This is a genomic window from Streptomyces sp. NPDC031132, from assembly GCF_055570595.1.
Genome location: NZ_JBVIGX010000010.1, coordinates 232,731 through 280,132, shown reverse-complemented (window position 1 = coordinate 280,132; position 47,402 = coordinate 232,731). Strand labels below are relative to the sequence as shown.

Below are 47,402 nucleotides of genomic sequence, written 5' to 3'. Positions count from 1 at the left end.
TCGTACCCGCGCCGTGACGACGACCGTGGTGGTTTCCGTGGCGGTCGTGACGACCGTGGCGGCGACCGTCCGTCCTACCCGCGCCGCGACGACCGCGGTGGCGACCGTGGCGGGTTCCGCGGCCGTGATGACCGTGGCGGCGACCGCGGTGGCTACCGTGGCGGTCGTGACGACCGCGGCGGCGACCGCGACTACCGCGCGGACCGCGACCGGGACCCGGTCAAGCGGCTTCCGATCGACGAGGACGTCACCGGTCTCGAGATCGACGCCGATGTGCGCCAGGAGCTCCTGAGCCTGCCCAAGGGGCTGGCCGAGGAAGTCTCCAAGAACCTCGTCATGGTCGCCCGCCTGATCGACGAGGACCCGGAGCAGGCGTACGCGTACTCGCGCATCGCCCTGCGCCTGGCTTCCCGCGTCGCCGCCGTGCGCGAGGCCGCCGGGTTCGCCGCGTACGCCACGCAGAAGTACAGCGAGGCGCTCGCCGAGTTCCGCGCTGCCAAGCGCATGACCGGATCCGTCGAGCTGTGGCCCGTCATGGCCGACTGCGAGCGCGGCCTCGGCCGCCCCGAGCGCGCGCTGGCCATGGCCGGCGAGCCCGAGGTGCAGAAGCTGGACAAGGCCGGCCAGGTCGAGATGCGCCTGGTCGCCGCCGGTGCCCGCCGGGACATGGGGCAGCTCGAAGCCGCCATCGTGACCCTGCAGAGCCCGGAGCTGGCCTCCCACTCCGTCCAGCCGTGGACCGCGCGTCTGCGCTACGCCTACGCCGACGCCCTGCTGGCGGCCGGCCGTGAGGACGAGGCGCGCGAGTGGTTCGCCAAGACGGTCGAGGCGGACAAGGACGGCTCGATGGACGCCTCCGACCGGCTCGCCGAGCTGGACGGGGTCGAGTTCGTCGACGCGCTCGTCGGCGATGAGCCGGACGAGATCGACGACGAGGACGACGAGCAGGACGACGCCGAGGTGGCCGCCGCCGAGCGCGCGTCCGACCAGGCCGAGTACTACGACGAGGACGACGAGGAGTACGAGCCCCTCGAGCGGTCCGAGGCGGACGCCGATGTCGACGTCACCGACGAGATCGTCGTCGTCGAGGACGAGGACCGGGACGACGAGGGCCACCCCCGCGACAAGGGCTGAGTGCTGAACCGGCTCGATTGAGAAAAGGGCGGTACCCCTCCGGGGGTACCGCCCTTTTTCGCGTCCGGGGTCACTCCAGGCTGCGCAGCACCAGGCCGGTGGCCGGCTTCGGGCCGAAGGAGGTGGACTTGCGGGGCATCGTGACGCCCTGGCGGGCCAGGTCCCGGACGACTTCCTCCCGTACGGGGTGCAGCAGGACCGCGGTGCCGCCGTGGCGCTCGGCCATGGCGACGGTGGCCGCCGCGTCGTGGATGTACGTGATCTGGTCCGGGGTGTCGGGGATCTGCCACAGGGTGTCGAGCAGCGTCGCGTGCAGGACGGTCGCGTCCAGCCGGCGCCAGGCCTCGGGGCGGTCGCGGCGCACGGTGCGCTCGAGGAGGTCCAGGTCCGGGTCGGTGACCAGGTGGAAGGTCCCGTCGCCGGTCAGGAGGAAGGCGTTGCCCCGCTCCGCGGCGTCGGCGAGGACCTCCAGGGCGAGCGGCAGCGGGCCTTCCACCGGGCGGACCCGGAAGCGGCCCTCGACGGCGGCCAGGGCGTCCGCGAGCGGGAGGCGGCGCAGCATCCGGTGGATGGCGCGGACCTGGAGCGGGTAGCGGGCCGTGTCGACGAGGAGGACGAGGCCGAAGTCCCATGCGGTGGGGGACCCGTGCTCCTCCTGGAGGCGCAGGTAGGTCGCCCAGCGGTGGTGTCCGTCGGCGATGAGGGCCTGGCGGTGGCCCAGGTCGGCGGTGACGGCGGCCAGGTCGGCGGGGTCGGTGATGGCCCAGAGCCGGTGCCGGAAGCCGTCCTCGGTGGTGGTGGCCAGCAGGGGCGGGCCCCCGGCGGTCCGCTCGACGACCTCCGCAGCCCCGGCCGCCGGATCGTCGCCGCGGTAGGTGAGGAGGAGGGGCTCGAGATTGGCCGACGCAGCACGCATCAGACCGGCCCGGTCGGTGACCACGTCCGGCATGACGTCCTCGTGCGGGAGCACGATGCCCGCGTCGGGCTGCGAGAGGGCGAGGGCGCCGATGACGCCGCGCTGGAGCAGGCCGCCCTTGCGCTGCTCGTAGACGTAGAGCGCCGGCTCGGGGTCGGAGCTGAGGACGCCCTTGGCGAGCCAGTCGTGCAGGGTCCGCGCGGCCTGCTCGTTGCGCGCGGCCGGGGTGTCGGCCTGCGGGAGGATCAGGCGGACGATGTTGTGCGGGTCGGCGGACTCGAGGTGGTCGACGCCGTCGGGGCGTACGACCACGTCGTACGGCGGTGAGGTGACGGCGGCCAGGCTGCCGACACGCTCCGGGACGTAGCGCAGTCCATGGAAGGGGATCAGGCGCAGCCCGTCGTCCGCGGTACCAGATGTGGTCATTGGTGCATGGTAAGACGCGTCTCGCGATGCGGGATGATCGGGTGAGCAAGACCTCGGCGCAAATGCAACCGAGGCCGATCGAGGACCGAACGGACAGGGAGCCGACAGGATGACCCGGCAGAGCAGGACGAGTCCGGCGGGCAGCGAGCGCAGCCTGCACCAGGCGTACGACACGGCCCTGCTGGATCTGGACGGCGTCGTGTACGCGGGCGGCGAGGCCATCGCGTACGCCGCGGAGTCCCTCGCCGCGGCCAGGGCGGGCGGGATGCACCTCGCGTACGTCACGAACAACGCGCTGCGCACTCCCGACGCGGTTGCCGAGCACCTGGGCGAGTTGGGGATCCCGACCGAGGCGGGCGAGGTGATCACCTCGGCGCAGGCGGTGGCCCGGCTGATCTCGGAGCAGGTGGAGCCGGGGTCGAAGGTGTTGGTGATCGGCGGCGAGGGGCTGCGGGTCGCGCTGCGCGAGCGGGGGCTCGTACCGGTGGAGTCCGCGGACGAGGAGGGCCTCGCGGCGGTGGTCCAGGGGTACGGGGGCCCGGACCTGCCGTGGTCGCGGTTCGCGGAGGCCGCGTACGCGATCCACCGCGGGGTGCCGTGGTTCGCGTCGAACACCGATCTGACGATTCCGGGGGCGCGCGGGATCGGTCCCGGCAACGGGGCCGCGGTGGAGGTCGTACGGATCGCCACGGGCGCGGAGCCGCAGGTGGCGGGCAAGCCGCTGCCCCCGATGCACCGGGAGACGGTGCTGCGGACCGGGGCGGAGCGGCCGCTGGTGGTCGGGGACCGGCTGGACACGGACATCGAGGGGGCCTTCAACGGCGAGGTGGACTCGCTGCTGGTGCTGACCGGGGTGACGGATGCGGCGCAGCTGCTGCGGGCCGAGCCGCGGCACCGGCCGACGTACGTGGACCGGGACCTGCGCGGGCTGCTGACGGGCCAGCCGGAGGTCGTGGCGGCCGGGGAGGGCTTCCGCTGCGGGGGCTGGACCGCGGTGGCCGCCGAGGGCGTATTGGAGCTGCGGGGCGAGGGCGATCCGGTCGACGGGCTGCGGGCGTTGTGCGCGGCGGCCTGGACGCAGGCGGGGGACGGCTCGTGCGCGCTGGACGCGGGGAAGGCGCTGGCCCGGATCGGGCTGTAGGCGGATCCTGCGGGCCAGATCAGGCGCAGGGTGCAGGGTAGGCTAACCTAACCTCCGTGTTGGTCGAGAGTCCCCCCGAACAGAGCGCGGCGCCGGTCGCCGCCGTCCGCCCGCGCCATGCGGCGCGCGCCGCCGGTCTGCTCGGCGCCCTTGCGGTGCTGGCGCTGATCGCGGTGGCGAGCATCGCCGTGGGCGCGAAGCAGATGCCCCTCGACCAGGTCTGGCACGGCCTGTTCCACTACGCGGGGACGCCGTCCGACGTGGTGGTGCGCGACCTGCGGGTCCCGCGCACCCTCCTCGGGCTGATGGTCGGGCTCGGGCTCGGCCTGTCCGGTGCGGTGATGCAGGCGCTGACCCGCAATCCGCTGGCCGAGCCGGGCATCCTCGGCGTCAACGCGGGCGCCGCGGCCGCCGTGGTCTCGGCGATCACCTTCCTCGGAGCCTCCTCGCTCGGCGAGTTCGTGTGGTGGGCCTTCCTCGGCGCCGCCGTCGTCTCCGTCGTGGTCTACGTGCTCGGTGGCAGCCGCAGCGCGACGCCGGTGCGCCTCGCGCTCGCGGGTACGGCGGCCAGCGCGGCCCTGGTCGGCTACATCAACGCCGTGCAGCTGATGGACAGCAAGGCGCTGGACAAGCTGCGCTTCTGGACCGTGGGCTCGCTGGCCTCCGCGAACATGGACACCGTCCGCCAGGTCGCGCCCTTCCTGCTGGTGGGCGCGGTGATCGCGCTGTCCCTGGGCCGGCCGCTCAACGCGATGGCCATGGGCGACGACACCGCGCGGGCCCTCGGCGCCCACCTGACGCGGACCCGGATCGGCGCCATGGTGGCCATCACGCTGCTGTGCGGGGCGGCGACCGCCGCCTGCGGGCCGATCGTCTTCATCGGGCTGATGATCCCGCACCTGGTACGGATCATCACCGGGCCCGACATGCGGTGGGTGCTCGCCTACTCGGCGGTCCTCTCGCCGGTTCTGCTGCTGGGCGCGGACGTCGTCGGCCGGGTCGTCACCCGGCCCGCCGAGCTCCAGGTCGGCATCGTCACCGCGCTGATCGGCGGACCCGTCTTCATCCACCTCGTCCGGCGCAAGAGGATGGCCCAGCTGTGACCGTCGACCTTCGGGCGGACAAGCCCGGATCCCGTCCCCTGCGCGGCCCGGGCGGGCTGTCCCTGCGGCTGGAGCCGCGTGCGCTGGCGGTCGGGCTGCTGCTCACCGTGGCCGCGCTGGCGATGGGCGTCGTGCTCATCGGCACCGGCGACTTCGAGATCGCGCCGTGGGACGTCGTACAGACCCTGCTGGGCAACGGCACGCCGGCGCACGACTTCATCGTCAACGACCTGCGGCTGCCGCGGGTGCTGGTCGCCCTGCTGGTGGGTGCCGCCCTCGGCATGGCCGGCTCCGTCTTCCAGTCCGTCTCCCGCAATCCGCTCGGCTCCCCGGACCTGCTCGGCTTCAGCTACGGCTCGGCGGTCGGCGCGCTCACCGTGATCGTCCTGTTCAAGGGCGGCGCGACCGAGGTGGCGGCGGGCGCGCTGCTGGGCGGGCTGCTCACCGGCGTCCTCGTCTACCTGCTGTCGTACCGGCGCGGCATCCACGGCTACCGGCTGGTGCTGGTCGGCATCGGCGCCTCCGCGATGCTGGTCGCCGTCATCAACTACCTGCTGACCAAGGCCCAGCTCGTCGAGGCCACCCGGGCGATGGTCTGGCTGACCGGCTCGCTCGCCGGCCGCGACTGGAGCCAGGTCTGGCCCCTGCTGGGGACCTGCGCGGTGCTGTTCCCGCTCGTCCTCGGGCAGGGCCGGGCGCTGCGGATGATGGAGATGGGCGACGACGCCGCGTACGCCCTCGGGGTACGGGTGGAACGTACGCGGATGCTGCTGATGCTGGCGGCGGTGCTGCTGACCACCGCGGCCGCCGCGGCCGCCGGGCCGATCTCCTTCGTCGCCCTGGCCGCGCCCCAGCTGGCCCGGCGCCTGACCCGCTCGCCCGGGTCGAACCTGCTCACCGGCGCGCTGATGGGCTCCGTCCTGCTGCTCGTGTCCGACTGGGCCTCGCAGCGCGCCTTCGGCGCCGACCAGCTGCCGGTGGGTGTGGTGACCGGGCTGGTCGGCGGTGTCTATCTGCTCTGGCTGCTCGTCACCGAGCGCAGGGCGGGACGTATATGAGCACGTCCACGAGCACGCACATGAGCAACGCAAGGAGTACGCAGGTGCAGCGGCTGACCGCGCAGAACGTGACCCTCGGCTACGAGCAGCGGGTCATCGCCGAGAACCTGTCGGTGGAGATCCCCGACCACTCCTTCACGGTGATCGTCGGCCCCAACGCGTGCGGCAAGTCCACGCTGCTGCGGGCCCTGTCGCGGATGCTGAAGCCGTCCGCGGGACAGGTGCTGCTGGACGGGCAGGCCATCGGGTCGATGCCGGCCAAGAAGGTCGCCAAGACGCTGGGCCTGCTGCCGCAGTCCTCGATCGCGCCGGACGGGATCACCGTCGCCGACCTGGTCTCGCGGGGCCGGTACCCGCACCAGGGGCTGCTGCGGCAGTGGTCGCCGGAGGACGAGCGGATCGTCCTCGAGTCGATGGCATCGACCGGGGTCGCCGAGCTCGCGGACCGGTCGGTGGACGAGCTGTCGGGCGGGCAGCGCCAGCGCGTGTGGATCGCGATGGCGCTGGCGCAGCAGACGCCGCTGCTGCTGCTGGACGAGCCGACGACGTACCTGGACATCCAGCACCAGATCGACGTGCTGGACCTGTGCGCGGAGCTGCACGAGACGCAGGGGCGGACGCTGGTGGCGGTGCTGCACGATCTGAATCATGCGGCCCGGTACGCCACGCACCTGATCGCGATGCGGGGCGGCGAGGTCGTCGCGGAGGGGCCGCCGGCCGAGGTGGTCACGGCGGAGCTGGTGGAACAGGTGTTCGGGCTGCGCTGCCAGATCATCGACGACCCGGAGACGGGGACGCCGCTGGTGATCCCGGCAGCGCGCAAGCCGCTGGCCGCGCGGGTGACGGGGTCAGCCGCTGCGGGCTGACCCCCGAGGGGGCGTGCGGCGCCGTGGCCGGGGGCCCTGCCCTCGAACCCCGCCTCGAACGCCGGCGGGCCCGGATCAGGCCCGGCGGGGCCGGATCAGAGCAGGTTTTTGAGGCGGAGCAGGTCGCGGAAGCCGGCTTCCAGGCGGACTCGGCCGGAGGCCCAGGCCTTGGCGAACTTCAGCTCGCCCGCGACCATCGCCACCAGGTCGTCGCCGGTCATCGCGAGCCGGATCTCGGCCTTGGTGGCGGGCGGGCCGGGGGAGACCGCGTCGACCCGGATCCGGCCGCCGTCGAGGCGGCCGGTGAAGGTCTGGTCCAGGTCGGTGATGTGGCAGCTCAGGGAACGGTCCAGCGCGGCAGCGCCGCGCACGTTGCCGTCGGCCCGTGCAAGGTTGCCGGAGAGTTGGTCGAGTGCGGCTCGGCACTCTTCGATCGTAGCCATCGTGATCTCGACCGTACCGCAGAGCCGTGCGTGGCTGCCCGGGGGCTTCGGGGTAGCGTCGGGGCATGACCGACGACTTGGCCGACGCGGTGGCGGACGTACCGGATGTACCGGATGTAACGGATGTGTCCGGTGTGCCGGACGAGACCGGTGCATCCGCTGCACCCGGCCCGGCCGGGGACGCGGCGCCGGAGCCGCTCGGCCTCGTCCGCACGCCCACCGGCCATGCCGGGGTCGACGCCCTCCTGGAGCGGCTGGCCGATGCCGATCACCTCACGGCGGACGGACACGTCGCGGTGTACGAGGATGTGCACAGGGGGTTGCGTGACGCGCTGACCGCGCTGGACGCACCGCCCGTCCCCGGACCGTACGAAAACAGGAGCTGAACCGAACGTGGCAGGAGTGGCACGCCGCCGCCTGGACGCCGAACTGGTACGCCGCAGCATGGCTCGCTCGCGCGAGCACGCCGCCCAGCTGATCGCCGCGGGCCGGGTGACCGTCGGCGGCGCCACCGCGACCAAGGCGGCCACCCAGGTCGAGACCAGCGCGGCCCTGGTGGTCCTCAAGGACGACAGCGACCCCGACTACGTCTCCCGGGGCGGCCACAAGCTGGCCGGCGCGCTGGCCGCCTTCCAGCCGCAGGGGCTGGCCGTCGAGGGCCGCCGGGCGCTGGACGCCGGCGCCTCCACCGGCGGCTTCACCGACGTGCTGCTGCGCGCGGGCGTGGCCCACGTCATGGCCGTCGACGTCGGCTACGGGCAGCTCGCCTGGTCGCTGCAGAGCGACGACCGGGTCACCGTCAAGGACCGTACGAACGTCCGCGAGCTGACGGTCGAGCAGCTCGACGGGGTCCCCGTCGACCTCGTCGTCGGCGACCTGTCCTTCATCTCCATCGGCCTGGTGCTGCCGGCACTGGTGCGCTGCTGCGCCCCGGACGCGGACCTGGTGCTGATGGTCAAGCCGCAGTTCGAGGTCGGCAAGGACCGGCTCGGCAGCGGCGGCGTCGTGCGCAGCCCGGAGCTGCGGGCGGAGGCCGTGCGCGAGGTGGCGGCCCGGGCGGCGAAGCTGGGACTCGGCGTTCTCGGGGTGACCGCGAGTCCGCTGCCGGGTCCGTCGGGGAACGTCGAGTACTTTCTGTGGCTGCGGGCGGGGGCACCGGCACTCGACCCGGCGGATGTTGACCGTGCAGTGGCGGAGGGGCCGCAGTGACTGATTCAGCGGATACACCGGGTACATCGGGAACGTCCGGATCGGAGGCGTCCGGTTCGACGGAGGGGCGGACCGTCTTCCTGCTCGCGCACACCGGGCGGCCGGCGGCCATCCGCAGCGCCGAGCTGGTCGTGCAGGGGCTGCTGAAGAGCGGGCTGGGCGTACGGGTCGTCGCGTACGAGGCGAGGGACCTGCCGCTGCCGCCCGAGGTGGAGCTGGTCTCCGAATGCACCCCCGCCGCGCTCGAAGGCTGCGAGCTGCTGGTCGTCCTGGGCGGCGACGGGACCCTGCTGCGCGGCGCGGAGTTCGCGCGGGGCTCGGGGGTGCCGATGCTGGGCGTGAACCTGGGCCGGGTGGGATTCCTCGCGGAGGCCGAGCGGGACGACCTGGACCAGGTCGTGGAACGGGTCGTGACGCGTGCGTACGAGGTCGAGGAGCGGATGACCCTCGACGTGCTCGTACGGACGAACGGCGACGTCGTCCACCGGGACTGGGCGCTGAACGAGGCGGCCGTCCAGAAGGTGTCCCCCGAGCGGATGCTCGAGGTGGTCCTGGAGATCGACGGCCGCCCGGTGTCGGGCTTCGGCTGTGACGGGATCGTCTGCGCCACGCCGACGGGTTCGACGGCGTACGCCTTCTCCGCGGGCGGGCCGGTGGTCTGGCCGGAGGTGGAGGCGCTGCTGATGGTGCCGATCAGCGCCCACGCCCTGTTCGCGAAGCCGCTGGTGACCTCGCCGGACTCGGTGCTGGCGGTGGAGGTGCAGCAGGGGGTCCCGCACGGGGTGCTGTGGTGCGACGGCCGCCGGATGCTGGAGCTGCCGGCCGGGGCCCGGGTGGAGGTCCGGCGGGGGGCGGTGCCGGTGCGGCTCGCCCGGCTGCACCACGCGTCGTTCACGGACCGGCTCGTCGCGAAGTTCGCGCTGCCGGTGTCGGGGTGGCGTGGGGCGCCCCACTAGCAGCCTGCCAATAGCACACGCGTTCGGGAAACTCTCGACGGGTGACGTCACATGGCACGGGTGAAACCTCGGTATCGTCGTCCCGTGCTTGAGGAGATGCGGATACGGTCGCTCGGGGTCATCGACGACGCGGTGGTCGAGCTGTCGCCCGGTTTCACCGCGGTGACCGGCGAGACCGGCGCGGGCAAGACGATGGTCGTCACCAGCCTCGGCCTGCTGCTCGGCGGCCGCGCCGACCCGGCCCTGGTGCGGATCGGGGCCAAAGCGGCGGTCGTGGAGGGCCGGATCGTCATGCGCCCCGACGCGCCTGCCGCCGTACGCGCGGAGGAGGCCGGGGCCGAGCTCGAGGACGGCACCCTGCTGATCAGCCGGACCGTGTCCGCCGAGGGGCGCTCGCGCGCCCACGTCGGCGGCCGCTCCGTGCCCGTCGGCCTGCTCGGCGAGCTCGCGGACGACCTGGTCGCCGTACACGGGCAGACCGACCAGCAGGGGCTGCTGCGGCCGGCCCGGCAGCGGCAGGCCCTCGACCGGTACGCCGGGGACGCGGTCGCCGTCCCGCTCGAGAAGTACGGGGCCGCCTACCGGCGGCTGCGCGCGGTGGCCGTCGAACTCGACGAGATCACCACCCGGGCCCGGGAACGGGCCCAGGAAGCCGACCTGCTGCGCTTCGGCCTGGACGAGATCGCGGCCGTGGAGCCGCTGGCCGGCGAGGACGTGGAGCTGGCGGCGGAGGCCGAACGGCTCGGCCACGCCGAATCCCTGGCCTCGGCGGCGCAGATCGCGCACGCGGCGCTCGCCGGCAATGTCGAGGACCCGGAGGGCGTCGACGCGAACACGCTCGTCGCGGGCGCGCACCGGGCCCTGGACGCCGTACGGTCGCACGACCCGGCGCTCGGCGCGCTCGCCGAGCGGATCGGGGAGCTCGGGATCCTGCTGGCCGACGTGGCCGGGGAGCTGGCCGGGTACGCGGACGACCTGGACGCCGATCCGCTGCGGCTGGCCGCGGTGGAGGAGCGGCGGGCGGCCCTGACCCAGCTGACGCGCAAGTACGGCGACTCGATCGACTCCGTACTGGAGTGGGCCCAGCGCGGCTCGGCGCGGCTGCTGGAGCTGGACGGCGACGACGAGCGGATCACCGAGCTGACCGCCGAGCGGGACGGTCTGCGGGCCGAACTGTCGCTGCTGGCGCAGGCGCTGACGGACGCGCGGGTGGAGGCGGCGACGCGGTTCGCGTCGGCCGTCACGGAAGAGCTGGCGTCGCTCGCGATGCCGCACGCGCGGGTGACGATCGACATCCGGCAGGTGGAGGACGCCGAGGGGGTCGAGGTCGACGGCCGTCCCGTCGCGTACGGGCCCTCGGGCACGGACGAGGTCGAACTGCTCCTGGCCCCGCACCCGGGCGCCCAGCCGCGGCCGATCGCCAAGGGCGCCTCGGGCGGTGAGCTGTCGCGCGTGATGCTGGCGGTGGAGGTCGTTTTCGCGGGCTCCGACCCGGTGCCGACGTACCTCTTCGACGAGGTCGACGCGGGCGTCGGCGGCAAGGCGGCCGTCGAGGTCGGGCGGCGGCTCGCGAAGCTGGCCAAGTCGGCGCAGGTCGTCGTCGTCACGCACCTGCCGCAGGTGGCGGCCTTCGCGGACCGGCAGCTGCTGGTCGAGAAGACCAACGACGGGTCGGTGACGCGCAGCGGTGTCACCGTCCTGGAGGGCGAGGACCGCATCCGCGAGCTCTCGCGCATGCTGGCCGGGCACGAGGACTCGGTGTCCGCGCGGGCGCACGCCGAGGAACTGCTGGCGGCGGCGCGCGCGGACGCGTAGCGGTTGCCGCGCTGCTGTTGCCGTTGTCGTTGCTGCTGCTTGGCTCGTGAGGGCCCGGGACGGATGCGTCCCGGGCCCTCCGCGCGTGCTCGGAGGTGACGGGCGCTACGCCGTGTGGGTGAGCCTCGGGGGTGTGTCGCGGTATCTCCTGCGGGATCCGTACCCGTATGGTCCCGGAACGCGCGTGCGGACTGGCATCCTGGGCGACGTCTCTGCCTCCCTCACCCTGGAGCTTCGGCCCGTGAGCAGCTCCCCGGTCTCGACCCCGGTCCCCGCGCAGCCGTACGGGCGGCCACCGCTCCGCACCGTCCAAGTACTCGGCGGTGCGGGCGCGGGCAGCAGCGCGCACGTACGGTCGCTCACGACCGGGCTCGCCGCGCGCGGGGTCCGGGTCACGGTGTGCGCGCCCGTGGAGGCGGAGGGGGAGTACGACTTCACCGGCGCCGGGGCGCAGTTCACCCCGGACGCGGTGAGTGCGCTGCGGGCCGTGTGCGCCGGGGCGGACGTGGTGCATGCGCACGGAGTGCGGGCCGGGATGCGGGCCGCGCTGGCGCTGCGCGGGCGCCGGGTGCCGCTGGTGGTGACCTGGCACAGCGGCGGACCGGCGGCCGAGGGGCCCTTCGGGGGGCTGGGGCGGGTGCTGGAGCGGCATGTGGCGCGGGCCGCGGCGGTGGTGCTGGGCGCCTCGTCGGACCAGGTGGACCTGGCCCGGGCGCGGGGCGCGCGGGATGCCCGGCTGGCGCCGGTGGCCGTGCCGATGGGCCCGGCGGGCCCGGACGCCGGGGCGGAGCCGGACAAGGTGCGGGCGGAACTGGGGGCGGTGGAGCGGCCGTTGCTGATCGCGGTCGGCAGCCTGGTGGAGCGCCGGGGGTACTCCGTGCTGCTGGACGCGGCGCGGGCGTGGCGGGTACTGGAGCCGCTGCCTCTGGTGGTGATCGCGGGGGAGGGCCCGCAGCGGGCCGAGCTGGCCCGGCGGATCGAGGCCGAGGGGCTGCCGGTACGGCTGCTCGGGCGGCGCCGGGATGCGGCGCAGCTGCTGGCGGCGGCGGACGTTGCGGTGCTGCCGAGCCGGTGGGAGACGCGGTCCCTGCTGGCGCAGGAGGCGCTGCGGGTGGGCGTACCGCTGGTCGCGACGGCGGTCGGCGGCCTGCCGGAGCTGGTCGGGGGCGCGGGGGTGCTGGTCCCGTACGGGGACGCGGCCGCCCTGGCCTCGGCGGTGGCGGACCTCCTGTCGGACCCGGACCGCAGGGCCGCCCTTTCCGCGGCGGGCCGCACCCAGGCGGCGACGTGGCCGTCGGAGGACGACACGGTGGCCCAGATCCTGTCGGTCTACGACGAACTGATGGACCGCCGCCGCCCCTGACCCGGCCGTCGGCGGGGCTGGAGCTGCCCGGGGCCCGGCCCCCGGCCCCCGGATCCCCGTGCCTTGGAGCTGCCCGGGGCCGAGCGGTGCGAGGAGGGCGTTACGAAGGAACGTGGCGGCGGGCTCGGAGGGCCAGGCTGAGGGACAGGACCGTCTCCGGGTCGTCCAGGTCCGTGCCCAGGAGCTCCGAGATGCGGGCCAGGCGGTTGTACAGGGTCTGGCGGTTGAGGTGCAGCTCGCGCGCCGTCTCCGCCTTGCGGCCCGCGTGGGCCAGGTACGTCTCCAAGGTGGGGAGGAGCGGGGGGCGGGACGTCGTGTCGTGGATCCGGAGCGCCCCGATCGCGCGGTCCACGAACGCCGCCAGGTCGGGGTGTTCGCGGAGCCGCCACAGGAGCAGGTCGATGTCCAGGCGGCGGGCGTCGTACCAGGGGCGGGCGGGCAGGCCGTGGGCCGCCGTTGCCGTTTCCGCCGCGTGGCGCAGGCCCGACGAGGCCGCCGCCCAGCCGCCCGCCACGCCCACGACCACCGCCGGCGGGGCCGCCGCGCGGTCCAGGCCGGCCCGTTCCACGCCCGCCCGGAGTGCAGCGGCCACCCGGTCCGCCACCGTCGTGCGTTCCGACTCCGAGCGGAGGGAGACCAGGAGGGGGACCCTTCCTTCCACCGGCCGGACTCCCAGGAGGACCGGGACGCCCACGGAGGACAGCTCCTCCAGGACCGCCCTCGCCAGGACCGCCCAGTTGCCTGCCGGGCCCAGGTCCGAGGACAGGCGCATCACCACGGGGAGGAGTGGACCGGCCCCTGGTTTGAAGCCCAGTACGCGGGCCTGCGCCGGGGCGTCCTCCGCCGAGATGCGGCCCTCCGCCAGGTCCGTCAGGAAGTCGCCGCGGCCGCGCGCCGCCAGTTCCTCCTCCTGACGGGCCTGCATCAGAACCACGGCCAGTACCCCCGCCGTCCGTTCCGCCGCCATCCGGTGGACGGGCAGCAGCGGCGCCGCGACGCCGAGCAGGACCACCCTGGCGCGCACCGAGCCCGTGCCGTGGCCGCCGCCGGGGACGTCGATCAGCACCGCGTTCGCCGACGGCTCCGCCTCGCGCTGGCCCCGCAGGCCCTCCCAGACCTGGAGCGGGTCCGCCGCGGCCTCTCCGGAGACCGGGCCCGCCGCGTAGAGGAGTTGGCCGTCGGTGGTCTCCAGGAACACCGGGTTCCCCGTGAAGTCGGCGAGGACGTGCAGGACTTGGGGGATCCCGCCGCCGCTCAGCAGGGCCTCCGTACAGCGCCGGTGGACCTCCTCGGCCCGCTGGAGCAGGGCGTAGTGGTGGTTGACGATCTCGGTGTGGATCTCCTCCGTCACCGCCACGAACGGCACCTCGCGGTGCAGCTGGACCAGCGGCAGCCCGACCGCCCGAGCCGTCTCGACCAGCGTGGCCGGGAGCCGGGTGAAGCGCGGGCCCAGTTCGACCACCAGCGCGGCGATCCCCCGGTCCGCGAGGCGGCGTACGAAGGCACGCTGCTCCGCGGGCCGGGTGCCCAGGCCCAGCCCCGTGGTCAGCAGCAGCTCCCCGCCCTTGAGCAGGGACGCGATGTTCGGCACCTCGCCCGCGTGCACCCACCGGACGGTCCGGCCGAGGCGGTCGGCGCAGGCCACCACCTCCGGCAGTCCGCTGCGCAGCCCGGGCAGCTCCAGTGCCCGCTGAACGGTGATCCCGCCCTGGTTGTCCATGTCTCGGGACGCTACCGGCCGTCCTGTTCCCCGCACATCACCGGGCGGTTACGGAGCCCGATATGCCCCCGTCCGGCCCGACAACTCGTCGGCCCTGCAAGGAGATTATCGGACCGCCTGCCGATTGTGGCGTGGATCACGTACAGGGAGAGTGGCGCACCTCCCGACACGAATCAGGAATGAGGTCGCCGTGAGCGCAGGTACCACCGGCAGAGCCGACGCCCCACAAGCCCCACACGCCCCACAGGTCCAGCGGCTCAAGGCCAACTCCGTCGGCCTCGTCGGCGTCGTGTTCATGGCCGTGGCCACCGCCGCACCCATCACCGCCATGACCGGCAACCTCCCCATCGCCGTCGGCTTCGGCAACGGCACCGGCGCCCCGGCCGGCTATCTCTTCGCCACCGTCGTCCTGACCGTCTTCGCCGTCGGCTACGTCGCCATGGCCAAGCGGATCACGGCGGCCGGCGCCTTCTACGGGTACATCTCCCACGGCCTCGGCCGGATCGCCGGCATGGCCTCCGGCATGCTCGCCGTTCTCGCCTACATCGTCTTCGAGGCCTCGATCGTCGGCGTCTTCTCCTACTTCGCCAAGACCACCGTCCACGACCAGCTCGGCGTCGACCTGCCCTGGATCCTCTACGCGGCCGGCATGCTCGCCGTCACGGCCGCCCTCGCGCACTTCGACATCAACCTCACCGCCCGAGCCCTCGGCGTGATGCTCGTCGCCGAGATCGCCGTGCTGTTCGCCGTCGCCACCGCCGTCCTGATCGCGGGCGGCGGCCCCGACGGGATCCCGGTCGAACCCGTGAACCCCAGGAACGCCTTCACCGGAACCTCCGCCGGGCTCGGACTCTTCTTCGCCTTCTGGTCCTGGGTCGGCTTCGAGTCCACCGCGATGTACGGGGAGGAGTCCCGCGATCCGAAGCGGGTGATCCCGAGGGCCACCCTCATCTCCGTCGTCGGCGTCGGGCTCTTCTACATCTACGTGTCGTGGATGACCATCGCCGGCAACGGCCTCGCCGAGTCGGTGGAGCTGTCCGCCTCCGCCAGCCCCCTCGACCTGTTCTTCGCCCCCACCCAGACCTTCATCGGTGCCTGGGCCGTCGACGCCTTCCAGTGGCTGCTGCTCACCGGCTCGTTCGCCTGCGGGATGGCCTTCCACCAGTGCGCCGCCCGCTACCTGTATGCCATCGGCCGCGAGGGCTTCCTGCATCCGGCGCTCGGCCGCACGCACGCCAAGCACGGCTCCCCGTACGTCTCCTCCGTCGTGCAGACCGTCATCGCCACGGGCCTGGTCGCGCTGTTCTGGCTGACCGGGCAGGACCCGTACATCCACCTGTACACACTGCTCGCGATCCTCGGCACCATGGCCATCCTCATCGTCCAGACCCTGTGCTCGTTCGCGGTGATCGGCTACTTCCGCAAGAACCACCCCGAGGACCGGCACTGGTTCCGCACGTTCACGGCACCGCTGCTCGGCGGGATCGGCATGACCGCCGTGGTGGTCCTGCTGCTGGTCAACATGAGGACCGCGGCCGGGCTCGCCGCCGACTCGTTCTTCTTCTCGCTGATCCCGTGGATCGTCGGAGTCGTCTTCTTCGGCGGGCTCGGCCTCGGCTTCTGGCTGAAATACAGAGCCCCCGAGCGCTACGAGATCATCGGCCGCGTGGTGCTGGAGGACTCCGCCGAACGTGCCGAAGGCCCCGCGCCGTCCGCCCCCTCCGCCGCGCACGTTCGATAAGGAGCCGCCACCATGGCCCGTACGCCCCTGATGCACGCGCTCCGCCGGCTGGCCGCCGAGCACGCCGCCGCCCGCCGGCTCGCCCTTCCCGTCGCCGAGGTCCGCGGCCTCGGCCGCCGGCAGCTGCTCGGCCGCGCCGCCGCCCTCGGCCTCGGCACGGCCCTGGCCTCCTCCGCGACGGCTCACGCCGTCGAAGCGGTCCCGGAGAAGAAGCCCGTCGCCCCCGCCCGCGTCGCCGTCGTCGGCGCCGGCATCTCCGGGCTGACCGCAGCCCTCACCCTCCAGGATGCGGGCGTCAACTGCACGCTGTACGAGGCCAATCCGAGCCGGGTCGGCGGCCGCATGTGGTCCCAGCGCACGCACTGGGCCTACGGGCAGACCTCCGAGATCGGGGGTGAGCTGATCGACACCAGTCACAAGAAGATCCTGGAGCTGTGCCGCCGCTTCAGCCTGCCGACCGAGGACTTCCTCGGCGGCGGCCCCAACGGAGCGGAGGAGGTTCTCTGGTTCAACGGGACCTACTACTCGCGCACACAGGCCGACGAGGACTTCAAGGCCGTCTACCAGGCGCTGCACCGCGACCTCCACGAGGCCGGCGAGGTCTCCTGGAACTCCACCACTCCTGCCGGCACCGCGCTCGACGACATGACGCTGTACGAGTGGATCGAAACCCGGATCCCCGGCGGCCACGGCTCGCAGCTCGGCCGTTTCATCGACGTCGCGTACAACGTCGAATACGGGGCCGACACCGACCAGCAGTCCGCGCTCGCGCTGGTCCTGCTGATGGGCTACCAGCCCAACCCGGGCAACTTCAACGTCTGGGGCCTGTCCAACGAGCGCTACCACATCACCGGCGGCAACGACCGGCTGCCGAACGCCATCGCCCAGGCCCTGCCAGCCGGTTCGCTCGTGATGGGCCGCGAGCTGGTCGCCGTACGGGTCTCCTCCGACGGCACCCAGACACTGACCTTCAACGACTCCGGGGCGACGCGCACGGTCGTCGCCGACCACACCATCCTGTGCCTGCCGCTGCCGGTCCTCCAACGGATCGACCTCTCCGGCGCCGGCTTCGACCCGCTGATGAAGAACCTGCTGCGCGATGCCCGCATGGGCTACTGCACCAAGCTGAACATGCAGTTCACCGCCCGCCCCTGGCGCGGCAGCGGCCCCTGGCCAGGGGTCTCCGCCGGGGACTGCTTCACCGACTCCGACGTCCAGCAGACCTGGGACACCACCAAGGTCCAGCCGGGCAACGGGGGCATCCTGCTCCAGTACGGCGGCGGCAGCCTGGCCGGGGCGCTCACCCCGGCCACGCCGTTCGCCACCGAGACGGACCCGTACGTACGCGCGCTCGCAGGTCGGGTGCTGACGGGCGTAGACGCCTTCTTCCCGGGCACCAAGGCCGTCTGGAACGGGCGGGCGCAGCTGTCCGCCTGGCACCGCAACCCCTACTCGCTGGGCGCGTACTCGTACTGGCCGGTCGGCTACCTGCACCGGTACGCCAAGTACGAGGGCACCGCGCAGGGCCGGGTCCACATCGGCGGCGAGCACTGCAGCTACGACTTCCAGGGGTTCATGGAGGGTGGGGCCACCGAGGGGGAGCGGGCGGCGCGCGAGGTGATCGCCGCGCTCACCTGACGCGCCGCTACGCCGGCTTGATGTTGTGGTTGAAGCGGAACACGTTGTCCGGGTCGTACGCCCGCTTCACCGCGCCCAGCCTGGCCAGATTCTCCGCGCCGAGACCCGCCACCACGCGTTCGGGACCCTCGTCGCCGGTGAAGTTGAGGTAGACCGCGCCGGTGCTCCACGGCTGTACGTGGCTGCGTACGTCACGCACCCACTGCCGGCAGCGGTCGTCCTCGGCCGGGTCCTCCCAGATGCCGAAGGGGTGGACGGCCCAGGGCGAGTCCCGGTACGGAACGGGGAACTCCGGGGGCCCGTCCGCGATGGCTCCGCCCAGAGGGAACACAGCGTGCTGGGTTCCGCCCGACGGCATCACGTCGCCGAGGGCGCAGAAGACGCTGACGAGCTCGTCCGGCAGGCCGGTCAGGTACTCCGCGGACCAGTAGTTCCGCAGGCCCGGCGGGTCGTCCAGCATGCACTGGAAGTCCGCGTACGGGAGGGCGGTGAGCACCTCCACTTCGTGCGGCAGCGCGAGCAGCGGCTCGGCGAGCTTGCGCAGCGCCTCCTCGCCGCCCGCGTACGTGAGCAGCGCGCCCGCCATCAGGGTGCCGACGAGGTGTTCCGGTACGAAGGGTTCCGGCGGGGCGGTCAGGTAGATCATGCCGCCGCCCGCCTCGGCGGGGCCGTTCTCGACGACGTCGCGGTACGTGCGCAGCACCTCGGGCCCGGCCTCCGGCGGGTACAGCAGCATGCAGATCGCGAACTCCGGCAGCTCGTGCAGGCGCAGCGTGATCGAGGTCGCGACCCCGAAGTTCCCGCCGCCGCCGTGCAGGGCCCAGAACAGCTCGGGGTTGTCCTCGGCGGTCGCCGTCAGGGTGCTGCCGTCGGCGGTGACGAGGTCCACGCCGAGCAGGTTGTCGACGGCCAGCCCGAACTTCCGGTCCAGCCAGCCCGAGCCGCCGCCGAGGACGAAACCGGTGGCTCCGGTGGTGGAGACCCGGCCGCCGGTGGTGGCGAGCCCGTACGGCTGGCAGGCGCGGTCCAGCACGCTCATCACCGCGCCGCCCCCGACGCGTACGGCCTTCGCCGCGGGGTGGACGGTGACGTCCTGCATCCGGCGCATGTCGACGACCACGCCGCCGTCGTTGAGGGACATCCCGGCGACGCTGTGGCCGCCGCCGCGCACGGCGACGGGCAGGTCCAGTTCGCGGGCGAAACGGACGGTGGTGACCACGTCCGCCTCGCTCTCGCAGCGGGCGATCACGGCCGGCCTGCGGTCGATCATCGCGTTGAAGATCGTCCGGGCCTCGTCGTACCCGGCATCGTCGGGGGCGAAGACCTCACCGGCCAGATCCTCGCGGAGCGCGAGCAGGGCCTGGCCGGCCTTCGAGTGGGGAGCCATGGCTGCGCCCCCTTCCGCTCGGGGGAGGCGAACCCTTCCAGCGTAGGCGGGGGTCGGCCGCCGGGCGCGGCGGAGCCGGGGCAGCCGAGCGGCGCCGTGGCCGGGGACGCTGCCTCCGGAGCCTTCCCCGGCCACCGCCGGGAGTGGCCCCGGCGCCTCAACCCGCCCCGTGTCAGCCCCCGTACGCCCCGCTCGCCGTCAGCCGCAGGGCCGTGTCGATCAGGGGGACGTGGCTGAACGCCTGCGGGAAGTTGCCGACCTGGCGCTGGAGCCGCGGGTCCCACTCCTCCGCCAGCAGCCCCAGGTCGTTGCGGAGCGCCAGCAGCCGTTCGAAGAGGTGGCGGGCCTCGTCGACGCGGCCGATCATCGCCAGGTCGTCCGCCATCCAGAACGAGCACGCGAGGAAGGCCCCCTCGTCGCCCTCGAGCCCGTCCACGCCGGCCTCCACACCGGTCGTCGGGTAGCGCAGGATGAACCCGTCGGGCGTGGACAGTTCGCGCTGGATCGCCTCGATGGTGCCGATGACCCGCTTGTCGTCCGGCGGCAGGAAGCCCATCTGCGGGATCAGCAGCAGGGAGGCGTCCAGCTCCTTCGACCCGTACGACTGGGTGAAGGTGTTGCGCTCCTTGTCGTAGCCCTTCTCGCACACGTCCTCGTGGATCTCGTCGCGCAGTTCGCGCCACCGCTCCAGCGGGCCGTCCGCGTCCCCGCTCTCGATCAGCTTGATCGTGCGGTCCACGGCCACCCAGGCCATCACCTTCGAGTGCACGAAGTGGCGGCGCGGGCCGCGCACCTCCCAGATGCCCTCGTCCGGCTGGTCCCAGTGCGCCTCCAGGTAGCGGATCAGCTTCAACTGGAGCACCGAGGCGTAGTCGTTGCGCGCCAGACCCGTCATGTGGCCCAGGTGCAGGGCCTCGGTGACCTCGCCGTACACGTCCAGCTGGAGCTGGTGCGCGGCGCCGTTGCCGACCCGGACCGGGCGGGAGTTCTCGTACCCGGGCAGCCAGTCCAGCTCGGTCTCGCCGAGCTCCCGCTCGCCGGCGATCCCGTACATGATCTGCAGGTTCTCCGGGTCGCCGGCGACCGCGCGCAGCAGCCACTCGCGCCAGGCCTGTGCCTCCTCGCGGTAGCCGGTGCGCAGCAGCGAGGAGAGGGTGATGGCGGCGTCGCGCAGCCACGTGTAGCGGTAGTCCCAGTTGCGGACGCCGCCGATCTCCTCCGGGAGGGAGGTGGTGGGCGCGGCGACGATGCCGCCGGTGGGGCCGTACGTGAGCGCCTTGAGGGTGATCAGGGAGCGGATGACGGCCTCGCGGTAGGGGCCGTGGTACGTGCAGTGGTCGACCCATTCGCGCCAGAACGCGGTGGTGGTCGCCAGGGCCTCCTGCGCGTCCGGGGTCTCCGGGGCGCCCTTGTGGGAGGGCTGCCAGCTGATGCAGAAGGCCTTGCGGTCGCCGGGGCCGACGGTGAAGTCGGAGTACGTCGTCAGGTCCTTGCCGTACGTCTGCACTTCGGTGTCCAGCCAGACCGAGTCCGGGCCGGCGACGGCGACGGTGCGCCCGTCCACCTTGTGCACCCAGGGCACGACCCGACCGTAGCTGAACCGCATGCGCAGCGCGGAGTGCATCGGGACGCGCCCGCTGACGCCCTCCACGATGCGCACCAGCTGCGGTGCGTGGTCCTCGCGGGGCGGCATGAAGTCGATCACGCGGACCGTGCCGCGCGGCGTGTCCCACTCCGATTCCAGGACCAGCGAATCGCCCTGGTAGCGGCGGCGCGTCGCCGCAGGGGCCTCGGCGCCCCCCGGGAACGCCGGGCCGATCCGCCAGAAGCCGTGGTCCTCGGTGCCGAGAAGGCCCGCGAAGACGGCATGGGAGTCGAAACGTGGCAGACACAGCCAGTCCACCGATCCGTCCCGGCAGACCAGTGCGGCGGTCTGCATGTCCCCGATCAGTGCGTAATCCTCGATGCGCCCGGACACGTAGATCTCCAGTCGAACGGCCACGTCCGCCCCGAAGGGCGCTTGCATTGCGCGGTTGCGCGGTCCCGTGGGTGTGGATCCCCGCACTGAGCTCATGATTCCGGATGCGGCCGGGTTACGCCGTCTGCCGGACTGCTCGGCGGCGATGTGAAGCGATATCCGAGCAGGATATGACGGCACCCTAGTGATCTCCTGAAGCCGGGGGACAATGTGACTCGACCAAACGGGTGACCCGTACCGTGACCAGCGCGAACAGCGGCGTGACCGGCCGCGGGACCCGCCGGGGGCCGGATGGTGGCGCTCGGTCGAGCGCCCGTAGCGGCGCGTGGCCGGAGGCGGACGGCCCCGGGCGCTGATAGGCTGGTACCCCGTGGACCGGTGGTCTGCCTGTGCGAATCAGGAGCCCCGAAACCGCAGCTTCGGCGCCCCCTGAGAGCCTCCGGTTCGATGGTGGCCGGCGCCGGACGCACCTTCACTTCGCGACCACGGGAGCCCCCTCTTGGCGACGCCGCCCGCTGCTTTTCGAAACAGCACAGCCATGACGACCAAGCACATCTTCGTCACCGGGGGTGTCGCTTCGTCCCTCGGCAAGGGCCTGACGGCCTCCAGCCTGGGTGCGCTGCTCAAGGCGCGCGGCCTGCGGGTCACGATGCAGAAGCTCGACCCGTACCTGAACGTCGACCCGGGCACGATGAACCCGTTCCAGCACGGCGAGGTGTTCGTCACCAACGACGGCGCCGAGACCGACCTGGACATTGGCCACTACGAGCGCTTCCTCGACGTCGACCTCGACGGCTCGGCGAACGTCACCACCGGCCAGGTCTACTCGCAGGTCATCGCCAAGGAGCGGCGCGGCGAGTACCTCGGTGACACCGTGCAGGTCATCCCGCACATCACCAACGAGATCAAGCACCGCATCCGCCGCATGGCGACCGAGGACGTCGACGTCGTCATCACCGAAGTCGGCGGCACCGTCGGCGACATCGAGTCGCTGCCGTTCCTGGAGACCGTCCGCCAGGTCCGCCACGAGGTCGGCCGCGACAACGTCTTCGTCGTGCACATCTCGCTGCTGCCCTACATCGGCCCCTCCGGCGAGCTGAAGACCAAGCCGACCCAGCACTCGGTCGCGGCCCTGCGCAACATCGGCATCCAGCCCGACGCGATCGTGCTGCGCGCCGACCGCGACGTCCCCACCTCCATCAAGCGGAAGATCTCGCTGATGTGTGACGTGGACGAGGCGGCCGTCGTCGCGGCGATCGACGCCAAGTCGATCTACGACATCCCGAAGGTGCTGCACACCGAGGGCCTCGACGCGTACGTCGTGCGCAAGCTCGACCTGCCGTTCCGCGACGTCGACTGGACGGTCTGGGAGGACCTCCTCGACCGCGTCCACAACCCCCACCACGAGGTCAAGGTCGCGCTCGTCGGCAAGTACATCGACCTGCCCGACGCGTACCTGTCGGTGACCGAGGCGCTGCGCGCCGGCGGTTTCGCCAACAAGGCCCGCGTCCAGATCAAGTGGGTCACCTCCGACGACTGCAAGACCCCGGCGGGCGCCGCGGAGGTGCTCGGCGACGTGGACGCGATCTGCGTGCCCGGCGGCTTCGGCGACCGCGGTGTCAACGGCAAGGTCGGCGCGATCACCTACGCCCGCGAGAACAAGATCCCGCTGCTCGGCCTGTGCCTGGGCCTGCAGTGCGTGGTCATCGAGGCCGCGCGCAACCTGGCGGGCATCGAGGACGCGAACTCCACCGAGTTCGACGCCTCCACCCCGCACCCGGTGATCTCCACGATGGAGGAGCAGCTGGCCTTCGTCGAGGGCGCGGGCGACCTGGGCGGAACGATGCGCCTGGGCATGTACCCGGCGAAGCTCGCCGAGGGTTCGATCGTGCGCGAGGTCTACGGCGACCAGGCGTACGTGGACGAGCGCCACCGCCACCGCTACGAGGTCAACAACGCGTACCGCGGCGAGCTGGAGAAGAAGGCGGGCATCGTCTTCTCCGGCACCTCCCCGGACAACAAGCTCGTCGAGTACGTCGAGTACCCGCGCGAGGTGCACCCCTACCTGGTGGCCACCCAGGCCCACCCGGAGCTGCGCTCGCGCCCGACGCGCCCGCACCCGCTGTTCGCGGGCCTGGTCAAGGCGGCGGTCGAGCGCCAGCAGGCCGCCAAGTGACGGCCTGACCGCATAACGTAGACAGCCGGGGCAAGGCTCTTGCCCCGGCTGTCGCGTTTTCGGAAAGGCACGGGGTACGGATCATGGCCATGGGCATCGCGGACAACGGGGAGTCGTGGGAGGTCATCGCCTCACGGACCCCGTTCGAGGGCGCGAAGACGGCTGTCCGCTCGGAGCAGGTGAGCATGCCGGACGGGTCGGTGGTGCGCCGGGACTACCAGGTGCATCCCGGATCGGTGTGCGTCCTGGCACTGGACGACGAGGGCCGCGTACTGGTCCTGCGCCAGTACCGGCACCCCGTACGGCACAAGCTGTGGGAGCTCCCGGCCGGGCTGCTCGACGTAGCCGGTGAGAACCCGCTGCACGCGGCCCAGCGGGAGCTGTACGAGGAGGCCCACGTCAAGGCGGAGGACTGGCGGGTGCTCGCGGACTTCTTCGCGTCCCCGGGCGGGTCGGACGAGGCGATCCGGGTCTTCCTGGCGCGGGGCCTCTCCGAGGCGGAGGGGGAGCGGTACCAGGTCTCGGAGGAGGAGGCGGACATGGAGATCGACCGCGTCCCCCTCGCCGACCTGGTCAGCGGCATCCTGGAGGGCCGGCTGGGCAACCCGGGCCTGGTGACGGGAGCCCTGGCCCTGTCCGCGGCGCTCGCCGCCCCGGGCGGCCTCGACGCCCTCCGCCCGCCCCAGACCCCCTGGCCGGCCCGCCCGTACGAGGCGTAGCCGCAGCGGGACCACTGCCGGCGCACCCCGGGGACAACCGTGACGCCGGGTACGGGCGCAGCCCGGCGCACCCGGCGCCGGCCGGGTGGCGGCGTGGACCGGCGGGAGTCGTGGCGGCCGGCAGAGGGCCGGGTGCCCGCCGAGCGCCCCGACCGCCGGGCAGGTGCCGGACACCGGCGCGGCGCAGGCGGACCCGTGTGAGCGGCCGGCAGCCGGGCACCGGGCGGGGGGCGCGGCCACGGGGCGTGGTGTGACCATCTGTTGATCCGATTGGGCGATGTGTCCGCCGCGCTCCACACGGGTCGTCGCTCTGCGTGAACTACGCTCGCAACCCGAAGGCAGGGAGAGGAGCGGATCCGTGACGGATTTCGTCGGGCGGCGGCGTGAGCTCAAGGAGCTGCGCGAGGACATCGCACGGACCGGGCTCGACACCCTCTCGGGCCGCAAGGCCAAGGCACCCCGGGCGCGCGTACTGCTCATCGCCGGCCGGCCCGGGTCGGGCCGCACCGCCCTCGCCGAGGCGTTCGTCCGCGAGGTCGCCGAGGACTACCCCGACGGGGTGATCAAGGTGCGCCTCACCGCCCCCGGCGGGGAGACCGTGGCCACCGAGCGGGCGATCCGGACCCTGCTGGAGGGGCTGGGGGAGGCCACACCCCCCGGCGCCGCCGAGGACGAGCTCAGCTCCACCCTGCGCAGCGCACTCGCCGGGCGGCGGATGATCCTGCTCGTCGACGACGCGGCCGACCCGTACCAGGTCGACGCCCTGCTGCCCGACACCCCCGAGTGCCTCGTCGTCATCACCGCCGAAGGGCCCCTCACCGGCATTCCGGATGTCCGCCCCTGCACCCTCGGCGGGCTGGACACCCCCTCCGGGGTCCAGATGCTCGCGCAGCGCATCGGGGACACCCGGATCACCGTCGACCCCCGCGCCGCCGAGGCCCTCGCCGAGGAGTGCGGGGGCCAGCCCGCCGCGCTGGCGCTGGTCGGCGGCTGGCTCGCCGCGCATCCCAAGGCCGCCGTCTCCGACGTGGCCAAGCAGCTCCACGACATGCCCCCCGGCACCAGCGGCCCGCTCGGGCGCGGCTTCCGCCTCGTCTACGAGTCCCTGCCGCAGCCCGCCCAGCGCACCCTCCGGTTGCTGCCGCTCGCCCCCGCCGGGATCGTCGACTCGCACACCGCCTCCGCCCTCGCCGGATGCTCCGTGGCCGCCGCCCAGTCCACGCTCGAGGACTTCGCCGGGCTGGGCCTCGTCCGCCACGCCTCGGGCGGGCTCTTCCTGCTGCCCGGCTGCCTCGCCCCGCTGCTCCAGGCCCTGCTGGAGACCAAGGAGCGCGCGGCCGAGGTCCAGCTGGCCCGGGCCCGGATGCTGGAGCGCACCGTACGCCTGCTGCACTCCTGCCGGGTCATGGCCGAACCCGAGGAGGACGGGGCGGGCGTGACGGACGTACGCGAGAAGCTGGACGGGCTGCCGCGCGCCCTGCGCTTCCCCGACCGGCGGGCCGCCGCCACCTGGCTCGACACCCGGCTGCCCGCGCTGTCCGCGGCCGCCTCCCTGGCCGTGGCCGACGGCGGGCTGGACACCCTGGCGCGCCGGCTGGTCGCGGCCCTCGTACGGGCCCTCGCGGAGCACCGCGGCACCACCGCGGCCGCCCCCGAGCTGTACGGGCTGCACCGCCTGGTCCTGGACGTGGCCGAGCGCCGCGACCTGCACCGGGAGCAGGCCGCGGCCCTGCTGAACCTGGCCGACCTGGACGCCGAGACCGGCCGCACCCAGGAGGCGCTCGAGCGGTACCGGGCCGCACTGGACGCGGGACGGGCGGCGAACGACCCGTACGCGACCGGCCGCGCGATGGAATCCGTAGGCGGCGCCTACCAGGAGCTCGCGGACTGGCACCGGGCCGCCGACTGGTTCGGCCGGGCCCTGACCCAGGCCCTCGCGCGCGGGGAGCGGGCGGACGAGGCCCGGCTGTACGGACGGCTCGGCAACGTGCACACGTACGCCGGCCGCTACGGGGACGCGCTGCGCAGCTGGCGGACCGCCGCCGCGGGGTACCGGAAACTGGCCGATGTGCCGGGCCAGGCAAAGGCGTTGAGCGAGATGGCGCGAATCCAGGAGTACGCCGGGCGGCCCGAGGAATCCCTGCACACCTGCCGGGAGGCGGTGGAGCTCGCGCGCCGGGCCGGAGACCTGCGGCTTCAGGCCGCGCTCCAGGTGCGCCTCGCCGACACCCTCGACCGGCTGGGCGACCCGGCCGCTGCAAGGCTGCACCGCTCGGCGGCCGACAGATTGCTGGGAGACGACCCCGCAGCCTGCGAAATCCGTAGTGGTTCCGACTGAGATTATTGGTTTGCAAGGCTAGACAGCGCGTCGTCCTTCATTAGACTGGCTTCACCACGACATCCCGTGGTGCATCCCGTTGCGCGTTCTTGTGGGCGGGTATGTATGGAAGTGCCCCGAAAATCCCCTGAGCCAAGGACCGTGATCGACGATGAAGGTCGGCATCCCCCGCGAGGTCAAGAACAACGAGTTCCGGGTCGCCATCACGCCCGCCGGCGTGCATGAGCTGGTCCGTAACGGCCACCAGGTCTTCATCGAGCAGAACGCCGGTGTCGGCTCCTCGATCACGGACGCGGAGTACGTCGCCGCCGGCGCCGAGATCCTCGGCACCGCCGACGAGGTCTGGGCCACCGCCGACCTGCTGCTGAAGGTCAAGGAGCCCATCGCCGAGGAGTACCACCGCCTCCGCAAGGACCAGACCCTCTTCACCTACCTGCACCTGGCGGCCTCCCGCGAGTGCACGGACGCCCTCCTGGAGTCCGGCACCACCGCCATCGCGTACGAGACGGTCGAGCTCGCCAACCGCGCGCTGCCGCTGCTCGCCCCGATGTCCGAGGTCGCGGGCCGCCTGGCCCCGCAGGTCGGCGCCTACCACCTGATGCGCTCGGCCGGCGGCCGCGGCGTGCTCCCCGGCGGTGTCCCCGGCACCCACGCCGGCGAGTGCGTGGTCATCGGCGGCGGCGTCTCCGGCTGGAACGCCGCGCAGATCGCCATCGGCATGGGCTTCCACGTGACCCTGCTCGACCGGGACATCAACAAGCTCCGCGAGGCCGACAAGATCTTCGGCACGAAGATCAAGACGATCGTCTCCAACGCCTACGAGCTGGAGAAGGCCGTCGTCGAGGCCGACCTCGTCATCGGCGCGGTGCTGATCCCGGGTGCGAAGGCCCCGAAGCTGGTCACCAACGAGCTCGTCGCCAAGATGAAGCCCGGAAGTGTCCTTGTCGACATTGCGATCGACCAGGGCGGCTGCTTCGAGGACTCCCGTCCGACCACCCACGCCGAGCCGACCTTCCAGGTCCACAACTCGGTCTTCTACTGCGTCGCCAACATGCCGGGCGCGGTGCCGAACACCTCCACCTACGCGCTGACCAACGCCACGCTGCCCTACATCGTGCAGCTCGCGAACCTCGGCTGGGTCGAGGCGCTGCGTCGTGACCCCGCGCTCGGACTGGGCCTCAACACCCATGACGGCCAGGTCGTTTACGGCCCGGTCGCCGAGGCCCACGGCCTGCCGACCCTCGAGCTGAGCACGCTGCTCGGCTGATCGGTCAGACCCCGTCAACGACTGACGTCAATCTCACGTATCCGGCCGGACCTTGCCCGCAAGGTCCGGCCGGACGCGTTTGCGAGGGGCGAACGGGCGCGGCTCAACTCGCCTCGAACGTAACCCTTTAACCCTTTCGCACACCCGCGAAACTTCGCAGCGACAGCCCGGACGCCCTTGACAGAGTGGTGTTCGGTTGCCGACACATCGTTGCCGGTCCGACGGATTGTGTTGCCGCTGAGTGGTGACACGCCATAGAGTCGCCAACCGTCGGCATGGTGCCACGCTGACCTATCGATAAGTGTCCTGGTCACGTCCGAGGAGGTAAGACGACTTGTGAATGAGTCGACATTTGCTCCCGGAGGTGGTCGAGCAGGGACGCGCCCCCAGCGTCCTGCAGGCGCGGAGGTACCCCCGGACCGGGGCCAAGGACCCGCCGGACTCGAAGAGGTCGGCTCCGTCGCGGTCCGCACCTTCGCAAACCACCAGCACATGACGACGCCCCAAAAGAGCATGGACGGCCTAGACGTGAACTCCAGGGCCGGCGACCTGAGCGGCGAAAAGCCCGCGGGTTTCGCCGACTACGAAAATGTGCCCGAGGGGCACTTCTACGACCCGGACGCGGAGTACGAGCCCGACCCCGAGTACGCGGCCACCCTCGCCCCCGACGCTGCCCGCCAGCGCCGTGAGCGGATCGGCCCGACCGGACGGCCGCTGCCGTACTTCCCGATCCCGGGTCCGCTGACCGACCACGGTCCGGCGAAGATCATCGCGATGTGCAACCAGAAGGGCGGCGTGGGCAAGACGACGTCGACCATCAACCTGGGCGCCGCACTCGCCGAGTACGGGCGCCGCGTGCTGCTCGTCGACTTCGACCCGCAGGGCGCACTGTCCGTGGGCCTCGGCGTGAACCCGATGGAACTCGACCTGACGGTCTACAACCTGCTCATGGAGCGGGGCATGTCGGCCGACGAGGTGCTGCTCAAGACGGCGGTCCCCAACATGGACTTGCTGCCGAGCAACATCGACCTGTCCGCTGCAGAAGTGCAGTTGGTCAGCGAGGTCGCGAGAGAGTCGACGCTGCAGCGGGCGCTGAAACCCCTGATGGCCGACTACGACTACATCGTGATCGACTGTCAGCCCTCGCTCGGCCTGCTGACCGTGAACGCCCTGACGGCGGCTCACAAGGTCATCGTGCCCCTGGAGTGCGAGTTCTTCGCGCTGCGCGGTGTGGCGCTGCTGACCGAGACCATCGAGAAGGTGCAGGAGCGGCTCAACCCCGAGCTGGAGCTCGACGGCATCCTCGCCACGATGTACGACTCCCGTACGGTGCACAGCCGTGAGGTGCTGGCGCGCGTCGTCGAGGCCTTCGACGACCACGTCTACCACACGGTCATCGGCCGGACGGTGCGCTTCCCGGAGACCACGGTCGCCGGTGAGCCGATCACCACGTACGCCTCCAACTCCGTCGGGGCCGCCGCCTATCGCCAGCTGGCCAGGGAGGTGCTCGCCCGGTGTCCCGCCGAGTGAGTCTGCCCGGAGCCGACGAACTGTTCCGTACGACCGGGGGGATGGCGCTGCAGTCGTCCTCTCCGAGGCGGGGCCCGGAGGAGACACCCGCCGGGGAGCACGCGGCGGCTTCGGCGGAGGGCACGGCGGGGGAGGGCCGCAGCCGGGAGGCCGCGGCCGGTACGGAGCCGGTGGTGGCTGCACCCCGGCGCCCGCAGGAAGGTTCTGTCAGTCCGGAACCCCGGCGGGGCAAGGGCCAGGGCCGCGGGGCGAACCGTCGGCCCAGCGGGCGGGAACGGCATGACGAGAAGATCACGGTCTACGTCTCCGCCGAGGAGCTCATGGACCTGGAGCACGCGCGGCTGGTGCTGCGCGGGGAGCACGGTCTGGCGGTCGACCGCGGCCGCATCGTCCGCGAGGCGGTGGCGGTCGTCCTGGCGGACCTGGAGTCCCGCGGCGACGCGAGCATCCTGGTCCGCAGACTCCGCGGCCGCTGAGCGGCTGACTGGCTGACGGGTGGGCGGGCTGCCGCCTGACGCCTGTCGTCTCCGCCTGACGCCTGACGCCTGCCGACTGACGCCTGACCGGTGGACCGGCTGGGCGCCGGGCGTTGCCGGGCCGGCGGCCGGTGATGGGGACCCGTGGTGATGGCGGTGTTTTCCGCGGCGCGGTGCCGGGCGGGTGCGGGGCATGCCCCGCAAGCAGGCCCGCAGCCGCCCCTGCCCGCCGGGCCTGATGCCGGATGCGGCCTGCGGCTCGTCTTCCCCGCACCTCAGGACGCCCCCACCGTCGTCCCGGCCCACGTACCCGCACCATCCGATCACCGGGCGCTGTCCGTCGGCCGTGACCGTGGCCGATGTCGATCTGATGACGATTGCGACCGGTGGACCCCCTTACCCGTGGTGACCGGTGCCCCATTCGACGTGAGGGCCCGTGACGGGCGGTCGGAAGGCGGGGAGGGCGGGCGCCGGGCCCTGCTTCGACTGCACCCCGGTGGGGATCTCGCGCTCCCGGCTCCGTGGCTCCCCCACTCCGCCGGTCGACCTCCCGCTCCCGCCCCGCGGCCTCCGGCCCCGGCCGGAACCCCGGCCGGTACCCGGCCCGTCCCCACCCCCCTCCCCGGGCGGAGCTCCCAGCTCCGTGGCTTCCCCCGTTCCGCCGGTCGACCTCCCGCTCCCGCCCCGCGGCCGGTACCCGGCCGGTACCCGGCCGGTACCCGGCCGGTACCCGGCGGGTACCCGGCCGGTACCCGGCGGGTCCCCGGGCGGAGCTCCCGGCTCCGTGGCTTCCCCCGTTCCGCCGGTCGACCTCCCGCTCCCGCCCCGCGGCCTCCGGCCCCGGCCGGAACCCCAGCCGGTCCCCACCCTCCTCCCCGGGCGGGTCCGGGGGAGGGGGGTGGGGGGAGCGTGGCAGCCTTGGGGGTGGCCGCCGACCCCCTCCGTACCGCCTTGGACCGTGATGCCCCTTCCCGCCGATCCCGGCCGCCCCGCCCGCCGCAGTCTGGGGCGCGGGCCGGGTGCCCAGACCGCGACCGAGCCGCCGGACGCCCACGTGCCCCCTGAGGGGCCCGTGGCCGACGTGGCGGGCGAGGACTCCGTCCGGCCCCCCGAGACCGCTGACGCGCCCGCAGGGGCCCCGCAGGAGCCCGTGGAGGGCCCAGCGGGAGCGTCCGCGGGCGCCGACGGGCGGTTCACCTTGCGGCTCGCCAACTTCGAGGGGCCCTTCGACCTGCTGCTCCAGCTGATCTCCCGGCACAAGCTCGACGTCACCGAGGTCGCCCTCTCCAAGGTCACCGACGAGTTCATGGCGCACATCCGCGCCATGGGCCCCGACTGGGACCTCGACCAGACCACCGAGTTCCTCGTGGTCGCCGCCACCCTGCTCGACCTGAAGGCCGCCCGCCTGCTGCCCGCCGCCGAGGTCGAGGACGAGGCCGACCTCGCCCTGCTCGAAGCCCGCGACCTGCTCTTCGCCCGCCTGCTGCAGTACCGCGCGTACAAACAGATCGCCGAGATCTTCGAGCAGCGGGCCGAAGCCGAGGGCCGCCGCTACCCCCGTACCGTCGGCCTCGAGGACCACCACGCGGAGCTCCTGCCCGAGGTCGTCATCAGCATCGGCGCCGAGGGGTTCGCCCGGCTGGCGGTCAAGGCCATGCAGCCCAAGGCCAAGCCGCAGGTGTACGTCGACCACATCCACGCCCCGCTCGTCAGCGTGCGCGAACAGGCCGCCGTGGTGGTCGCGCTGCTCAAGGCGCGCGGCGAGGCCACCTTCCAGGAGCTCACCGAGGACGCCGAGGACACGCTCACCGTCGTGGCGCGCTTCCTGGCCCTTCTCGAGCTCTACCGCGAGAAGGCGGTGGTCCTCGACCAGGAGGAAGCCCTGCGGACGCTCACCGTCCGCTGGAGCGGCGGGGACGGCGACGGGATGCCGACCGTCACCGACGAGTTCGATCAGATCGTGGAGGTCAAGGAATGAGCGACGTGGCCGAGCTCGCACTGAAGCCGGCCCTGGAGGCCGTCCTCATGGTCGTGGACGAGCCCGCGACCGAGGCGCACCTCGCCAAGGTGCTGGACCGCACCCCGCGCGAGGTCGCGGACGCCCTGCGCGAACTGGCCGACGAGTACACCGTCCAGGGGCGCGGCTTCGAGCTGCGGCTCGTCGCCGGCGGCTGGCGTTTCTACACCCGGGCGGAGTACTCGGACGCCGTCGAGCGCTTCGTACTGGACGGCCAGCAGGCCCGGCTGACGCAGGCCGCGCTGGAGACCCTGGCGGTCGTCGCGTACCGCCAGCCGGTGAGCCGCTCGCGGGTCTCGGCGGTCCGCGGAGTGAACTGCGACGGGGTCATGCGGACCCTGCTCCAGCGCGGTCTGGTGGCCGAGGCGGGCACGGAACCCGAAACAGGTGCGATCCTGTACAGGACGACGAACTACTTTCTGGAGCGGATGGGCCTGCGTGGCCTGGACGAGCTCCCGGAGCTCGCGCCCTTCCTCCCCGAGGCGGACGCGATCGAAGCCGAGACGCAAGAGGGTGTTCCGTCGTTCGATCCGGATGCACCGGATACCGATGAAGACGACAAGACGACGGAACTTTGATGCGAAGCAGCGGCAACGGCAACGGTGGCGGCAACAGGAACAGCGGCGGCGGTGGTGGCGGGCGCGGTGGCTCCCGCGGCGGCAGCTCCAGCGGTGGCGGTGGTGGCTACCGCGGTAGCGGCTCCGGCGGTGGCAGCGGCTCGGGCGGTGGCTCTCGTGGCGGCAGCTCCGGCGGTGGCTACCAGGGCGGTGGCTCTCGTGGCGGCAGCTCCGGCAGCGGCTCGGGCGGTGGCTCTCGTGGCGGCAGCTCCGGCGGTGGCTACCAGGGCGGTGGCTCTCGTGGCGGCAGCTCCGGCGGTGGCTACCAGGGCGGTGGCTCCCGTGGCGGCAGCTCCGGCGGTGGCTACCAGGGCGGTGGCTCCCGTGGCGGCAGCTCCGGCGGTGGCTACCGCAGCGGCGGCAGCTCCGGTGGCGGTTACCAGGGCGGCGGCTCCGACTCGCGTGACCGCGACCGCGAGCAGGCCCCCCGCATCCGCAACCCCCGCCCCGAGGAGCGCCGCTACGACGTCGGCCCCGAGGGCGAGCGCAGCCGCGGCGGCGCCAAGGCCGGCGGCGGCGGTGCCCGCGGCGCGGCCGACGGCAACCGCGGTGGCGGTGCCCGCGGCGACGCGGCGCGCGGCGGCGCCAAGGGCGGACCCCGCACCTCCAAGACCCCCGGCATCGGCGGGGCCGGCGGCCCGCGCCGCGGCCCCGGCAGCCGCAGCGGCCAGTCCCGCCCGCGCGAGCTGGACGCGCGGATCGAGGAGCGCGTGCGCGACCGGTACGCCGAAAAGCCCGTGATCAAGACCCCGAAGACCTTCCCGGGCGCCGAGGAGGAAGGCGAGCGCCTGCAGAAGGTGCTCGCCCGTGCCGGCATGGGCTCGCGCCGCGCGTGCGAGGAGCTCATCGAGCAGGCCCGCGTCGAGGTCAACGGCGAGATCGTGCTGGAGCAGGGCAAGCGCGTCCAGCCGAAGGACGAGATCAAGGTCGACGGCCTGACGGTCGCCACCCAGTCGTACCTGTTCTTCGCGCTGAACAAGCCTGCCGGTGTCGTCTCCACCATGGAGGACCCGGACGGCCGCCAGTGCCTCGGCGACTACGTCACCAACCGCGAGACCCGGCTCTTCCACGTCGGCCGGCTCGACACCGAGACCGAGGGCATCATCCTCCTCACCAACCACGGTGAGCTGGCCCACCGCCTCACGCACCCGAAGTACGGCGTGAAGAAGACGTACGTCGCCGCCATCACCGGCCCGCTCCCGCGCGAGATCGGCAAGCGCCTCAAGGACGGCATCGAGCTGGAGGACGGGTACGCCCGCGCCGACCACTTCCGCGTCGTCGACCAGGTCGGCAAGAACTACCTGGTCGAGGTGACCCTCCACGAGGGCCGCAAGCACATCGTCCGCCGCATGATGGCGGAGGCCGGGTTCCCGGTCGAGAAGCTCGTACGCACCTCCTTCGGCCCGATCGAGCTGGGCGACCAGAAGTCCGGCTGGCTGCGCCGCCTGACGAACACCGAGGTCGGCATGCTCATGCGCGAGGTCGGCCTGTAGCCCCTCCGCTCCTGAGAGACGAAAGCCCGCAGTGCCCCCGTGGCACTGCGGGCTTTTCGCTTGTCAGGGACCCGCCCTCCTGTTTATAGTCAATATGACCATTAAAGAACGAGGGGGGTCGGCCGTCATGAGCTGGACCGAAATCCTGGGCTTCGCCACCGGAGCCCTGTGCGTCTGGCTCGTCGCCCGGCAGCACGTCGCGAACTGGCCGATCGGCATCGCCAACAACGTCTTCTTCATCGTGCTCTTCGCCCGGTCCGGCCTGTACGCCGACGCCGGGCTCCAGATCGTCTTCATCGCCCTCGCCGCGTACGGCTGGTGGTCCTGGACCCACGGGGGTGGACCAGGATCCGCAGAGGCCCTGCCGGTGCGCCGCACCACGCGCACCGAATGGGCCGTACTGGCCGCGGCGGGGGCGGTGGGGGTGCTCGGGCTCACGCTCCTGCTCAGCCGGGTCACCGACTCCACCGTCCCGTTCTGGGACGCCCTGACCACCGGGCTCTCGCTCATGGCCACGTACGGGCAGTGCCGCAAGCTCGTCGAGTCGTGGTGGCTGTGGATCGCCGCCGACCTCGTGTACATCCCGCTGTACGCCTACAAGGGGCTGTACCTGACCTCTGCCCTGTACGTCGGCTTCCTCGCGCTCTGCGTGGTCGGCCTGCTCGGCTGGCGGCGCACGCTGCCGGCGCGGGGCGCCCGTACGGCGGCGGAGGCGGCGGCATGAGCGGCATCAGCGGGACGAAGCGCTTCGGGCACGGGCTGGTGCTGGGCAAGTTCTACCCGCCGCACGCCGGCCACCACCACCTCGTGCGCACCGCCCAGGAGCAGTGCGAGCGGCTGACCGTGCTGGTGTGCGCCGCCTCGGTGGAATCGGTGCCGCTCGCCGACCGGGTGGCCTGGATGTGCGAGGCGCACCCGGGGGCGGACGTCGTCGGCGCCGTCGACGACATCCCGGTCGACCTGCACGACCCGGCGGTCTGGGAGGCGCACATGGCGGTCTTCCGGGGCGCGGTGCCCGGGCCGGTCGACGCCGTCTTCACCTCGGAGGAGTACGGGAGCGAGCTCGCCCGGCGGTTCGGGGCCGAGGAGGTCTGCGTGGACCCGGGGCGGACGCGGTTCCCCGTCTCCGGGACGGCGGTACGGGCGGACCCGGCCGGGAACTGGGAGTTCCTGGGGCCGGGCGTACGCGCCGCCCTGACCCGGCGGATCGTCGTACTCGGCGCCGAGTCGACCGGTACCACGACCCTGTCGCGGGCGCTCGCGGCCCACTACCGGGCGCGCGGCGGGGTCTGGGCCGGTACGGGCTGGGTCGCGGAGTACGGGCGCACGTACAGCGAGGAGAAGCTCGCGGCGGCGCGGGCGGCGGACCCGGCGGCGACCTGGGAGGACGTGTCCTTCGGGTCCGAGGAGTTCCCGGTGATCGCGCGGCGGCAGGACGCGGAGGAGGAGCGGGCGGCCCGGACGGGTTCACCGGTGCTGATCTGCGACACCGACTCCTTCGCGACCGGCATCTGGCACGAGCGGTACACGGGAGGGCGCAGCGAGGAGGTCGAGAAGATCGCCGCGCTGACGCACCGGGACCTGTACCTCCTCACGGACCACGCGGACGTGCCCTTCGAGGACGACGGCCTGCGCGACGGAGCGCACCTGAGACCTTGGATGACGGACCGCTTCCGCGAGGAACTCACGTGCACGGGCAGGCGCTTCCTGACCCTGCGCGGGGACCGTGAGACGCGGCTGGCGACGGCCGTCGCGGCCGTCGACGAACTGCTCGCCGGAGGCTGGCACTTCGCGGACCCGCTGCCGGAGCACCGATGACGACGGCCTACGACCCGCACGCGTTCGAACCCTTCGCGGTGACGGTCGACCTGGCGGTGTTCACCGTACGGGGCGGGGCGCTGCACGTGCTGCTGATCCGGCGCGGGCAGGAGCCGTACGCGGGAGCCTGGGCGCTGCCCGGCGGCTTTCTGCTGCCCAGGGAGTCCGCGGAGACGGCGGCCCGCCGGGAACTGGCCGAGGAGACCGGCCTGTCGGAGGCGGTCGTCGCCGCGCTCCACCTGGAGCAGCTGCGCACGTACAGCGAACCGGACCGCGACCCCCGGATGCGGGTCGTCTCGGTGGCCTTCACCGCCCTGGTCCCGGACATGCCGGAGCCGGCGGCGCACGGCGGCGGCGACGCGGCCCAGGCGCGCTGGGTGCCGGTGGGGGAGGCCGGGGAGGCTGCGGAGGACCTGGCCTTCGACCACGCGCTGATCCTGGCGGACGCCCGGTCCCGGGTCGGCGCGAAGCTCGAGTACACCTGCCTGGCGACGGGGTTCTGCCCGCCCGAATTCACCCTCGGGGAGCTCCAGTCCGTCTACGAGACCGTCTGGGGCACCGCCCTGGACCGCCCCAACTTCCGCCGCAAGGTCCTGGCCACGCCCGGCTTCGTCGAGGCCGTCCCGGGAGCCGCCCGGCTGACCGGAGGCCGCGGCAAACCGGCCGCGCTGTACCGGGCGGGCCCGGCGACCGCCCTGCACCCGCCCCTGCTCCGCCCCACGGAAGGACACCGGAAATGACCCTGGCCCCGAAGAAGCCGGCGGCGACCGGAGCCCTCGTCGGCCTCGCCCTCGGCGACGCGCTGGGCTTCCCGACCGAGTTCAACGACGTCCCGTCGATCCTGGCGAAGACCGGTCCTTGGCGGCAGATGGAGCTGCCCCGCCCGGCGATCGTCACGGACGACACCCAGATGACGCTGGCCCTGGCGCGCGGCATCCGGACGGCAACGGAGCGCGGCCGGATCGGCCCGCTGAGGCTGACCCGCCCGGTCCGCGACGAATTCGTCGACTGGTACCACTCACCGGAGAACAACAGGGCGCCCGGCAACACGTGCCTGCGGGCGTGCAATCTGCTGAACGACCCCGCCCGGGACTGGCGGGACGCGAGCCAGATCGGCTCCAAGGGCTGCGGGGCCAACATGCGGGTGGTCCCGGCGGGCCTGGTCCCCGGCTGGACGGAGGAGGAACGCGCCGGCGCGGCCCAGCTCCAGTCGGCCCTGACCCACGGTCACCCGACGGCCCTGGCTGCCTCGGACCTCACGGCCCGGGCGGTCCACCTTCTCGCGCAAGGCACGGAGGTGACGGGCCTGGTCGGCCAGCTCCGCTCGTACGCCCTGGACCACCGCACCCACTACCACGAGCGCTGGCTGGGCGACTTGTGGATGCGCACGGCGTCGGACGCGACCCCGGAGTCCTTCATCGCCCGCGGCTGGGACGACTGCCTGACGGCCCTGGACCGCCTGACGGCGGCCCTTCGGACCCCGTCCCCGGAAACGGACCCGTGCCTGACGACGGGCGACGGCTGGATCGCGGAGGAGGCCCTGGCCACGGCCCTCCAGTGCTTCCTCCTCTTCCCGGAGGACCCGCTGACGGCCCTGCGCCGCGCAGCCTGCACGAGGGGCGACTCGGACTCGATCGCCTGCCTGGCCGGCGCCTTCGCAGGCGCCCACCTGGGCCCGGACGTCTGGCCCCGCGACTGGGAGGGCCGCATCGAGTACCGGGACGAACTCCTGGCCTTCGGCACCCTCTGGGATGCTTGATCCATGCTGGATGCACTGAGCATCGACCTGCGCGGGGCCCACCTCCTGCCGGCGTCGGCCCTGCTCGGCCTGCGCGAGCCGGGGGACCTCGTCACCCACGACCTGCGCAACACGGCCCGGCGGCCGGCACGGCCGGATCCCGCGTCCGCGCTGTCGGCGCAGGTGTCGGCGTACGACGCGCTCGACGACCTCGTCGTCCGGTGTCGTCAGCTAGACGGCTGACGCGCGGCGGGTGCGGAGGAGGAAGTCCTCCACGCGGGCCTGGTCCGGTTCCGGGGGCAGGGGGGTGGTGGTCAGGGCCGTTTCCGACTCCGTCGTCAGGCGGGTCATCCAGGTGTCGACCTCGGGCCAGGTGAGTTCGCCGCGTTTGACCGCCAGGAGGCGGTCGCGGTGCTCGGTGGCGTCGATCGTCAGGCGGCCCGTGCGCAGGAGGTCGCGGCAGGACAGGAGCAGGCGCAGCAGGTGCATGGCGTGCTTCCAGCGCGGGGCGCCGTGGATGCGGACGTCCGCGACGAGTTTGGCGTGCTGGGACGCCGCGTACCGGGTGAAGGTGGTGTGGGCCCTGCGGGAGAGGAAGGCCTCCCGCAGGGAGAGGAGTTCCTCGCCCACCGGAGTCAGCCGTTCCACCAGCGGGGAGTGCAGGCACTCCAGGATGTTCGGGTTGGCGCGCAGGGCGAGTTCGCAGAAGCGTTCCAGCTCCCAGGAGAACTCCTCCTCCCGCGGGCCCTCCACATGCGTCGGCGGCTTCTCGAAGCGCCAGAAGAGAGGGGTCGGGGCCAGGTAGACGCCGCGCCGGTCGGTGTCGCTGTCCTCCGTGGCCAGGCCGAACGCCCGGGAGCCCATGACGCACGCGTAGACCGTGTGGTCGCGTACCAGGGTGAGGTTCAGGGCTTCCGCGGGCGTCGACTGCTCGTTCATCCGGGGAGCGTAGGCGGGCGCGGCTGCGCTACGCGAGCGAGATATTGCCGTCCGGAGCCACCGTGATCTTCTTCTCCGCCAGGGGGCGGGTGGCCGGGCCGTGGGCCACGGCGCCGTCCGCGATCTCGAACTTGCTGCCGTGACAGGGGCAGTCGATGGTGCCGGCCTCCACCTTGTTCACGAGGCAGCCCTGGTGCGTGCACACCGCCGTGAAGCAGCGGAAGGACCCGGCCGTGGGCTGGGTGACGACCAGCTTCTCCTCCTTGAGGATCGTGCCGCCGCCCACCGGTACGGCAGAGGACTTCAGCAGGGCCTTGCCCGTACCCGCCCCGGGCGAGGGGGTCTGCGCCGCCTGCGGGGTGGAGGCGCTGCCCGGCTCGCTCTTCGGGTTCTTGTCCTCGCCGCCGCACGCGGTGAGCGTGCCGCCGGCCAGCGCGGCGGCGGCACCTGCCGCCAGTACCGTGCGACGGGCGGTCGGCGTGGGGTCGCTCATGGGGTTGCTCCTCGATCCGGTCCGGCATGGGGGGATGGCGAGCAGCATCCTGGCGCGTCCCGGGCCGCAGGAGAAGCCCCCGCGCCGCCGGGCTCAGGACCCCTGCCCCCACGGGGTCAGTTCCGCCGGGCCGCCCGCAGTACGGACGACCTCCCAGACGCGGACCACGGCCGCCCGGTCCAGCGGGCCGTGGACGTGCGGGTAGCGGCCGCCGGATTCACCCTCGCGGCGGACCTCCGAGGTCAGGGCCCGTTCGTCGAGCTCGACGGCCAGCAGCGGACCCGGTACGTCGCGGTAGTGCGCGTCCGCGATCTCGAGCACCGTCGGGCGGTCCGCCGAGCAGTGCACGAAGCCTTCGGAGTCGAGTGAGGAGGGGGCGTACGGGAGCTCGGGCGCGGCGGTCCAGTCGGCGAGCGGAACGATGTGGAAGATCATGCCGACGGTTTTACCGCAGCCGCCGCCGACTTCCCGTACCGAGTGGCGGCTCGGGGCGGAGTGGGCGAGGTTGATCGTGCGCCGAGGGCCCGGCCGCCGTCCCACATGACGGGCTGCCGGGCCGTCGTGCCGTGTGCGCTGGCTACCCTGGCCCTGACGTGCCGTGAGGCACCCGTACCCGGTGCCCACCCGTATCCGCATCCGCATCTGTATCCGTATCCGCATCCCTGGAGCGCCCCGTGAGAACCGCCGTCGTCATCGGAACCGGACTGATCGGCACCTCCGCGGCGCTCGCCCTGACCGCCCGCGGGATCACCGTCCACCTCGCCGACCACGATCCCGCCCAGGCCCGTACGGCCGCCGCCCTCGGCGCCGGCACCGACGAGGCCCCCGACGGCCAGGTCGACCTCGCGATCGTCGCCGTACCGCCGGCCCACGTGGCGGCGACCCTGGCCGACGCGATCGGCCGCGGCGTGGCCCGCGCGTACGTGGACGTGGCCAGCGTCAAGGGCGGTCCGCGCCGGGAGCTCGCGGCCCTCGGCGTGGACGTCACCGCGTACATCGGGACCCACCCCATGGCCGGCAAGGAGCAGTCGGGGCCGCTGGCCGCGACGGCCGACCTCTTCGAGGGCCGGCCCTGGGTGCTGACCCCGACCCGGGACACCGACCACGAGGTGCTCAACCTGGCGCTCGAGCTGGTGGCCCTGTGCAAGGCCGTACCGGTGGTCATGGACGCCGATGCGCACGACCGGGCGGTGGCGCTGGTCTCGCACACCCCGCAGCTGGTGTCCAGCATGGTCGCGGCGCGCCTCGAGGAGGCCGACGAGACGGCGGTACGGCTGTGCGGGCAGGGGATCCGGGACGTGACGCGGATCGCCGCCTCCGATCCGCGGATGTGGGTGGAGATCCTCTCCGCGAACCCGGGCCCGGTGGCCGACGTCCTCGCCGGGATCGCCTCCGACCTGGAGGCCACGGTCGACGCGCTGCGCGGGCTCCAGTCCGCGGACGTCGAGAAGCGGCGCGGCGGCGCGGCCGGCATCGAGGACGTGCTGAAGCGGGGCAACGCGGGCCGGGTCCGGGTGCCGGGCAAGCACGGCGCGGCGCCCATCGCGTACGAGACGGTCGCCGTCCTGATCAGCGACCAGCCGGGCGAGCTCGCGCGGATCTTCGCCGACGCCGGGCGGGCCGGGGTCAACATCGAGGACGTACGGATCGAGCACGCCACGGGCCAGCAGGCCGGTCTGGTACAGCTGATGGTCGACCCGAGGGCGGCCGCCGCCCTCACCGCGGAGCTGCGCGAACGGGGCTGGGCCCTGCGCCAGCAGTAGTCCCGCGGGCCGCCTCCCCGGTACTGGGCGGCGCCGGTGCCGGGGGCCGGTAACCTTGGTGAGGGGCGCTTTGGCGCGCCCGGACACGTACGCGCAACCAGGAAGGTGCCCGCACCGTGGAAACCGCAGCTCCGTCCGCCGTGATCGTCGCCATCGACGGTCCCTCCGGCACGGGCAAGTCCAGCACCTCCAAGGCCGTGGCCGCCAAGCTCGGGCTGCGCTACCTGGACACCGGTGCCCAGTACCGGGCCATCACCTGGTGGATGATCACCAACGGGATCGACACCGACGATCCGCACGCCATCGCCGTGGCGGCCGGCAAGCCCGGCATCGTCTCCGGTACGGACCCGGCCGCGCCGACCATCACGGTCGACGGCCTGGACGCCTCCGGACCGATCCGCACGCAGGAGGTCACCTCCAAGGTCAGCGCCGTCAGCGCCGTCCCCGAGGTGCGCACCCTGATCACCGAGCTCCAGCGCTCCATCGCCGCCGCGGCGGAGGGCGGGATCGTCGTCGAGGGGCGGGACATCGGCACCACCGTCCTGCCCGACGCCGACCTCAAGATCTTCCTGACCGCGTCGCCCGAGGCCCGCGCCGCGCGCCGCAGCGGTGAGCTGCGCGGCAAGGAGGCCACGGACCTCGCGGCCACCAGGGAAGCCCTGATCAAGCGCGACGCCGCCGACTCGGGCCGCAAGACCTCCCCGCTGGCCAAGGCCGGCGACGCCGTCGAGGTGGACACCACCGAGCTCACGCTCGACCAGGTGATCGAGTGCGTCGTGACCTTGGTGGAAGAGAAGCGGGCGGGGCGCAAGTGAGCGGAACGCCCTCCCCCAAGGGTGCGGCGCTCGGGCGGCGGATCGGCATCGGCCTCATGTACGGGCTGTGGAAACCGCGCGTACTGGGCGCCTGGCGCGTGCCCGCCTCGGGTCCCGTCATCCTTGCCGTGAACCACGCGCACAACATCGACGGGCCCATGGTCATGGGCACCGCGCCGCGGCCGCTGCACTTCCTCGTCAAGAAGGAGGCGTACGTCGGCCCGCTCGGCCCGTTCCTGGACGGGATCGGCCAGGTCAAGGTCGACCGTACGGGCGCGGACCGGGGCGCGATCAGCAAGGCGCTCGCGGTGCTCGACAACGGCGGGGCCCTGGGGATCTTCCCCGAGGGCACCCGGGGCGAGGGCGACTTCGCCTCGCTGCGCGCCGGGCTCGCGTACTTCGCGGTCCGCAGCGGCGCTCCCGTCGTGCCCGTGGCCGTGCTGGGGAGCACCGAGCGCCAAGGGCGGCTGGTCCGCGGGCTGCCGCCCTTCAAGAGCAGGGTCGACGTCGTCTTCGGCTCCGCCTTCGACGCGGGCGACGGCACCGGCCGCCGCACCAAAACGGCCCTGGACGAGGCCACCGTACGCATCCAGAGCAGGCTGACCGCCCACCTGGCCGACGCCAAGCGCCTGACCGGGCGCTGAGCGAGACTTGACCCTAGTAGTGGAACCGCGCTGCGCGGGCACCACCGACCACCACGAACGACGAGGAACGGACTTCATGAACGACCAGCACGACCACGGAGCGCTCGGCGATGCCGAGTACGCGGAGTTCATGGAGCTCGCCGCGGAGGAAGGCTTCGACGTAGAGGACGTCGAGGGCGCGATCGCGGAGGCCGGCCACGGGCCGCTGCCCGTGCTCGCCGTCGTCGGCCGCCCCAATGTCGGCAAGTCGACCCTGGTGAACCGCATCATCGGCCGCCGCGAGGCGGTCGTCGAGGACAAGCCCGGCGTCACCCGCGACCGCGTCACGTACGAGGCCGAGTGGGCCGGCCGCCGGTTCAAGGTCGTCGACACCGGTGGCTGGGAGCAGGACGTCCTCGGCATCGACGCCGCCGTCGCCGCCCAGGCCGAGTACGCCATCGAGACCGCCGACGCGGTCGTCTTCGTCGTCGACGCCAAGGTCGGCGCCACCGACAGCGACGAGGCCGTCGTCAAGCTGCTGCGCCGGGCCGGCAAGCCCGTCGTCCTGTGCGCCAACAAGGTCGACGGCCAGAGCGGCGAGTCCGACGCGGCCTCCCTGTGGTCCCTGGGCCTCGGCCAGCCGCACCCGGTCTCCTCGCTGCACGGCCGCGGTACGGGCGACATGCTCGACGCCGTCCTCGACGCGCTGCCCGAGGCGCCCGAGCAGACGTTCGGCGGCGCCCCGGTGGGCGGGCCCCGGCGCATCGCGCTCATCGGACGCCCGAACGTCGGCAAGTCCTCGCTGCTCAACAAGGTCGCGAAGGAGGACCGGGTCGTCGTCAACGAGCTGGCCGGCACCACCCGCGACCCGGTCGACGAGCTGATCCAGCTCGGCGGCGTCACCTGGAAGTTCGTGGACACCGCGGGCATCCGCAAGAAGGTGCACCTCCAGCAGGGCGCCGACTACTACGCCTCGCTGCGCACGGCCGCCGCCGTCGAGAAGGCGGAGGTCGCGGTCATCCTGATCGACACCACCGAGACGATCAGCGTCCAGGACCAGCGCATCATCACGATGGCCGTCGACGCCGGCCGCGCGATCGTGATCGCGTACAACAAGTGGGACGAGCTCGACGAGGAGCGCCGCTACTACCTCGAGCGCGAGATCGAGACCGAGATGCAGCAGGTCGCCTGGGCGCCCCGCGTCAACGTCTCGGCGCTCACCGGCCGTCACATGGAGAAGCTGGTCCCGGCGATCGAGACGGCCCTCGCGGGCTGGGAGACGCGCGTCCCGACCGGCCGGCTGAACGCCTTCCTCGGCGAGGTCGTCGCGGCCCACCCGCACCCGATCCGCGGCGGCAAGCAGCCCCGCATCCTGTTCGGCACCCAGGCGGGGAGCAAGCCGCCGCGGTTCGTCCTCTTCGCCTCCGGCTTCCTGGAGCACGGCTACCGGCGTTTCATCGAGCGCCGTCTGCGCGAGGAGTTCGGCTTCGAGGGGACGCCGATCCACATCTCCGTGCGCGTGCGCGAGAAGCGCGGCGCGCAGTACAAGAAGAAGTAGCAGCGGCAGTGTTCCGGGGTCAGTAGCCCCGGCGCGGAGCGGGCGGCAGGGCCGCCGGGATGTGGTGCATTCCGGTCTGGTGCTGCCGCCCGCCGGCGTATGCGGAGCCGGTGCCGGAGGAGCCGCCGTGCTCGCCGCCGCCGGCCGCGGAGGACCCGGCGTACGCGTACGAGGGCTGGGGGGCCGGGGCGTACGCGGCCGGCCACGGGTCCGTCTGCCAAGCGGAACCGTTCCAGCCGCTCCCGTACGAGCCGCCCCCGTACGCGGAGCCACTGCCGCTGCCGGCGGTGACGGCGCCGCTGTACGCTCCGCCCCCGCCGTACGCCGAGCTGCCGCCGCCCGTGTACGAGCCGCCGTACGAGAACGCCGTGAACCCGAGGTCCTCCTCGCCCGTGCGGTCGCCCGGCAGGGCCCGGAAGGCACGCAGGTACTCCGAGTACAGCGTGTCGTAGATCGGGGTGTGCGAGAGGGCGGCCGGAGCGCTGTCCCGGTCCCTTGCGTGGCGCATCGGGGAGACGGTGCTCGCATGGGCAGGGGCGCGGGAGGGGTCGTATGAATGCACGTATCAGCCAACGAACCCGGGGCGCTGCGGATGCGGGCGAGGGGGCAGAAAACGCAGATGGCCGGTGGGGGCGTCCCCACCGGCACACGGCTGCGCCGCCCCTGGTGGGAGGGGCGGCGCAGCCGTTCCGGGATCCCTGCCGGCGTCAGGCGCCGGGGGTGCCTGCCAGCGGCATCGAGGCCGCCACGAGCTTGCCGCCGGCGGCGGCCTTGTCCAGCGCGTCGCGGAGCAGGTCCTCGCGGGGCTGCTGGCCGATGGAGCCGACCGGGGCGGCGTAGATGAGGACGCGCTGGGTCTTGTTGACGGCGGCCCGCCAGCCGTCCGTGACCGACAGCGGCTGGTGCGCCTGCCACCAGGCGACCTGGCCGCCGCCCTCGGCGCCGGGCTGGAGCACGGCGTGCAGCAGGCCCGCGGCGAGCAGCACCGACCAGCCGGCGAGCGGGGAGGGCAGCTCGGCGGTGTCGGTGACCGGGATGAACCCCTGCTCGATGAGCAGCGGCAGGAAGTCGTCACCGGGTCCGGTGGTGCCGGGGCGGGCGATCGGCGCGGTCGGCTCGACCACGAGGGCGGGGTGCAGCTCGCCGCCGATCAGGACCAGGCCGCTGGTGATGCCGAGGACGGCCTGGCCGCCGGGCACGTTCTGCGGTGCGGCCGCGGCGGATCCGCCGCCGGCGGGGCTGTCGCCGGTGATGCTGCGGACCGCGCCCTGCAGCTGCTCCTCGGAGACGGTGACCACCTGGGAGGGGATGCAGCCGGCGTGGGCGAACGCGAGGACGGCCGTCTCCTCGCCGACGAACAGCACCGTGCTGGTGCGGTCGGTCTCGGGGTCCCCGGGAGTGCGGCAGGAGGTGCAGTCGTAGCTGCGCGGTGCGTCGTCGCCGGTGAGCAGCCTCTCGGCTTCTTCGTCACCGATCTCGGCACGTACCTCATCACTGACGTCGAGCATGCGGGGCACGGCTGGCTCCTCGGACTAGGCGAGCGGGGGCCGGGCGGTTCCCGGCTCGCCGGGCTCAACGGCTGAGCGGCTCCCGGGGTCACGCCGTTGGAGGGAACGGAATCGAACCTGGCCCCCGGAGGGGTGAACGGTCGGACCGGGGCTTTGTTTTCGTGCCAACTGTTGTCTGGGTGTGCGCAGTTGATGGCTGCTCCTGGCCGTTTCGGGAGGGGGTGGCGGATCGGCCGACCGGGTGGGGTGCGGGACGCACCAGCGTGGCGGGCCCGGACCGGCGGCGCGGGGCTGCGTAGCGTGACGCGATGCCCGACCTCCGGATCCGGCGGGCCGCTTCCGCGGCCGCTGCCGCCGCCGCGCTGGCTCTCGTCCTCGTACTCCCGTCGAGGGCCGGCGCGGCCCCGCCGCCCCCCGCGCCCGGGCCCGCGGGGGCGGCCTTCCCCGGCTCGCCCGGGACCATCGGGAACGGGCCGGGGGACTGCGGGCCGGGCGGGCAATGGCCCTGGGACTGCGTGGCCGACTGCGAGAGCAGCGGGCGCTGGGCGGTCAACACCGGCAACGGCTTCTACGGGGGCCTGCAGTTCTGGCAGCCGACGTGGGAGGAGTACGGGGGGCTGGTGTTCGCGGCGCGGGCCGATCTGGCGAGCCGGGAGCAGCAGATCCGGGTGGCGGAGGACGTGCTGGCGGACCAGGGGTGGGACGCGTGGCCGGTGTGCTCGAAGCGGTACGGGCTGGCGGGCCGGATGCACGTGGTCCGGGCCGGGGACTCGCTGGACGGGATCGCCCGGCGCTACCGGGTGAAGGGCGGGTGGAAGGCGCTGTACGAGGCGAACCGGGCGGTGCTCGGGCCGCAGCCGAAGGCGCTGGTGGTCGGCACGCTGCTGGCGTTGCCGCCGTCGTCCCCGGCGGCCCCCGTCCCGACCCCGACACCGGTCCCGACACCGGTCCCGACCCCGGTCCCGACGCCGGTCCCGACGACTCCGGCCGCCCCGGTCCCGGTCTCGAGGCCGTCGGCGGTTCCGAAGCCACCGGCCGTTCCGAGGCCGTCGGCGGTTCCGAAGCCACCGGCCGTTCCGAGGCCGTCGGCCGTTCCGAAGCCACCGGCCGCTCCGGCGGCGAAGCCCGCCGTCCCCGCGCCGGCCACGCGCCCCGGCCCGAGGCGCAGTCCGGCTCCGGCAGCCGTACCCGCTCCCTGACGGGGTTTCGGCCCGGCGGCCCGCGGGGGGCGATTCGGAAGGCGGCCGGGCTACCGGCAGACTGCTCGGCATGCTGGAGACCTCCGCACGACTGCTGCGCCTGCTGTCCCTGTTGCAGGCCCACCGCGAATGGACCGGCGCCGATCTCGCGGAGCGGCTCGGCGTGACCCCGAGGACGGTGCGGCGCGACGTGGACCGGCTCCGGGAGCTCGGCTACCCGGTGAACGCCAGCCCCGGCACCGGCGGCGGCTACCAGCTGGGCGCCGGTGCCGAGCTGCCGCCGCTGCTGCTCGACGACGACGAGGCCGTCGCCGTCGCGGTGGGCCTGCGGACGGCCGCGGGGAACGGCGTCGAGGGGATCGGGGAGGCCTCCGTACGGGCGCTCGCCAAGCTCGAGCAGGTGCTGCCGGGGCGGCTGCGGCGGCGGGTGTCGGCGCTCAACGAGTTCACCGTGCCGATGCTGCGCGGGCCGGCCCGGGCCACCGTCGACCCCTCCGTGCTGACCGAGCTCGCCGCCGCGTGCCGGGACAGCGAGCGGCTGCGCTTCGGGTACCGCGACCACGAGGGCAACGCCAGCCGCCGCGTGGTGGAGCCGCACCGGCTGGTGTGCACCGAGCGGCGCTGGTACCTGGTCGCCTGGGACGTGGACCGGGAGGACTGGCGGACCTTCCGCGCCGACCGGATCGAGCCCAGACCGCCGCACGGACCGCGCTTCACCCCGCGCCCGGCACCCGCAGAGGACCTCGCCGCGTACGTGTCGCGCGGCGTGGCGCAGGCCGCGTACGCGGCCCGGGCGGTGCTGCGGCTGAAGATCCCGGCGGAGGCGGCGGCCCGGATCGTGGGGCCGAGCGACGGGGTCCTGGAGCCGGTCGACGCCGAGAGCTGCCTGCTGCGGACCGGAGCCGTGAACCTCGACGTACTCGTCATTCACGTCATGCTGCTCGGCTGTGAGTTCGAGGTGCTCGAGCCGCCGGAGCTGACGGACCGGATCAGAGCGGCGCGGGACCTTCTCGGGCGGGCCGTGGAGAAGATGTAAGGAATCTGAGGGGTGTTCACGTGGCCGCGCAGGGTGGACCACGGCAATCCCCGGGGAAATTCCGGGACTCTCGGGCGAAATGCGAAACGGGATGTGCGGAGGAGATCTCGCGCGCCGGAAAAAGAATGGCCCGCACTCACTTCCGCGGCTCTCCGGGTGAAGTCCGCCCCGTCAAAGAACTGTCGACATTCCGTGACACAAGCGTGACCCGGTACGGACGAACGTCCGGGCGCGGTGCTGACGTTCCGGTCATGTGTACGGTGCGGACGACCGGAACGGCCGAGGGGGGGGGGGGGGGGGGGGGGGGGGGGGGGGGGGGGGGGGGGGGGGGGGGGGGGGGGGGGGGGGGGGGGGAAGGGGGGAGGGGGGGGGGGGCAGGGGGCTC

General features: G+C 73.1%; 41 protein-coding genes and 1 pseudogene. 32 read left to right on the top strand and 10 right to left on the bottom strand.

Annotated features, from left to right (window positions below):
* Positions 1-273 precede the first annotated feature (273 nt).
* Positions 274-1,134: a tetratricopeptide repeat protein gene (locus ACZ49B_RS18265; RefSeq protein WP_468306771.1), complete on the top strand. Its 861-nt coding sequence runs from the start codon at positions 274-276 to the stop codon at positions 1,132-1,134.
* A 70-nt stretch (positions 1,135-1,204) separates the two neighbouring features.
* On the opposite strand, the gene ACZ49B_RS18260 is transcribed toward ACZ49B_RS18265, so the two are convergent.
* On the bottom strand, positions 1,205-2,476 hold the full coding sequence (locus ACZ49B_RS18260) for a DUF1015 family protein (RefSeq protein WP_468306727.1): 1,272 nt from the start codon (positions 2,474-2,476) through the stop codon (positions 1,205-1,207).
* Positions 2,477-2,585: 109 nt separating this feature from the next.
* Between ACZ49B_RS18260 and ACZ49B_RS18255 the strand changes: the two genes are divergently transcribed.
* Genes ACZ49B_RS18255 through ACZ49B_RS18240 form a run of 4 tightly spaced genes read left to right on the top strand, consistent with a single transcriptional unit; the run spans position 2,586 to position 6,644 of the window.
* Entirely contained in the window at positions 2,586-3,617 is a 1,032-nt protein-coding gene (locus tag ACZ49B_RS18255; RefSeq protein ID WP_468306725.1) for an HAD hydrolase-like protein, read from the top strand.
* Positions 3,618-3,673: 56 nt separating this feature from the next.
* Positions 3,674-4,720, top strand: a complete 1,047-nt coding sequence (locus tag ACZ49B_RS18250; RefSeq protein WP_468306722.1) for a FecCD family ABC transporter permease — start codon at positions 3,674-3,676, stop codon at positions 4,718-4,720.
* A complete protein-coding gene (locus tag ACZ49B_RS18245) occupies positions 4,717-5,778 on the top strand; it encodes a FecCD family ABC transporter permease (protein WP_468306720.1) in 1,062 nt (353 codons plus the stop codon). The genes ACZ49B_RS18250 and ACZ49B_RS18245 overlap by 4 nt, the downstream gene beginning before the upstream one ends.
* Before the next feature lie 20 nt (positions 5,779-5,798).
* Positions 5,799-6,644 (top strand): ABC transporter ATP-binding protein, encoded by an 846-nt coding sequence (locus ACZ49B_RS18240; protein WP_468306717.1) that lies wholly within the window; start codon positions 5,799-5,801, stop codon positions 6,642-6,644.
* A 95-nt stretch (positions 6,645-6,739) separates the two neighbouring features.
* On the opposite strand, the gene ACZ49B_RS18235 is transcribed toward ACZ49B_RS18240, so the two are convergent.
* Complete coding sequence (locus ACZ49B_RS18235; RefSeq protein WP_468306714.1) at positions 6,740-7,087, bottom strand: SCP2 sterol-binding domain-containing protein; 348 nt, start codon at positions 7,085-7,087, stop codon at positions 6,740-6,742.
* 65 nt (positions 7,088-7,152) lie between these two features.
* On the opposite strand from ACZ49B_RS18235, the gene ACZ49B_RS18230 reads away from it, so the two are divergent.
* The 5 genes from ACZ49B_RS18230 (at position 7,153) to ACZ49B_RS18210 (ending at position 12,430) form a co-directional block, all read left to right on the top strand.
* Positions 7,153-7,473 (top strand): hypothetical protein, encoded by a 321-nt coding sequence (locus ACZ49B_RS18230; RefSeq protein WP_468306711.1) that lies wholly within the window; start codon positions 7,153-7,155, stop codon positions 7,471-7,473.
* 7 nt (positions 7,474-7,480) lie between these two features.
* Entirely contained in the window at positions 7,481-8,296 is an 816-nt protein-coding gene (locus ACZ49B_RS18225) for a TlyA family RNA methyltransferase (protein ID WP_030162927.1), read from the top strand.
* The gene (locus tag ACZ49B_RS18220) at positions 8,293-9,252 is read left to right on the top strand and encodes an NAD kinase (RefSeq protein WP_468306708.1); all 960 of its coding nucleotides are present in this window, start codon (positions 8,293-8,295) and stop codon (positions 9,250-9,252) included. Before ACZ49B_RS18225 ends, ACZ49B_RS18220 begins: the two co-directional genes overlap by 4 nt.
* Positions 9,253-9,348: 96 nt before the next feature.
* On the top strand, positions 9,349-11,067 hold the full coding sequence (gene recN, locus ACZ49B_RS18215; RefSeq protein ID WP_468306769.1) for a DNA repair protein RecN: 1,719 nt from the start codon (positions 9,349-9,351) through the stop codon (positions 11,065-11,067).
* Between the two features lie 241 nt (positions 11,068-11,308).
* Positions 11,309-12,430: a glycosyltransferase family 4 protein gene (locus ACZ49B_RS18210; protein WP_468306705.1), complete on the top strand. Its 1,122-nt coding sequence runs from the start codon at positions 11,309-11,311 to the stop codon at positions 12,428-12,430.
* A 100-nt stretch (positions 12,431-12,530) separates the two neighbouring features.
* On the opposite strand, the gene ACZ49B_RS18205 is transcribed toward ACZ49B_RS18210, so the two are convergent.
* Positions 12,531-14,150, bottom strand: coding sequence for a PucR family transcriptional regulator (locus ACZ49B_RS18205; protein ID WP_468306703.1), 1,620 nt, complete (start codon positions 14,148-14,150; stop codon positions 12,531-12,533).
* Between the two features lie 295 nt (positions 14,151-14,445).
* Here ACZ49B_RS18205 and ACZ49B_RS18200 point away from each other — a divergent pair, with 295 nt between their 5' ends.
* Positions 14,446-15,891 (top strand): APC family permease, encoded by a 1,446-nt coding sequence (locus ACZ49B_RS18200; RefSeq protein ID WP_468306766.1) that lies wholly within the window; start codon positions 14,446-14,448, stop codon positions 15,889-15,891.
* A gap of 12 nt (positions 15,892-15,903) precedes the next feature.
* Positions 15,904-17,529, top strand: coding sequence for a flavin monoamine oxidase family protein (locus tag ACZ49B_RS18195; RefSeq protein WP_468306701.1), 1,626 nt, complete (start codon positions 15,904-15,906; stop codon positions 17,527-17,529).
* 7 nt (positions 17,530-17,536) lie between these two features.
* Here ACZ49B_RS18195 and ACZ49B_RS18190 read toward each other — a convergent pair whose 3' ends face one another.
* Together ACZ49B_RS18190 and ACZ49B_RS18185 are read right to left on the bottom strand one after the other, a co-directional pair.
* On the bottom strand, positions 17,537-18,916 hold the full coding sequence (locus ACZ49B_RS18190) for an FAD-binding oxidoreductase (protein ID WP_468306698.1): 1,380 nt from the start codon (positions 18,914-18,916) through the stop codon (positions 17,537-17,539).
* 172 nt (positions 18,917-19,088) lie between these two features.
* Complete coding sequence (locus ACZ49B_RS18185; protein ID WP_468306696.1) at positions 19,089-20,942, bottom strand: glycoside hydrolase family 15 protein; 1,854 nt, start codon at positions 20,940-20,942, stop codon at positions 19,089-19,091.
* A gap of 490 nt (positions 20,943-21,432) precedes the next feature.
* Between ACZ49B_RS18185 and ACZ49B_RS18180 the strand changes: the two genes are divergently transcribed.
* From ACZ49B_RS18180 to ACZ49B_RS18115, 14 genes and pseudogenes are all read left to right on the top strand, one after another.
* Entirely contained in the window at positions 21,433-23,070 is a 1,638-nt protein-coding gene (locus tag ACZ49B_RS18180) for a CTP synthase (protein WP_468306693.1), read from the top strand.
* An 89-nt stretch (positions 23,071-23,159) separates the two neighbouring features.
* Positions 23,160-23,789, top strand: coding sequence for an NUDIX domain-containing protein (locus ACZ49B_RS18175; RefSeq protein WP_468306764.1), 630 nt, complete (start codon positions 23,160-23,162; stop codon positions 23,787-23,789).
* A gap of 277 nt (positions 23,790-24,066) precedes the next feature.
* Positions 24,067-26,127, top strand: coding sequence for a tetratricopeptide repeat protein (locus ACZ49B_RS18170; RefSeq protein WP_468306690.1), 2,061 nt, complete (start codon positions 24,067-24,069; stop codon positions 26,125-26,127).
* A gap of 151 nt (positions 26,128-26,278) precedes the next feature.
* Positions 26,279-27,394, top strand: coding sequence for an alanine dehydrogenase (ald, locus tag ACZ49B_RS18165; RefSeq protein ID WP_468306687.1), 1,116 nt, complete (start codon positions 26,279-26,281; stop codon positions 27,392-27,394).
* A gap of 492 nt (positions 27,395-27,886) precedes the next feature.
* Positions 27,887-28,924, top strand: coding sequence for a ParA family protein (locus tag ACZ49B_RS18160; RefSeq protein ID WP_468306684.1), 1,038 nt, complete (start codon positions 27,887-27,889; stop codon positions 28,922-28,924).
* Positions 28,909-29,400 carry a hypothetical protein gene (locus ACZ49B_RS18155; RefSeq protein WP_078613628.1) on the top strand — a complete coding sequence of 164 codons (492 nt, stop codon included), beginning with the start codon at positions 28,909-28,911 and terminating at the stop codon, positions 29,398-29,400. Before ACZ49B_RS18160 ends, ACZ49B_RS18155 begins: the two co-directional genes overlap by 16 nt.
* Positions 29,401-30,361: 961 nt before the next feature.
* Entirely contained in the window at positions 30,362-31,378 is a 1,017-nt protein-coding gene (locus ACZ49B_RS18150; RefSeq protein ID WP_468306761.1) for a segregation and condensation protein A, read from the top strand.
* Positions 31,375-31,995 carry an SMC-Scp complex subunit ScpB gene (scpB, locus tag ACZ49B_RS18145; protein WP_468306682.1) on the top strand — a complete coding sequence of 207 codons (621 nt, stop codon included), beginning with the start codon at positions 31,375-31,377 and terminating at the stop codon, positions 31,993-31,995. The genes ACZ49B_RS18150 and scpB overlap by 4 nt, the downstream gene beginning before the upstream one ends.
* Positions 31,995-33,527, top strand: a complete 1,533-nt coding sequence (locus tag ACZ49B_RS18140; protein ID WP_468306679.1) for a pseudouridine synthase — start codon at positions 31,995-31,997, stop codon at positions 33,525-33,527. Before scpB ends, ACZ49B_RS18140 begins: the two co-directional genes overlap by 1 nt.
* Before the next feature lie 127 nt (positions 33,528-33,654).
* Positions 33,655-34,251, top strand: a complete 597-nt coding sequence (gene pnuC, locus ACZ49B_RS18135) for a nicotinamide riboside transporter PnuC (protein ID WP_328621851.1) — start codon at positions 33,655-33,657, stop codon at positions 34,249-34,251.
* Positions 34,248-35,345: an AAA family ATPase gene (locus ACZ49B_RS18130; RefSeq protein ID WP_468306676.1), complete on the top strand. Its 1,098-nt coding sequence runs from the start codon at positions 34,248-34,250 to the stop codon at positions 35,343-35,345. The genes pnuC and ACZ49B_RS18130 overlap by 4 nt, the downstream gene beginning before the upstream one ends.
* Positions 35,342-36,085, top strand: coding sequence for an NUDIX hydrolase (locus tag ACZ49B_RS18125; protein WP_468306673.1), 744 nt, complete (start codon positions 35,342-35,344; stop codon positions 36,083-36,085). The genes ACZ49B_RS18130 and ACZ49B_RS18125 overlap by 4 nt, the downstream gene beginning before the upstream one ends.
* A complete protein-coding gene (locus ACZ49B_RS18120; RefSeq protein ID WP_468306670.1) occupies positions 36,082-37,104 on the top strand; it encodes an ADP-ribosylglycohydrolase family protein in 1,023 nt (340 codons plus the stop codon). Before ACZ49B_RS18125 ends, ACZ49B_RS18120 begins: the two co-directional genes overlap by 4 nt.
* A 21-nt stretch (positions 37,105-37,125) precedes the next feature.
* Positions 37,126-37,224 (top strand): annotated as a pseudogene (locus ACZ49B_RS18115) (nucleotidyltransferase domain-containing protein); the annotation flags it as partial.
* 90 nt (positions 37,225-37,314) lie between these two features.
* Here the strand turns inward: ACZ49B_RS18115 and ACZ49B_RS18110 are convergent.
* From ACZ49B_RS18110 to ACZ49B_RS18100, 3 genes are all read right to left on the bottom strand, one after another.
* The gene (locus ACZ49B_RS18110; protein ID WP_468306667.1) at positions 37,315-38,022 is read right to left on the bottom strand and encodes a nucleotidyltransferase domain-containing protein; all 708 of its coding nucleotides are present in this window, start codon (positions 38,020-38,022) and stop codon (positions 37,315-37,317) included.
* A gap of 28 nt (positions 38,023-38,050) precedes the next feature.
* Positions 38,051-38,515: a Rieske (2Fe-2S) protein gene (locus ACZ49B_RS18105; protein WP_468306665.1), complete on the bottom strand. Its 465-nt coding sequence runs from the start codon at positions 38,513-38,515 to the stop codon at positions 38,051-38,053.
* A gap of 93 nt (positions 38,516-38,608) precedes the next feature.
* Positions 38,609-38,950 carry a DUF952 domain-containing protein gene (locus tag ACZ49B_RS18100; protein WP_468306663.1) on the bottom strand — a complete coding sequence of 114 codons (342 nt, stop codon included), beginning with the start codon at positions 38,948-38,950 and terminating at the stop codon, positions 38,609-38,611.
* A gap of 239 nt (positions 38,951-39,189) precedes the next feature.
* On the opposite strand from ACZ49B_RS18100, the gene ACZ49B_RS18095 reads away from it, so the two are divergent.
* The 4 genes from ACZ49B_RS18095 to der all read left to right on the top strand — a co-directional run bounded on the left by ACZ49B_RS18095 (position 39,190) and on the right by der (position 43,274).
* Positions 39,190-40,278 (top strand): prephenate dehydrogenase, encoded by a 1,089-nt coding sequence (locus tag ACZ49B_RS18095; protein WP_468306662.1) that lies wholly within the window; start codon positions 39,190-39,192, stop codon positions 40,276-40,278.
* Between the two features lie 116 nt (positions 40,279-40,394).
* On the top strand, positions 40,395-41,093 hold the full coding sequence (cmk, locus tag ACZ49B_RS18090; protein WP_468306660.1) for a (d)CMP kinase: 699 nt from the start codon (positions 40,395-40,397) through the stop codon (positions 41,091-41,093).
* Between the two features lie 56 nt (positions 41,094-41,149).
* The gene (locus tag ACZ49B_RS18085; protein ID WP_468306760.1) at positions 41,150-41,737 is read left to right on the top strand and encodes a lysophospholipid acyltransferase family protein; all 588 of its coding nucleotides are present in this window, start codon (positions 41,150-41,152) and stop codon (positions 41,735-41,737) included.
* A 76-nt stretch (positions 41,738-41,813) separates the two neighbouring features.
* The gene (gene der / locus ACZ49B_RS18080) at positions 41,814-43,274 is read left to right on the top strand and encodes a ribosome biogenesis GTPase Der (RefSeq protein ID WP_468306658.1); all 1,461 of its coding nucleotides are present in this window, start codon (positions 41,814-41,816) and stop codon (positions 43,272-43,274) included.
* A gap of 19 nt (positions 43,275-43,293) precedes the next feature.
* Here the strand turns inward: der and ACZ49B_RS18075 are convergent, their stop codons facing one another.
* Positions 43,294-43,782 (bottom strand): hypothetical protein, encoded by a 489-nt coding sequence (locus ACZ49B_RS18075; protein ID WP_468306656.1) that lies wholly within the window; start codon positions 43,780-43,782, stop codon positions 43,294-43,296.
* A gap of 199 nt (positions 43,783-43,981) precedes the next feature.
* Entirely contained in the window at positions 43,982-44,791 is an 810-nt protein-coding gene (locus tag ACZ49B_RS18070; protein ID WP_133898441.1) for a hypothetical protein, read from the bottom strand.
* Between the two features lie 299 nt (positions 44,792-45,090).
* On the opposite strand from ACZ49B_RS18070, the gene ACZ49B_RS18065 reads away from it, so the two are divergent.
* Positions 45,091-45,981 (top strand): LysM peptidoglycan-binding domain-containing protein, encoded by an 891-nt coding sequence (locus ACZ49B_RS18065; protein ID WP_468306653.1) that lies wholly within the window; start codon positions 45,091-45,093, stop codon positions 45,979-45,981.
* Positions 45,982-46,051: 70 nt separating this feature from the next.
* The gene (locus ACZ49B_RS18060) at positions 46,052-47,017 is read left to right on the top strand and encodes a helix-turn-helix transcriptional regulator (RefSeq protein ID WP_468306651.1); all 966 of its coding nucleotides are present in this window, start codon (positions 46,052-46,054) and stop codon (positions 47,015-47,017) included.
* Positions 47,018-47,402 lie beyond the last annotated feature (385 nt).

Bases quoted from the DNA above. Each gene is read 5' to 3' on its own strand.
- pnuC (WP_328621851.1), top strand. From the start codon at position 33,655: ATGAGCTGGACCGAAATCCTGGGCTTCGCCACCGGAGCCCTGTGCGTC.
- ACZ49B_RS18170 (WP_468306690.1), top strand. From the start codon at position 24,067: ATGTGTCCGCCGCGCTCCACACGGGTCGTCGCTCTGCGTGAACTACGC.
- ACZ49B_RS18175 (WP_468306764.1), top strand. From the start codon at position 23,160: ATGGGCATCGCGGACAACGGGGAGTCGTGGGAGGTCATCGCCTCACGG.
- ACZ49B_RS18075 (WP_468306656.1), bottom strand. From the start codon at position 43,782: ATGCGCCACGCAAGGGACCGGGACAGCGCTCCGGCCGCCCTCTCGCAC.
- ACZ49B_RS18150 (WP_468306761.1), top strand. From the start codon at position 30,362: ATGCCCCTTCCCGCCGATCCCGGCCGCCCCGCCCGCCGCAGTCTGGGG.
- ACZ49B_RS18060 (WP_468306651.1), top strand. From the start codon at position 46,052: ATGCTGGAGACCTCCGCACGACTGCTGCGCCTGCTGTCCCTGTTGCAG.
- ACZ49B_RS18180 (WP_468306693.1), top strand. From the start codon at position 21,433: ATGACGACCAAGCACATCTTCGTCACCGGGGGTGTCGCTTCGTCCCTC.
- ACZ49B_RS18200 (WP_468306766.1), top strand. From the start codon at position 14,446: ATGGCCGTGGCCACCGCCGCACCCATCACCGCCATGACCGGCAACCTC.
- ACZ49B_RS18065 (WP_468306653.1), top strand. From the start codon at position 45,091: ATGCCCGACCTCCGGATCCGGCGGGCCGCTTCCGCGGCCGCTGCCGCC.
- ACZ49B_RS18260 (WP_468306727.1), bottom strand. From the start codon at position 2,476: ATGACCACATCTGGTACCGCGGACGACGGGCTGCGCCTGATCCCCTTC.
- der (WP_468306658.1), top strand. From the start codon at position 41,814: ATGAACGACCAGCACGACCACGGAGCGCTCGGCGATGCCGAGTACGCG.
- recN (WP_468306769.1), top strand. From the start codon at position 9,349: ATGCGGATACGGTCGCTCGGGGTCATCGACGACGCGGTGGTCGAGCTG.
- ACZ49B_RS18120 (WP_468306670.1), top strand. From the start codon at position 36,082: ATGACCCTGGCCCCGAAGAAGCCGGCGGCGACCGGAGCCCTCGTCGGC.
- scpB (WP_468306682.1), top strand. From the start codon at position 31,375: ATGAGCGACGTGGCCGAGCTCGCACTGAAGCCGGCCCTGGAGGCCGTC.
- ACZ49B_RS18100 (WP_468306663.1), bottom strand. From the start codon at position 38,950: ATGATCTTCCACATCGTTCCGCTCGCCGACTGGACCGCCGCGCCCGAG.
- ACZ49B_RS18130 (WP_468306676.1), top strand. From the start codon at position 34,248: ATGAGCGGCATCAGCGGGACGAAGCGCTTCGGGCACGGGCTGGTGCTG.
- ACZ49B_RS18195 (WP_468306701.1), top strand. From the start codon at position 15,904: ATGGCCCGTACGCCCCTGATGCACGCGCTCCGCCGGCTGGCCGCCGAG.
- ACZ49B_RS18110 (WP_468306667.1), bottom strand. From the start codon at position 38,022: ATGAACGAGCAGTCGACGCCCGCGGAAGCCCTGAACCTCACCCTGGTA.
- ACZ49B_RS18085 (WP_468306760.1), top strand. From the start codon at position 41,150: ATGTACGGGCTGTGGAAACCGCGCGTACTGGGCGCCTGGCGCGTGCCC.
- ACZ49B_RS18140 (WP_468306679.1), top strand. From the start codon at position 31,995: ATGCGAAGCAGCGGCAACGGCAACGGTGGCGGCAACAGGAACAGCGGC.
- ACZ49B_RS18125 (WP_468306673.1), top strand. From the start codon at position 35,342: ATGACGACGGCCTACGACCCGCACGCGTTCGAACCCTTCGCGGTGACG.
- ACZ49B_RS18160 (WP_468306684.1), top strand. From the start codon at position 27,887: ATGACGACGCCCCAAAAGAGCATGGACGGCCTAGACGTGAACTCCAGG.
- ald (WP_468306687.1), top strand. From the start codon at position 26,279: ATGAAGGTCGGCATCCCCCGCGAGGTCAAGAACAACGAGTTCCGGGTC.
- ACZ49B_RS18205 (WP_468306703.1), bottom strand. From the start codon at position 14,150: ATGGACAACCAGGGCGGGATCACCGTTCAGCGGGCACTGGAGCTGCCC.
- ACZ49B_RS18255 (WP_468306725.1), top strand. From the start codon at position 2,586: ATGACCCGGCAGAGCAGGACGAGTCCGGCGGGCAGCGAGCGCAGCCTG.
- ACZ49B_RS18185 (WP_468306696.1), bottom strand. From the start codon at position 20,942: ATGCAAGCGCCCTTCGGGGCGGACGTGGCCGTTCGACTGGAGATCTAC.
- ACZ49B_RS18240 (WP_468306717.1), top strand. From the start codon at position 5,799: ATGAGCAACGCAAGGAGTACGCAGGTGCAGCGGCTGACCGCGCAGAAC.
- ACZ49B_RS18230 (WP_468306711.1), top strand. From the start codon at position 7,153: ATGACCGACGACTTGGCCGACGCGGTGGCGGACGTACCGGATGTACCG.
- ACZ49B_RS18235 (WP_468306714.1), bottom strand. From the start codon at position 7,087: ATGGCTACGATCGAAGAGTGCCGAGCCGCACTCGACCAACTCTCCGGC.
- ACZ49B_RS18105 (WP_468306665.1), bottom strand. From the start codon at position 38,515: ATGAGCGACCCCACGCCGACCGCCCGTCGCACGGTACTGGCGGCAGGT.
- ACZ49B_RS18190 (WP_468306698.1), bottom strand. From the start codon at position 18,916: ATGGCTCCCCACTCGAAGGCCGGCCAGGCCCTGCTCGCGCTCCGCGAG.